Annotated in this window: 48 protein-coding genes and 1 pseudogene (2 of these 49 cut by a window edge); 26 read left to right on the plus strand and 23 right to left on the minus strand. The window is 52.9% G+C overall.

All coding sequences use genetic code 11. The features are described from left to right. From EI42_RS02330 to EI42_RS02360, 7 genes are all read right to left on the minus strand, one after another. Positions 1-880, minus strand: the 5' portion of a protein-coding gene (locus EI42_RS02330; RefSeq protein ID WP_111318426.1) for a tetratricopeptide repeat protein. It extends 536 nt beyond the left edge of the window; 880 of the gene's 1,416 nt are visible here — the first part of the coding sequence; its start codon is at positions 878-880; its stop codon lies off the left edge, out of view. A gap of 246 nt (positions 881-1,126) precedes the next feature. Continuing rightward, positions 1,127-1,873 carry a GntR family transcriptional regulator gene (locus EI42_RS02335; protein ID WP_111318428.1) on the minus strand — a complete coding sequence of 249 codons (747 nt, stop codon included), beginning with the start codon at positions 1,871-1,873 and terminating at the stop codon, positions 1,127-1,129. Positions 1,874-2,060: 187 nt separating this feature from the next. Then, positions 2,061-2,411, minus strand: coding sequence for a thioredoxin (trxA, locus tag EI42_RS02340; protein ID WP_111318430.1), 351 nt, complete (start codon positions 2,409-2,411; stop codon positions 2,061-2,063). Positions 2,412-2,660: 249 nt separating this feature from the next. Further along, a complete protein-coding gene (locus tag EI42_RS02345; protein WP_111318432.1) occupies positions 2,661-3,428 on the minus strand; it encodes a Bax inhibitor-1/YccA family protein in 768 nt (255 codons plus the stop codon). Positions 3,429-3,686: 258 nt separating this feature from the next. Continuing rightward, positions 3,687-3,905, minus strand: a complete 219-nt coding sequence (locus EI42_RS02350; RefSeq protein WP_111318434.1) for a hypothetical protein — start codon at positions 3,903-3,905, stop codon at positions 3,687-3,689. A gap of 185 nt (positions 3,906-4,090) precedes the next feature. Further along, on the minus strand, positions 4,091-4,720 hold the full coding sequence (locus EI42_RS02355; RefSeq protein WP_111318436.1) for a hypothetical protein: 630 nt from the start codon (positions 4,718-4,720) through the stop codon (positions 4,091-4,093). A 167-nt stretch (positions 4,721-4,887) separates the two neighbouring features. Continuing rightward, complete coding sequence (locus EI42_RS02360) at positions 4,888-5,148, minus strand: 4Fe-4S dicluster domain-containing protein (protein ID WP_111318438.1); 261 nt, start codon at positions 5,146-5,148, stop codon at positions 4,888-4,890. 467 nt (positions 5,149-5,615) lie between these two features. On the opposite strand from EI42_RS02360, the gene EI42_RS02365 reads away from it, so the two are divergent. Beyond that, positions 5,616-6,974 carry a GNAT family N-acetyltransferase gene (locus tag EI42_RS02365; RefSeq protein ID WP_170142295.1) on the plus strand — a complete coding sequence of 453 codons (1,359 nt, stop codon included), beginning with the start codon at positions 5,616-5,618 and terminating at the stop codon, positions 6,972-6,974. A 32-nt stretch (positions 6,975-7,006) separates the two neighbouring features. On the opposite strand, the gene EI42_RS02370 is transcribed toward EI42_RS02365, so the two are convergent. Continuing rightward, positions 7,007-8,704, minus strand: a complete 1,698-nt coding sequence (locus EI42_RS02370) for a protein kinase domain-containing protein (protein WP_246046395.1) — start codon at positions 8,702-8,704, stop codon at positions 7,007-7,009. Between the two features lie 204 nt (positions 8,705-8,908). After that, the gene (locus EI42_RS02375; protein ID WP_111318444.1) at positions 8,909-9,928 is read right to left on the minus strand and encodes an aminopeptidase; all 1,020 of its coding nucleotides are present in this window, start codon (positions 9,926-9,928) and stop codon (positions 8,909-8,911) included. A 370-nt stretch (positions 9,929-10,298) separates the two neighbouring features. Here EI42_RS02375 and EI42_RS02380 point away from each other — a divergent pair, with 370 nt between their 5' ends. Then, positions 10,299-10,910, plus strand: a complete 612-nt coding sequence (locus tag EI42_RS02380; RefSeq protein WP_111318446.1) for a YbjN domain-containing protein — start codon at positions 10,299-10,301, stop codon at positions 10,908-10,910. 15 nt (positions 10,911-10,925) lie between these two features. Here the strand turns inward: EI42_RS02380 and EI42_RS02385 are convergent, their stop codons facing one another. Continuing rightward, positions 10,926-11,171 (minus strand): hypothetical protein, encoded by a 246-nt coding sequence (locus tag EI42_RS02385; RefSeq protein ID WP_111318448.1) that lies wholly within the window; start codon positions 11,169-11,171, stop codon positions 10,926-10,928. Between the two features lie 449 nt (positions 11,172-11,620). Here EI42_RS02385 and EI42_RS02395 point away from each other — a divergent pair, with 449 nt between their 5' ends. Further along, a complete protein-coding gene (locus EI42_RS02395) occupies positions 11,621-12,922 on the plus strand; it encodes a DUF1015 domain-containing protein (protein WP_170142297.1) in 1,302 nt (433 codons plus the stop codon). Between the two features lie 10 nt (positions 12,923-12,932). After that, a complete protein-coding gene (locus EI42_RS02400) occupies positions 12,933-14,231 on the plus strand; it encodes an NAD(P)/FAD-dependent oxidoreductase (RefSeq protein ID WP_111318453.1) in 1,299 nt (432 codons plus the stop codon). A gap of 42 nt (positions 14,232-14,273) precedes the next feature. On the opposite strand, the gene EI42_RS02405 is transcribed toward EI42_RS02400, so the two are convergent. The 3 genes from EI42_RS02405 to EI42_RS02415 form a co-directional block, all read right to left on the minus strand. Next, positions 14,274-15,959 (minus strand): HEAT repeat domain-containing protein, encoded by a 1,686-nt coding sequence (locus tag EI42_RS02405; protein WP_111318455.1) that lies wholly within the window; start codon positions 15,957-15,959, stop codon positions 14,274-14,276. Positions 15,960-16,205: 246 nt separating this feature from the next. After that, positions 16,206-17,108, minus strand: a complete 903-nt coding sequence (locus EI42_RS02410; protein WP_111318457.1) for a histidine kinase — start codon at positions 17,106-17,108, stop codon at positions 16,206-16,208. A gap of 525 nt (positions 17,109-17,633) precedes the next feature. Continuing rightward, positions 17,634-18,122 carry a hypothetical protein gene (locus tag EI42_RS02415; RefSeq protein WP_111318459.1) on the minus strand — a complete coding sequence of 163 codons (489 nt, stop codon included), beginning with the start codon at positions 18,120-18,122 and terminating at the stop codon, positions 17,634-17,636. A gap of 478 nt (positions 18,123-18,600) precedes the next feature. Here EI42_RS02415 and EI42_RS02420 point away from each other — a divergent pair, with 478 nt between their 5' ends. After that, complete coding sequence (locus EI42_RS02420) at positions 18,601-19,809, plus strand: sigma-70 family RNA polymerase sigma factor (protein ID WP_246046306.1); 1,209 nt, start codon at positions 18,601-18,603, stop codon at positions 19,807-19,809. Positions 19,810-19,902: 93 nt separating this feature from the next. Here EI42_RS02420 and EI42_RS02425 read toward each other — a convergent pair whose 3' ends face one another. Further along, on the minus strand, positions 19,903-22,722 hold the full coding sequence (locus tag EI42_RS02425; RefSeq protein ID WP_111318461.1) for a diguanylate cyclase: 2,820 nt from the start codon (positions 22,720-22,722) through the stop codon (positions 19,903-19,905). 762 nt (positions 22,723-23,484) lie between these two features. On the opposite strand from EI42_RS02425, the gene EI42_RS31830 reads away from it, so the two are divergent. After that, positions 23,485-24,729, plus strand: a complete 1,245-nt coding sequence (locus EI42_RS31830; protein ID WP_137686097.1) for a hypothetical protein — start codon at positions 23,485-23,487, stop codon at positions 24,727-24,729. A 139-nt stretch (positions 24,730-24,868) separates the two neighbouring features. Beyond that, positions 24,869-25,879 (plus strand): hypothetical protein, encoded by a 1,011-nt coding sequence (locus EI42_RS02445; RefSeq protein ID WP_111318467.1) that lies wholly within the window; start codon positions 24,869-24,871, stop codon positions 25,877-25,879. Positions 25,880-25,894: 15 nt separating this feature from the next. On the opposite strand, the gene EI42_RS02450 is transcribed toward EI42_RS02445, so the two are convergent. Beyond that, on the minus strand, positions 25,895-27,121 hold the full coding sequence (locus EI42_RS02450; protein WP_137686098.1) for a serine/threonine-protein kinase: 1,227 nt from the start codon (positions 27,119-27,121) through the stop codon (positions 25,895-25,897). A gap of 307 nt (positions 27,122-27,428) precedes the next feature. Between EI42_RS02450 and EI42_RS02455 the strand changes: the two genes are divergently transcribed. The 3 genes from EI42_RS02455 (at position 27,429) to EI42_RS02465 (ending at position 29,936) form a co-directional block, all read left to right on the plus strand. Beyond that, positions 27,429-27,632, plus strand: a complete 204-nt coding sequence (locus EI42_RS02455; protein ID WP_111318469.1) for a DUF3311 domain-containing protein — start codon at positions 27,429-27,431, stop codon at positions 27,630-27,632. A gap of 89 nt (positions 27,633-27,721) precedes the next feature. Beyond that, a complete protein-coding gene (mctP, locus tag EI42_RS02460; protein WP_111318470.1) occupies positions 27,722-29,317 on the plus strand; it encodes a monocarboxylate uptake permease MctP in 1,596 nt (531 codons plus the stop codon). A gap of 124 nt (positions 29,318-29,441) precedes the next feature. Then, complete coding sequence (locus EI42_RS02465; RefSeq protein WP_111318471.1) at positions 29,442-29,936, plus strand: hypothetical protein; 495 nt, start codon at positions 29,442-29,444, stop codon at positions 29,934-29,936. Between the two features lie 57 nt (positions 29,937-29,993). Here EI42_RS02465 and EI42_RS02470 read toward each other — a convergent pair whose 3' ends face one another. Then, entirely contained in the window at positions 29,994-30,593 is a 600-nt protein-coding gene (locus tag EI42_RS02470) for a hypothetical protein (protein ID WP_111318472.1), read from the minus strand. Positions 30,594-31,025: 432 nt separating this feature from the next. Here EI42_RS02470 and EI42_RS02475 point away from each other — a divergent pair, with 432 nt between their 5' ends. Further along, a complete protein-coding gene (locus EI42_RS02475) occupies positions 31,026-32,720 on the plus strand; it encodes a serine/threonine protein kinase (protein ID WP_111318473.1) in 1,695 nt (564 codons plus the stop codon). Positions 32,721-32,753: 33 nt separating this feature from the next. On the opposite strand, the gene EI42_RS02480 is transcribed toward EI42_RS02475, so the two are convergent. The 7 genes from EI42_RS02480 to EI42_RS02510 form a co-directional block, all read right to left on the minus strand. Then, positions 32,754-33,179, minus strand: coding sequence for a response regulator (locus tag EI42_RS02480; RefSeq protein WP_111318474.1), 426 nt, complete (start codon positions 33,177-33,179; stop codon positions 32,754-32,756). 61 nt (positions 33,180-33,240) lie between these two features. Further along, complete coding sequence (locus tag EI42_RS02485) at positions 33,241-34,038, minus strand: alpha/beta fold hydrolase (protein WP_111318476.1); 798 nt, start codon at positions 34,036-34,038, stop codon at positions 33,241-33,243. A 6-nt stretch (positions 34,039-34,044) separates the two neighbouring features. Next, positions 34,045-34,932 (minus strand): lipoyl synthase, encoded by an 888-nt coding sequence (lipA, locus tag EI42_RS02490; protein WP_111318478.1) that lies wholly within the window; start codon positions 34,930-34,932, stop codon positions 34,045-34,047. Between the two features lie 103 nt (positions 34,933-35,035). Next, the gene (locus tag EI42_RS02495) at positions 35,036-36,358 is read right to left on the minus strand and encodes a dihydrolipoamide acetyltransferase family protein (RefSeq protein WP_111318480.1); all 1,323 of its coding nucleotides are present in this window, start codon (positions 36,356-36,358) and stop codon (positions 35,036-35,038) included. 31 nt (positions 36,359-36,389) lie between these two features. Further along, positions 36,390-37,376, minus strand: coding sequence for an alpha-ketoacid dehydrogenase subunit beta (locus tag EI42_RS02500; RefSeq protein ID WP_111318482.1), 987 nt, complete (start codon positions 37,374-37,376; stop codon positions 36,390-36,392). After that, the gene (locus tag EI42_RS02505; RefSeq protein ID WP_111318484.1) at positions 37,373-38,458 is read right to left on the minus strand and encodes a thiamine pyrophosphate-dependent dehydrogenase E1 component subunit alpha; all 1,086 of its coding nucleotides are present in this window, start codon (positions 38,456-38,458) and stop codon (positions 37,373-37,375) included. The genes EI42_RS02500 and EI42_RS02505 overlap by 4 nt, the downstream gene beginning before the upstream one ends. Positions 38,459-39,009: 551 nt before the next feature. Beyond that, positions 39,010-40,881, minus strand: a complete 1,872-nt coding sequence (locus tag EI42_RS02510) for a PrsW family glutamic-type intramembrane protease (protein WP_111318486.1) — start codon at positions 40,879-40,881, stop codon at positions 39,010-39,012. 698 nt (positions 40,882-41,579) lie between these two features. On the opposite strand from EI42_RS02510, the gene cmr1 reads away from it, so the two are divergent. From cmr1 to EI42_RS02585, 15 genes and pseudogenes are all read left to right on the plus strand, one after another. Next, positions 41,580-41,831, plus strand: coding sequence for a type III-B CRISPR module RAMP protein Cmr1 (gene cmr1 / locus EI42_RS34790; protein WP_170142298.1), 252 nt, complete (start codon positions 41,580-41,582; stop codon positions 41,829-41,831). A 40-nt stretch (positions 41,832-41,871) separates the two neighbouring features. Beyond that, positions 41,872-42,147: a hypothetical protein gene (locus EI42_RS33060; protein WP_211325996.1), complete on the plus strand. Its 276-nt coding sequence runs from the start codon at positions 41,872-41,874 to the stop codon at positions 42,145-42,147. Positions 42,148-42,442: 295 nt separating this feature from the next. Further along, the gene (locus EI42_RS02525) at positions 42,443-42,703 is read left to right on the plus strand and encodes a hypothetical protein (RefSeq protein ID WP_111318492.1); all 261 of its coding nucleotides are present in this window, start codon (positions 42,443-42,445) and stop codon (positions 42,701-42,703) included. A 42-nt stretch (positions 42,704-42,745) separates the two neighbouring features. Continuing rightward, positions 42,746-43,122 (plus strand): annotated as a pseudogene (gene csx15, locus EI42_RS02530) (CRISPR-associated protein Csx15). 68 nt (positions 43,123-43,190) lie between these two features. Continuing rightward, a complete protein-coding gene (locus EI42_RS02535) occupies positions 43,191-44,720 on the plus strand; it encodes a tRNA nucleotidyltransferase/poly(A) polymerase-related protein (protein WP_111318494.1) in 1,530 nt (509 codons plus the stop codon). A 141-nt stretch (positions 44,721-44,861) separates the two neighbouring features. Continuing rightward, the gene (locus EI42_RS02540) at positions 44,862-45,773 is read left to right on the plus strand and encodes an NAD(+)/NADH kinase (RefSeq protein WP_211325998.1); all 912 of its coding nucleotides are present in this window, start codon (positions 44,862-44,864) and stop codon (positions 45,771-45,773) included. Next, a complete protein-coding gene (gene recN / locus EI42_RS02545) occupies positions 45,763-47,694 on the plus strand; it encodes a DNA repair protein RecN (protein ID WP_111318498.1) in 1,932 nt (643 codons plus the stop codon). The genes EI42_RS02540 and recN overlap by 11 nt, the downstream gene beginning before the upstream one ends. An 89-nt stretch (positions 47,695-47,783) precedes the next feature. Next, positions 47,784-48,380, plus strand: a complete 597-nt coding sequence (locus EI42_RS02550) for an NUDIX hydrolase (protein ID WP_111318500.1) — start codon at positions 47,784-47,786, stop codon at positions 48,378-48,380. 182 nt (positions 48,381-48,562) lie between these two features. Continuing rightward, the gene (locus EI42_RS02555; RefSeq protein ID WP_111318502.1) at positions 48,563-48,757 is read left to right on the plus strand and encodes a hypothetical protein; all 195 of its coding nucleotides are present in this window, start codon (positions 48,563-48,565) and stop codon (positions 48,755-48,757) included. Between the two features lie 60 nt (positions 48,758-48,817). Further along, the gene (locus EI42_RS02560) at positions 48,818-49,285 is read left to right on the plus strand and encodes a GNAT family N-acetyltransferase (protein WP_111318504.1); all 468 of its coding nucleotides are present in this window, start codon (positions 48,818-48,820) and stop codon (positions 49,283-49,285) included. Positions 49,286-49,470: 185 nt separating this feature from the next. After that, complete coding sequence (locus EI42_RS02565) at positions 49,471-50,970, plus strand: glycosyltransferase family 87 protein (RefSeq protein WP_111318506.1); 1,500 nt, start codon at positions 49,471-49,473, stop codon at positions 50,968-50,970. Positions 50,971-51,123: 153 nt separating this feature from the next. Further along, the gene (locus EI42_RS02570; RefSeq protein ID WP_111318508.1) at positions 51,124-53,331 is read left to right on the plus strand and encodes a tetratricopeptide repeat protein; all 2,208 of its coding nucleotides are present in this window, start codon (positions 51,124-51,126) and stop codon (positions 53,329-53,331) included. A gap of 110 nt (positions 53,332-53,441) precedes the next feature. Beyond that, positions 53,442-55,883 (plus strand): tetratricopeptide repeat protein, encoded by a 2,442-nt coding sequence (locus EI42_RS02575; protein WP_111318510.1) that lies wholly within the window; start codon positions 53,442-53,444, stop codon positions 55,881-55,883. A gap of 1 nt (position 55,884) precedes the next feature. Beyond that, positions 55,885-57,186 (plus strand): class I SAM-dependent RNA methyltransferase, encoded by a 1,302-nt coding sequence (locus EI42_RS02580; RefSeq protein WP_170142299.1) that lies wholly within the window; start codon positions 55,885-55,887, stop codon positions 57,184-57,186. Further along, positions 57,183-57,671, plus strand: the 5' portion of a protein-coding gene (locus EI42_RS02585) for a Maf family protein (protein WP_111319541.1). Its footprint extends 180 nt past the window's final position; 489 of the gene's 669 nt are visible here — the first part of the coding sequence; it begins with the start codon at positions 57,183-57,185; its stop codon lies beyond the right edge, outside the window. The genes EI42_RS02580 and EI42_RS02585 overlap by 4 nt, the downstream gene beginning before the upstream one ends.

Consider the following 57,671-nt stretch of genomic DNA (forward strand, 5'->3'; position numbering starts at 1 on the left):
TGCGATTGGGATCAAGCTGTACCGCGCGAATATAGGCCTCAACCGCCCCACCCTCGTCACCCTGCAACGAGCGCCAGAAACCAAGTTTTTCCCAGGCTTCGGCATCCTCAGGGTCCAGCTCGACAATGTGATTGTAGACCTTCGCGGCCTCCTCAGCATTGCCCATCTGCTCATAAGCAGCGGCCAGCACGTCATAGCCAACACGTCCCTCTGGCTCAAGTGAGATCATCTGATTGGCCAGTGAGAACGCGTCGTCATAACGGTGCATATCAAGGTAGATATTCGCCAGTTCGGCATAGCGCGAGGCGTCAGCCGGATCTTCATCAATGCGGCGCTCCTGATCCATCATGCGACGCAATTGATCGTTCACACGCTCACGTACGTCCTGAAGCTGATCTGATGCACGAGTGTTGTCAGGATTCAAAATCAAGGCATGGCGATATGACTGGATCGCATCGCGATAGAGGTTCAAAAAGCGATAGGTATCGCCAATGTTCACATAGAGTTCATCGTTCTGCGGATCCAGTTCCAGAGCCTGCTGGAAATATTCCAGTGAGTCTTCATACATCCCTAACTCGCCATAGAGATTCGCCATATTCTCATAGGCTTCCAGCAAGTTCGGGTTCAAGTCGATGGCGCGATGATATCCGGCAATCGCCATCTCGGTATCATCCAGATATTGCTGTGCAAGGGCAAGGTTATAGCGGGCTCGGGCATCTTCAGGGTTTGCGGCAACTGCACGCTCGAAACAATCGGCAGCCTCCTCATAATTGCCAGCCTCTGCCGCCTTATTGCCCTTATCTGTCCACATCTGGACCTCATCGGCCACCTGCTGTGTTTGCTCCTGATCTGCGCGATCTTCTGGAGTCTTATCATCCATCTGCGACACGTATTACTCCCCGTGTTTTTGAAAAACAAACAAATTGAAGGACAGGCTACAGCTTCTTCCTGTGATGTACCAGGAGGGCAGAGCGCCCGAGACACGATCACTTGCGGTCCCGCTTCGTGTCCTGTCGTTGCATATCCATGCATATACAACGACTGACCTCCCTTTTCATGATACAACCAGCCAAAGAGCCTGTAGCCCATAGGTACACCCGGTACCTATGGGTCACAGCGGATAGAACTACTTCGACGCGACACGCAGAGTCAACTGGAACTCGTAACGCGAGCTGGGATAGAAGGCCTCGGTAAAGGAGATAGGCGCACCGGTCTCGTCAAAGGTGGTGCACTCCACGCGCATGCCACACTCATCGGCTGGAATCTTCAACAGGTCGATCTCACGTTCGTTTGCCTTGTCGCCTTTAAAAACGTGCTCGGCCATGTATGGAACCATGCCCTCAGAAGCCATCAACTGATAGAGCGAGCCATCAGCAGCCTCTTTCGCGCGCTGATACACGTTCATGGCGCGAGGATAGGGTAAATAGTTGACTTCATAGGCAATAGCCTCGCCATCAGCGGTGCGGATACGCTCCAGGCGCACGACCTGCTCTTCATCGTTCAGGCGCAACTGTTCACGCACGTGCTGAGAGCCGCGCACCAGTTCGCTAACCAGCAGCATTCCGCCGGGCTTCAGACCGCGCCGGCGCAATTCCTCGGAGAAGCTTTTCAGCTCGCTTGCCACGCGCTGCTGCACACGAGGCTCACAAACGAAAGTGCCGCGGCCATGTTGACGGTACAGCAGGCCTTCATGAACCAGCTCGGTCAGGGCCTGACGGACGGTCGCGCGGCTCACATGGTACTGAGCCACCAGTTCGGGCTCAGACGGAATGGCCGTATGCGGCGCAAGATGCCCTGAGTGGATCTGCTGTTTCAGCACTTCTTTCAACTGATAGTAGAGTGGTAACGGATTGGATCGTTCTAGAATTGGCATATACGGTTCCCCTTATGTCCATACAACAGTTAAAAATGTGATATGTATAGTATGACAAGAATATATCACAAAAAAAGGAATGCGTCGAGTAGGAATTGCGAAAGAATCGGGGTCTGGCCCCAGAACTTCAGAGCTTTTGAACTTCTTCTGAAAAAGATCTGAACGGGACCAGACCGCGAAGTGGGGTTTAAACGGCAGAAACCCCATTTTCCGCAAGAATACGGTCAATCTCAGGCTTCAGACGGCTTGGATGCGGGCCGACCAGTTTGCCAACTTCGCGACCATCCTTGAAGACCAGCAGGGTCGGGATGGCCTGGACATAATAGCTACCCGGCGTACGCGGGTTGGCATCAACGTCCATCTTCGCGAATTTCAAGCGACCGGCATATTCATCGCTCAAGCGCTCGTAGTGCGGGGCCAGCATCCGGCAAGGCCCACACCAGGAAGCCCAGAAATCCACAATCACAGGTGTTGAGGATTTTAGCACCTTCTCCTCAAAATCCTGATCTCCAACGTGGAAGAGATTAGCATGTTCCATAATGCAAACTACTCACTTTCCCAAGAACATAATAGATGCATTTCGCGCTTACGTCAAGCCCCAAATGGTCCTTAACCTGCATCTATTGAGGAGAACAAAACCAGGAAAAGATTCTATTCCTTCTCATCAGCGGTCAAGCTCTACAACAACACTGCGGCGGTTCTGCTCTCCCTAATAGTATACGAAGAGAGACTTTCATCCGACAAGGGGAAAGAGAACCTTTTTCCCATCGTTTCCCCTTGTGGCGCTCTAATCCCTATCACTTCCCTGTAAGATTGTCAGCAGACGCAGAATGTAGAGGAAAAGGTTCAGCACATTCAAGAACATCGACACCGTCAGCCCGATGGCATTGGGCAGCGTGTTCGCCATGTACTTCGCCTTCTGGATATCAAACAGGATATAGCCCATAAAAATGCCGATGCCGACAATCGAAATGATGAGCGAAAAGATGGTTGAATGGAAGAAGATGTTCACAATGCCAGCGATCAACAACAGGATCAAGCCGACAAACAGAAAATCTCCCAATCGGGTAAAATCGCGTTTTGTTGTCCAGGCATAGATAGACAGGCCGATAGAAGTAGCGGCTGTAATCAGGAACGCCTGCAACAAAATCGTCGGCGCAAAAGCGACATAGGACGCCAGGAGCGGCGAGAGCGATAAGCCTTCCAGGAAAGTGAAGGCATATAGCAAGATCAGGTTTGCGGGATAGCGCTGAATCATTGCCTGCAACGCAATCAACAGAACCAGACCGAGGATGGCGACGATAAGATACGTCATAAACGTCAGATGCAGCACATACATGCCGACCCAGGCCCCCGCCGAAGCGAAGACAAAGGAAAAGGCCAGCAGGCCCATCACCTTACTGATCAGATCGCTTGACTGCAACGGGCCAGCATAGGGCGCAGTCTGGAACTGATAGCGTGTGCCGAAGTTATTATAACCACCTTGTTGTTGCTGCTGTTGAGGATATGGTCCCCTTCCCCAGCCACCATAGGGGTTGTTATTCGGATTGTACATAGTTACACCTCGCGGCGAGAACTCAACCGGTCGAAACGGTCAGTAGAAGAAAAGCCAATACCAAGCGCCTCTTCAGTATACGCTCAATACTCCAGCTACTGAAGAGGTTCTTCCCTGGTTATTATACGCATCAGGATGAGAGAAGTTGCACTCTACCAGAGATGAACCAAAAACAGTGGCAAGGCCCTTGCGTCGTCTCAAAGAGTCTGGACGAACAAGCGGCCTTTTCATCAAACTGGCAACCGCAACCAACCGGTATTATGACTGGATACGACTTTCCTCATTGGAAGAAGAGAGGACGGGGTCAGCCTCTCCACCACTCGTCGTTGTATAGACGCCTTCCGGAATATTTGTGATTGTACAGGGCGGATGATTCGCTGAAGCGTGCCAGTAGAAGGTACTTCCAGCAGGCTTGATCATAGTTCCACCACACCGCGGGCAGGTTATTGTAGCCAGCCCATTCTTGTCTGTTGTCATGCCGATCTCCTTGCTGCATCCGATACGCACGACATCGATACAACAGAATCCAAACAGAGTTTCTCTTCTTCCGTCACATGCTGAATAGCAAGCGCGTCTATCTGCTCTCTCCGCAGGGTATCACTGCTACAGGTTGCAGGAGCAGCACAACAGGTCATTACAGACGGATATCAAGAAATCCCTGACTATAAAACGCTCCACACGCCACAAATTTCGCAGAAAGCAATCCCTACTTCACCAAAGCTCTTGCTGCGGGTATTCCAGTGATCATAAGCCACAGCAAGTGATCCACAGCTCCAGCAGCGAGCACGTCCACCGGACTTACTCTCGTGGGCCAGCTTATGGATCAGCGCATTGCGAGCCTCTTCCGCCCCGGTATAGCTCGGGTTGTAGGCCAGATGCAGGAGATTCCCAAGCGGTAATGTAATCTCGTGGGTTGGCGTGGGCAATGGTGCATGAGAAGGCGTCGTCATAGAGGCAGGCAGGCTCTGCTGCTGCATCGACTGAGACGCATTCGATGACGACAATTGAGGACGTCGGAACGTCGGGCGCCTGACCACAGGCTCCATCTCTGAACGCTCATTGTATGAGCCACCATTCTGGGGCATTTGTTGCTGATAGATACCGTTCTCTCCTCTCACAGCAGGCGTTTCCTGACCGGGATTCTCCACCTGTTCTGCCTGAGCTGAAACATCGGCAGAACGCCCGGAAACAGGATGCTCAACCGAGGCTGTTTCCTGCTGTTCAGCAGTTTGATGATTATTGTTTTCTGGCTGTTCAGGTGGGTTGGCGCGTTTACGTCGAGTTACAGGCATTGGGGTTCGCTCCATCACGAAGAATATGTGCGTACAGCAATCAGTAGCACATGTATTATATCACACACGAAGAGATATAGAACACTGAATGGGGTAAGCCCTCAGCAAAAAAAGCGCTCACCCCACTCGCTTCTTTTTGGAAAGTGACAATTCACTTGCGATTCCGCTTAGCCATTAAAGAAATCAGCGTTGATCTTAATAAACTGCTTCCACTCGTCGGGAACAGCAGACTCTTCAAAAATGGCAGTCACAGGGCAAGCGGGTTCACAGGCCCCACAGTCGATACACTCATCTGGATTAATGAACAACTGCTCGGCATCTTCATATCCGGGCTCGTCAGCAGAAGGGTGAATACAATCGACCGGGCAAACATCAACACATGATGCGTCTTTCACGCCGATGCAGGGCTGAGTGATTACGTAGGTCATGGGCCAGATATCCTCCTCTGCACACTATGCTATCCCCCCATGAGGGCCAGCACAGTGGCTACGTTCTATTTTTGGTCTGTTTCAGTATAGAGGGTTGCACAAACGATGTCAATTGCTTTTTACGCCTGCCGGGGTCACTCGTAACCTTGACAAAGTATCAGTAAACCCGGTATAGTTGAAGTGACATCGCCCTTATTATAGCACGATCGAAAGGAGGCATTTCCAGTGTTGCAGCAGCTTTACACCCCATTCCAGCAACAGAGGAGCCTCTTTATGGTCGTCGCTTTCACCCACGTCTCCTCTCACGCTCCCTACAAGGATGGGCCCACTCTGCCTGTTTTCAGAGAAGCATTACACGCACCAGATGATAGAACTGCTATATAGATGCCGCTCTCTCTGAAAACCGTGGATGGCTGCCACGGTTTTTTTGTTTCCCTTATCATGAACAACTAGAAATGAGGACTTGTATGACTCTCTCTTCACCATCAAAGAGCTCCTATGAGTTTGGCAATGGCCTGGTGTTACGCTGGTCCACTGCCGCGGATGCGCCCCGTATCGCCAATCTCGTGGGCAAGGCCTTCCGCGAAAAGGAGACTGACCCACTTCACCAGGGCCTGTATGATACCGTGATACGTTTAATGAGCGGCTCACACCCGGCAATGGGCCCCAACGATTACGCCCTTGTTGAGGATACCAGTAAGGAGGGGAAGCCCGTCGTTGCCTGCTCTTGTTACCTGAAAGAGACATGGAGCTATGATGGCATCAAAATCCCGGTCGGGCGACCCGAAATCGTCGCCTCCGACCCCGAGTATCGCAATCAGGGTCTGGTTCGCCGCGTCTTTGAGCTGCTGCACGAACGCAGTGCCGCCAATCAGGATCTCCTTCAGGCAATTACCGGCATTCCGAACTTTTATCGTCAATTTGGCTATGAGTATGCTCTTGACCTCGGGGGCAAATGTCTGGTCTCCGCTCATGCCGTCCCGGAACTGAAAGAGGGTGAATCCGAGCCCTATAGCCTGCGCGAAGCCACAGAAGACGATCTGCCGCTGATCGAGTCCTGCTATAGCCGCCGTAAGCCACAGAGCCTGGTATGGTGCGAGGTGCCCGCAGCCTTCTGGCGCTATCATATCAATGCAGAAAAGGAACAGTCTGGCCGCCGCGGCTATTTCCGCATTCGCATTATCGCCGATGCAGCAGGCAAGGGTCAGGGCTTCCTGATGGTGCCGGGCAACCGATGGGGCAGTGAGCTCCCAGTACTCCTGCTGGATGTGCAGCCCGGAGTACCGCTGTCCGTGCTGATGCCCTCATTGCTACGCGCACTCAAAACCTGGGGCGAGCAGCTTCCAAGCGGAATAAGGCAACATCCCTTAAAAGAGATTACCTTCCATCTGGGCGGACAGCATCCAGTCTATGACGCGCTTGGCAAGGATCTTATCAGCAAGCAGGAGCAGCCGTACGCCTGGTATATTCGCGTTCCCGATCTCCCTGCATTCCTGAAAAAGATCACGCCCGTGCTGGAACAGCGTCTGATCGGCACAGCAATGGAGAACTACAGCGGAGAGCTCAAGCTTAACTTCTATCGGGGCTGTATACGTCTGGTTTTCAAAGAAGGCCATCTGGCGAACATTGAGAAGTTCCGCCTGAAGCCATTCGAGAATGAAACGGATGGCGCATTCCCATATGGCGCATTTCTCAAGCTCCTGTTCGGCTACCGGGGTCTGGATGAACTGCGCCGGATGTTCCCGGATGTCTTGGCCAACAGCAAAGGGGAAGCGCTGCTAAAAATCCTTTTCCCGACACGCTATTCGTTCCCCTTTGGAAGCTAAACGCTCACTTCGCCTACAAAAGGGAGCGGGCATTAGCGCCCTGCTCCCCGTGACTCAATCATCACCTTTGAGAAAGCCACCTCAACTCCATTTGCCTCTACAAAGAAGCCGATCAGGCCAGCCGCTGGAGCGGTATGCCCGGGATCCACAACGGGTGGCCCAAGCGAGCGCCCATTCAGTGCGAAGATAAAAGTATTATTCCGGGCCTCAATCGTCAGGGTGTTTGCCTGCTGCAAGCCCGGCTTAAAATCGGGAAAGGCACCAAGCGCTAACGGTGGATTCCATTTGCCCTCATAGCGATAAAAGGCATACTGACCGGAACCATCACCCAGAATCTCAAAGAGGTAGTAGTGCGACTGCCCGGGATCCGAACGGAAAATTACGCCATAGTTATCACGCCCATTTTTCGGACTTTTGATCTGCTTCATCTCAACCTGTAAGCGGAAGTCTCGAAAGCTATGCAGAGGGCAAAGCGAGACCACCGGCACATTCTGCGGTGTCCGATTCAAGACATGATAAGCTCTGCTTCGGCTGTCATAGAAAAAGGATCCACTCTTCGGCCAGCTATCGCAGCTTGTCAGAAGATCAAGCGCCTCTCCGGTAGCCGGTTGATACATAGGCAGAGGCGTCGGTGTCGCTTTTACCTCGGGAACCGTAAAAAGTCGCGGGTAGAGCAATGCGCCAGCGAATCCGCCGATGATGACGACCAACAGGAGCGACAGCAGTGAGACCACGCGTGCAGGGGTTATCCTCTTTCTAGCTGGAAGCGATATCTGATCGCCAGTATCGAGCGTTGGCTGTTCATCTTCGGGTACAGCGGGCGGCGCAACGGCCTGTAACAGGCGCTTGCTGCGTTTCTTCTGCTCTCGCTGCTCACGGTAATAATAGAGATTAACCGCTTCTGTAAACGCCTCGCTGAACTGGAGCGGTGTGGCGAAACGGCGTTCTGGCTTCTTTTCCAGCGCCCGCTGAAGCACGGCATCAATCTCCGATGGTATATCCACACGCAACGATGTAAGTCGAGGAGGTCGATCATGCACATGCATCAATGCAACGGCTATCGTCGTTGAAGCTTTAAAAGGGAGTTGTCCAGTCAGCAGGAAAAAGAACGCGACCCCCAGAGAATAGATATCTGAGCGACTATCAAGCACAGCACCCATTGCCTGCTCAGGAGAAATATAATCGGGAGTGCCCATCAAGAAGTTTCCCTGTTCCGTCGGATGCAGCGATTGCACTTTCTGCGCAATGCCAAAATCGGTCAGCATTGCGTGCTCTTCTTCATCAATCAGAATATTCGCCGGTTTGATATCGCAGTGAATCCAGCCCTGTTCATGCAAATGAGTCAATGCAGAGGCGATCTGTTCAAGATACCACTGGGCATCCAGCAGCGAGAGAGGACCATGTTGAGCAACATACTCCGAGAGCGTGCCTCTGGACATATAGGGCATGACAATATAGGGCAATCCGTCCTGCTCGCCATAGGCATAAATAGGCAGAACATTCGGGTGGTCAAGCTTGCTGGCCGTTTCAGCCTCATGTAAGAAACGCTCATAATAATTGCGTAATACCTGTTGTTCCAGGTTGGCACGAGGGAGAAAGACCTTTACGGCTACTTTTCGTTCCGGGCTCCGCTGTTGAGCCAGAAACACAACACTTGATCCCCCACACCCCAGCACCCGTTCAAGGATGCAGGAACCGATTTCCTTCCCGATAAGGTGTTCACCTCTCACAGCGGTCAACGTTACGCTCCTCTCTCGCAGCAAAAAAAGAAAAAACGGTCAGTCCCGAAAATGCTCACGCTGCCGCTCATCCTCAGCAGGGTGCCGTATCAGAGGCAAGCAGAGAGAGTAGAGCCCGAAAGCGCCCGGCATTAGTCAGGCGCTTTCTTTGCTTTTTCTTGCTCTATATATCGTCTGTAGCACTACAAGACGATACTAGATTACGAAGGCTCCATCACGCATAATCGTCTTTCCATCTACTTCAATTGTACAACATGTAGGAATGACGTCAACGTGAATCGAAGCATCCCAATCAGCGCCGGTAAACTCCGGGTAGGGGTTACCGAAAGCGACGTGTAGTCCCGGCATTTTCTCATCCTGCAAGAGATTACCAGTCAGCTTCTTCAGGCTGGTCAGCGTGCCAATCGCGAACTCACCCGCCCGGTTGCCATTCGGCACTGAGAAGAAGTAGTCGCGTACTTCCTTTGCCAGGGCCTCGTTTTCGCTACTGACCTCGGTAATATAACCATCCTTGACCTTGATCGTCAGCGGCTGCTTCAAGACGCCATATTTCTCCGAGAAATAGTCACCAAGCACTTCACACACGAGTGTGCCATCAACGGTCGCAGGGGCAGTAAATACCTCTCCTTCGGGCAGGTTGCCCCACTTTCCCTGCTCGGTATAGCGTCCATGACAGGGGATCCACTTCCAGTCCGGGTGGAAGGTGGCGCTGACATCGGTACCTTTGGGTGAGGTCACATGGATAGTCTTTGCATTGCGTACCAGTTCGTAGACCTGGTTGGTGACTTTGAATACCTCGTCGTAATCGGCACACATACCCTCAGTCATCAACTGGTCATCGATACCGATCATATGCCCGTGGCGCACACGCAACTCATTGACCAGGAACGGCAACAGAGGAATACGGAACGCAATCTCACCGGGCTGAGCAGTGGCAATATAGAAGGTTACCGTCGGTTTGGCCTGAATCAGATCATTGCGGAACTCATCGGAAAAGCTGGTGAGAGGGCGGTTCCCATAGTGCTCAAGGAAGCACACAGAAACGGCGGCATGACGTTTTAGCGCGGCTGCCGCCACGCGACTTGCGATATGTTCACGTGCATAATCAGTTATAATCACCACACGATCGCCCTCGGACACCCCCATACACTTGACCGCATTCTCCGCCCCGAGCTGTAATTTTTCTTCAAAGGAAAGGGAATTCAGATCAACCATAGAACTCTTCTCCTACAAGCAATAATTCAGTACCAGAGCCTCTCTTTTCAGTATGCTCCCGCGCACAGAAAGAAATAGATGCAGATTGGTAATACAACTATTATAACCCGCTTCCGTGTTCATGCAACCACGAGGCCGAATGACATGCCACGCTCCAGATTGCGAGCGAAGACCCACGACATCATCTCTACAATATGGTATACTTTGGGGGGAGCTTCCGCTTTTTGCTTGCGTGCAGATGCGTTGTGGCTCTCAACAGTTTTATCTACAGGTTATCCTTTTTGTTACTCTTTCATTGAATGTATAGCTACTATAACAACAAGCGTATAAAAAGGTATTATTACATCAATTATTTGAGGAGCGTTAGCGCATGCCAGAACACTTTGGCCTTTCACACCTTATCCAATACCTCACACAGATGGGCCTGAAAGTCGCAAACGTGAATGAAAAACAAGAGCTCGTCGAAATGGCCTTTCATGGAGAACAGGGGCAATGGCGCCTGATTATCGGCTTCCATCAAAGCGGAGAGACCCGAAAACTGATGTTTATTGTCCCCCATATCGCGACGCTTGGCCTGTATAAACGCCAGGAGTGTCTTGAAGCCCTGATGGCCGTCAATTATCGGATCGCTATTGGCAAGTTTGGCCTTGATCTTAATGATGGCGAGATCCGCCTTGAGGAAACGATTCCGCTCGCCGACAACGGCCTGAGCTTTGAACAGTTCCAGCTCGCCACTCGCGCAATCATGCAGACGATTGGTATCTATCAGAGCCTCCTGCCACGTATCCTCTATGGGCACAAAAGTGTCCACGAAGCCCTGGAAGAATGCGAACAGGAATTCTTCCAGCGCGGAAAAGCGCTCAATACTACCACCTTCAGTCCTGTGCCGCCTCCAGACAATGAGCTCCATAACGATCTGAACGCAGAAGATGTTCTGGCAGAGGTCGTTCGCCTGCTCGAAGAAAACAAGAAACGAGACTGAACGCTCTTGCCTCTATTAATACCGGGGGTGTTTCTCGGTTGAGAAATGCCCATTTTGCCGGGCTCGCGTGGAGAGATCAGAGGGCGTCCCGGCAACTTCATCATCTTCCATTGTCGCGGGATCAAAGGGGACCCAGTCGTTCATTACTCGCCCACGCAGCACCTTTTTCCGACCCAGATATCTTCTCGTTACCAGCCAGACGCCCCAGAAGAGAATTCCAGCAGCAATAAGCATTCCCAGATACGTTACGATCGTATACATACTATGGCCTCTCTCCCTCAAATTCCAGTTTCATCACAAGCCCTTCCATTGTAGCGCTTGAGCAAGCAGAGGGTCAAGCAACAGGAACGAGAGGAAAGAAGAGGTGCCTCCCCGGCGGTCGGGGGGAGAGAGAGGAATACCCGACCGCCATGCGGGAAGCAAAGGAGAATATCATGAGGTCAAGGGAGAGCATATTCAATTTCAAACATTTGTTCTATAGCTTCATCATAACACAGCCGACCAAATCCTGTCAAGCATCGGCTGGAACACCGTTTCTCTGTTCAAGAAACAAGCTGAACAGGAGAGAAGAGGTCGGGGCAGCGAGAAAAAGAAAGACTGCTATAGAGAGACGTGATACAATAGAGTGGCATAGAGCATTTCCGATTGCCAGGCAGGCCCGCTCCATGCGTGCTGGACGTAGATAAGAAAAGATGGAGAAGCGATACATTATGGCAGATGTCAGACCGCTCCACGGTTTGCGCTATGCGCATGAGAAAATAGAAGATCTTGCACAAGTTGTTACCCCTCCATTCGATGTCATCAGCAAAGAGGCACAGGAGCGCTACTATCAGCGCAACCCCTATAACATCGTGCGGCTTGAGCTTGGCAAAGCGGAACCGAACGATAATGAGCTGAACAACGTCTACACGCGCGCCGCTGCCACCCTGGCGGAATGGCGTGTTCAAGGCGTCATCCAGCAGGAAGAGAAGCCCTGCTATTACCTTTATCAGCAGCTATTTCAGCAGGGAGGCAAAACCTACACACGCACCAGCCTGCTTGCTCGTGTGCGCCTGGAACCCTGGGAAAAACGGGTCATTCTGCCTCATGAACACACACGCAAAAAAGATAAAGATGATCGCCTCAGCCTATATCGCGCCTGCGTTGCGAATTTCAGCCCAATTATGAGCCTTTATGAGGACCCACAGGGCCGCATGCGCCGCCTCTTGAGCGAGTACGCACTACAGCCTCAAGTCCTGTTCGTTGACGAAGAGAAGGTTGAGCACCGCTTCCAGCCTATCTATGACGAAGAGCAGATTGCGCTGATTCGTGATTTCTTCGCCGAGAGACAATTGTATATCGCCGACGGCCACCACCGCTATGAGACCGGCCTGAACTATCGGAATGAGCTTGTTGCCAGCCGGGGCCGCGAACTATCGCCCGAAGATGCTGCCAACTTTACTATGATGGCATTGATTGATATTGATGACCCCGGACTCGTCGTCATGCCCACACATCGCCTGCTGTTTAACCTCCCATCTGAAGGGCTAAGCGCACTCACACCGGAGCAGCTTGGCAGCTTCTTCGAGGTCGAGCCACTGCACACAGATGAGGCCCTACAGGCCCGGCTGGATGAGGCAGGCCAAGCCCAACCATCCTTTATCCTGAAGACCAAAGAGCACACGCTGCTGCTACGTCTCCACGACCAGGGACGCGCCGCCATGCAGAACAGCGGACATTCAGCAGCCTGGGAACGGCTGGATGTCGCGATTGCGCAACGCCTGATCTTTGAAGCGCTGCTTGGCCTGACACCTGAGGATATGGCCGCGGGCAAGTATGTTCGCTATAATCATGAACTGCAAGCCAGTCTGGACGAGCTTCAAAACGGCTCCATACAGGCTCTTCTCCTGTTGAACAGCACTCCACTGCGACAGGTATGCGATGTGGCACAGGCAGATGACCGTATGCCACAGAAATCAACCTATATATATCCGAAACTCATCACCGGACTAGTAATCAATCCCTTGTGGTAAGGAGTAACTGATGATACTTATTGTCGGAGCTGGCCTGGCGGGGCTTACGTGTGCGAAGAAGCTTGTAGAAGCAGGTCAGCAGGTACTTGTCTTAGAGGCGGCAGATCAGGTCGGCGGTCGCCTGCGCACAGATTATCATGAAGATGGCTATCGACTCGATCGCGGCTTTCAGGTGCTGTTTACGGCTTATCCGGCTCTCAAACGGCACCTCAACCTTGAACGGCTCAAACAGCGCTCCTTTGAGCCAGGTGCACTCCTGATCAAGAACGGGAAACGCTACGAGATCAGTGATCCCCTCCGCGATCCCAAAGGGCTGCTTCCAAGCCTGTTCAATCCGCTGATTCCAGCTACCGACAAAGCCAGGACAGTTACATTACGGGCACAACTCCAAAAGTATTCCGCCGGTGATATTTTTTCCGGCGCCAACCAACCACATGGACAGGACGAAAGCACAGAGGCCTACCTGCTCCGACAGGGCTTCTCGCAAAAGTTCATTGATAACTTTATACGCCCCTTTTTCGGTGGTATCTTCCTTGAGCGTGAAATGCATACCAGCGCCCGGATGTTCCAGTTTCTCTTTAAGATGCTGGCTACCGGTGATATCGTACTTCCTGCTGAAGGGATACAGCGCATTCCAGAACAGATCGCGTCTCACATTCCCAGAAGCGCTATTCGCTTTAATGCCAGGGTGCAGAGGCTGCTGATTGAGGGACAGCGCATTCGTGGTGTACAACTGACAAACGGCGAAGAGATCCACACGGAGCAGGTGGTTCTCGCGACCCCGGCTCCCGTCGCCTCTCAACTCCTCGGACAGCATGGAAAGGGGCTTCCTATCGAAGGCGTCGGTTGTGTCTGTGTGTACTTCGCGGGTGACACCCGGCTCTATTCACAGCGGAAAATCCTGCTGAACGCCAATCCAGACGCCTATGTGAACAATGCCACGCTCCTGAGCAATATTGCGCCAAGCTATGCACCACGCCGCAAGCACCTGCTCTCGGCAACGATCCTCGGCAATCCAACTGAGGACGATGACACAATTGCGCAACGGAGCCTGACCGAGATCGCAAGCTGGTTCCCGGAACATGATCTCAAGAGCTGGCAAACGCTGGCCGTCTATCGCATTCCTTTTGCTCAGTTTGCACAGCCCGCTGGCATCTATGATTCGCTTCCGGACAACACAACTGAAATAGAGGGACTCTATCTTGCCGGAGAATACACCAAGTCCAGCAGCATTCAGGGAGCCATGCATAGTGGTGAGTACGCGGCACAGGCCGTGCTCAAAGCCCCACTGAAAGCAACCTCATCCTGAGAAAAAAGAGGGCCGGGTGTATTGCCCGGCCTTGCCTTTTGCTCAGTTATCGTCTTCGCCCACCAGATCATGGGCCAACGCCCTGAGATCCTGATCCCCAAGCGAACTATCCCCAAACGCCTCGACCATCATACGTAATGGCCCCTGCTCGATAGAGAGCTGCATCATCATACGCGGAAATGCCTGCTCGGATATTACAACACCGCTAGCGGGCTTCATGACGGTCGCAACAGCTCGGATAATATGCGCCACATCCTCACGCCCAACAAGCTGAAACACCGCCGCCTGACGCAATAGACGTTCGGCATACAGCACCCGCCATTTCTCATCAAAGAGCTTCTCCAGAGCCTCAGTTACCAGTTCCTCAAGCAGCTCCTGTTTCACTTGCTCCTGACTGCGCCCCTCGTTCAGCAACTTCGCGCTCGCATTCGGAGCTTCCAGCGCACTACAGGCGTTCCAATAGCGGTTAATGTATGGTTCCAACTGCTGGATCGTTTCAAAATACCAGGAATAAAACTCGGGCAGTTGGTACAGGTCTCCGCCCTTCTGTGCCTGTGCTCGCGTCTCCTCATCAAGAGGCAGCGTTTCCAGGATGGCGGGCGGCAATGAGGCCTTCTCTTTCCTGGAAATAGGCTCAAACTCGATAAACGGGCGCCAGATTGAATAGGAGATAGGCAACGCCCGCCGCGTCCGCTTGTTGACAGCACGAGCCTCCATAATCAGCAGGCGCGCAAACGAGAACGGCACCTCAACGCTATGAATGCCCTGCTCATGCATATCACCCGTTATTCGACCGAGCTGCTGCATCTCCATTTCATCGATACCGTAACAATCCTTGATCCCGATCTGATCCCGATAGAAGATATTTACACCCTTCAACAGGCCATCCGGGCGCTTCCAGAGCAGCAGAATAAATTGCGAGCCAGCTCCATCGAGAAAGCTCACCCGCGCCTGAAATGGCGGCAGATCAGCGAGCGTCAGTGCTTCAGGCATCTCATCCAGCAATCCCGGGGCCGTCAACATGGTCAGGCGACCAAGCACGACGCGAGCCTGCCGCTTGAGCTGGCGATTCGAGGTAGTGGCGATCAGATGGCGAAGAGCCGGAACCGAACGCGGTGCCGCAATCGCGCCAAGCTGTTCCAGCGCATCAATAATCACCGTCACTACCTTACTCGGCTGATTTTCCAGCAGCGGGATCAATAAGTTTGCAGCCCGCGGATCGTTGCTATTGCCGAGCCACTGAATAAAAGAAATACGGCGCTCAACAGGCATTGAGGTCACATCAACCAGGACGGCCTCAGTCCCACGCTCACTCTGCCCTACCAGTTCCAGCAGGCGCATCTGCATTCGCTGCATCGCTCCGACAGGATCATTGAGGTATTCAACCAACCCATCTTCAGCCAGTTCAGAGCCCAATTCTTTTAACAATGGAGAAAGCGACAGCTTGGCGACATCACTCACCGTAGGGTCCGTCACAAAATCTTCCAGTTCCTCTATATCAAAATCGGTCGCCAGCTCTGAGAGGATAACCAGAGCCGCCCGTTGCGCCATCATATCAGAGGAACGCAGCAAATTCAGGACCTTTTCACGAGCCCCTCTCGTCCATTCCTCATCCAGACGATCAAAATACCCCGCCAGTGTTTCTTGCTCTATATCATTACGGCGACACATCGCCAGCAAAATGCTATCTATACTCTCTTGAGGCAATCCTTTTCGACCTCGCGGCATGCGTTTCTCCTTACAATAGTACCTGTGGAGTTGCGTTCAGTCTCTCTTATCAGGAGAATCTACCAATGAAAGTCATTGTATCACTTCACTCAGGGCACGTCGAGCAAATCAGACCAGGCGTTCCACTGCCCCGCTACATTATCAACATAAAGTGGAGAAAAAGAACAGCAATACATGCAAAAAATAGCTGAGAAGGAAGCGCACACTGCAATTCCTCTCAGCCGTGGTCTGTCCTACACATGACCGTTATGACTTTTCTTCCTGTACAAGCGAGGAAACCAGGTCTATTTCTTCGGTCACGGGAAGCTCAGGAGGAAGGGCATCGTGCTGACCGGTCTTTTTCAGCCAGCGCCGTACATCGGCTAATTTTTCCCGGGCGACGCTTCGTGCCTGCTCAACATGTTGTCGACTGCCGCTATACGTGTTCCTTGGCATCATTTTATCTGCGACCGCGAGATGCATCACAATACTGATAAGTCCTTGAGTCAGATTATCGTGCACGGTACGCAACTGACGCTGCTGGTCTTCCAGCGCATACGTTCTACGCCTGACTTCTGCCAGTTTCTTCCGGGTGATTCGCAGCTCATCCTGCAAGGCGTTGCGCTCAAGATGCAACTGGACCAGCGCTATGGCTCCTGTCGTCACCACAGCATAGACCACGAGCGCGAGTACCACATTGAGCAATAAGAACCCTAATGGCTGCTGATCCAGCACATAACGCATGCCGACATGTAGCCCTCCGGCCAGTAAACCAACCGGAATCGCCCAACCAAGCGGCAGGACGGCAAACACCTGCGGATAGAACAGGTAGACCAGCGGCCAGCAGGCGGAATTCAGCCAGACCAGCGCCCCGAGCAGGAGCAACGCCCCCGCATTGTAGCAGAGCATCAACCCGACGCGCCGCCACCACTGTGGATGTCGCACCAGCATAAACCAGTACCATATACACCAGAGGAACGCAAGTGCAGCCATCGCCCCATGATGATACCATGAGCCGCCCCGCATCACCTCATTCCAGCCAACGATAGCAAAGAGCATGCCAAAGAAAGCGAGATGGGCCAGATGGAGCCAGCGCTTCCAGGCCACCGGCCGCACAGCTTCCAGGTTTCCCGTCACCAATGGACGTGTTAAATTCTCAGTCTTTCGCATACGTTCCAAAACTCAACTAACATTCTACAAAGACAGTACGGAACAAGATCACAATGAATTCCACAAACCGCCTCTCCTTCCAGATCCTGTTTTCTACGATCCAGACGAGCGGTCTCGCGTGGAGTATACCATATTGGGAGATAAAAGTATATTTATATCATACGAAGAACCGCAGATCTGAAAGGGAAAGACAAGAACATAGGCATAGAGGACATGCTATTCTGTATCTCAATTTCTCAACAAGGCGCAGCTTCACAAGAATCGGTGCTTGCCCGCTCACAACACTTCGAGCGCTATTCCCTCTATAGGCCTTGTAGCGCTCCTGCTTTCGCCAGATCACAACAAAGCACTTCTCTTGTGGCTTCACAGCCCCTCCTTCCCTTCAGCACAGCCTCTTTCCCACGATGAGCCTGTATGAGACATACTGATCCCCAACTAATTGTACAGTATTCTATCTCACTTTAACAATATAAGAGGAAGGTAACAGTACTTTCTGCAGTTTAAATACACAAGATCAGGTGAACACTAGTGGGCAAGCAGCCCCAGACGCAACAGAGCAGCCAGCGTTACAAGCACGCTCACTCCCACCAGCAACGCCGTTCCGCAGAGCCAGAAAAGCACCTCCAGATGACCTGGCCTGAGTAGCCAGCGGCGGCAACGCTCCTTCAGTGAAAGCTGACTCACCAGAGAGGGAGACAGCACCGGCAGGCGCTCAGGCGGTGGCGTGATCGAACGGAGATAGGCAGGGGAAGGAGTGGCAGAAAATGCCGGCGGGGGAAAGGTCCTGATATCAGCGATGTCAAAACAATCTTCTTCGGGTGCAGTTGGAATATCCTCAACAGCAGGTGTGCTACAGCAGTGTGGCAGCACATGTTGCTGACATGACACAGGGGAACGAAGCACATATACAGAACGCTGTTCCCGCAACCTGCTCCGAAGTGAGGTGCGAGGCATCAGAACCGGCTTTTCCTGTCGCAATGCCGGAAGAGGTGTGATAGGATAATATTTCTTCATAGGTCTCCCGAAAAGCAGAGATAAACATCAATCTATTCTCCTGTAAACAAAGAACGCCGTTTAGGCCGCTTTTGGGATGCAGCAAGCTAGATTTTCTCCGTCATTGACGAACAAACTGCGGATATATCCACAGCAAGTGGAAAATTTTTCCACCTCTGATGAGGTACAACGCAGAGAGAAAAGCGCTATATGTCGCGATTTTTCAGCAGAAGCGGACCATATGCACTGGCTCTATTGCAGTCCTTACAGCTTCATCTTTTCAGAAATTTTTTCCAGTTCCTTCAGATTCAGGCCGATTGGCATATATCTTGCACCTTTAAAAAGATAAGGGGGGGTGTCTATTCTTGAAGCTGTAGTGAAGCAGCGTATAGACACAGTGTTGCTGGAAACGCTCCAGTCCTTAAAGGGCTCATCCAGCATCACCATTCTCCGGTTACCAAATTATGTGGAATGGGTTTTGAGGTAAAGGAGTAGGTATATGGTAGCCAGTGTGAATAACGTCGGGCCAGTCAATGGGCTCGACAGTCAAGAAACGAGCTACGCAACAGGTGAAGGAACCCAACAGAGAAAACGCCGTGGACGCCGTGCCGCATCAACACAGCCAACCAAACCACCGGCCAAAAGAGGAAGAAAAGCAAGGAGAGTCTCTACAGAGGAGGAAATTCTAGAGACTCCATTACTGGATACTGATGAACGATTACTCTTCCCGAAAGGAAGTGACTTAGAGACAACATTTACACCACCGAAAAAAACAGCGCGCCGAGGCAGACCAAAAGCGACAGCGTCATCTTTTTCTGATCTTGCCGATGAAGAGACATTCCTATACGAAGAAGGCGAAGGTCTTGGAGACGAAGAGGACAGCGAGGTTGATAACGCCATTCGCCAATATCTCGCAGAGATAGGGCGCTTCCCGCTTTTATCCCCTGAGCAGGAACTGAAGATTGCGCATCTGGTCGCTGAAGGAGATCACGAGGCCCAACAACGGCTGGTCGAAGCGAACCTTCGCCTGGTGGTCAGTATCGCAAAACGCTACAACAATCAGGGAATCTCACTGTTAGATCTGATTCAGGAAGGCAATTTAGGACTGATTAGAGCAGTCCAGAAGTTCGATCCACGCCGTGGCTTCCGTTTCAGCACGTACGCCACATGGTGGATTCGGCAAGCCATCAGCCGGGCCGTTGCCGAGCATACACGCACAATCCATGTGCCGGTGCATGTCGTCGAACTTATCTATAAAATGAAGCGTATTACGCGTCAGCTCTATCAGGATCTTGGGCGCGATCCCTTCCCGGAAGAGATCGCCAAAGCGATTAACCTTTCAAAGGAACGCATTGTTGAGCTACAGAGTATAGCAGAGACACCGATCTCGCTTGATGCTCCTCTCATCGATGATGAGCAGTATCACCTTGCTGATACTCTGGAAGACATCAGCGCAGCCGCCCCCGCCGAGGTAGTCACGCATCAGGTCCTCCGCGATCAGATCTCACGTGCTCTTGAAACGCTCAGTCAGCGTGAACGTCAGGTGATTGAGCTTCGCTACGGGCTACAGGATGGCTACTGCCATACTCTGGAAGAGCTCAGCGTCTACTTTAAGCTGACTCGGGAACGCATTCGTCAGATCGAAGTCAAGGCCCTACGGACACTACGCCAACCGATTCAGGTGCATATCTTGCGCGACTTTGCCTGACCTGCTACCGTGAGCTAACCTGAGCGATGGAGAACGCTAGCACTCTCCATCGCTTGTATTTCGCGCCGTCTTTTCCGAGCCAGAAAAGACGTTTTAGCCGTTCTGCAATGTACCATACCCTGCTGTGACCGAGTGTAACCGCTGTATCACTTGCGGTGAAGCGGTCCGCATCACAAACAGGAACGCCTGCACAACAGCGGGGTCAAACTGCGAGCCCGCGCAGCGCACAATCTCCTGGCAGGCCTCATGAGAGGAAACTGACTTCCGACAGACACGCGGAAACGTCATCGCGTCGTAGGCATCCGCTACCGCAAGAATACGCGCCGGAAACGGGATCTCCTCACGCACCAGCCCATCTGGATAGCCCTTGCCATCCCAGCGTTCATGGTGTGCACGCACAATCCCGGCTACCAGCACAAAAATGCCGCCCGCCTGCGCCAGGATCTGGCTGCCCAGCTCGGCATGGCGACGCATCATTTTCCACTCTTCATCCGTCAGCGGTCCGGGTTTATGCAAAATGCTGTCTGGAATACCAACCTTCCCAATATCGTGAAACAATGCTGCAAGTTGTAACAGGCGCACTTCGTCGGCAGGACGTTTCATTTCAACAGCGATCGCATCAGCCAGGATCATTACACGCCGCGAATGGACATACAGGTAGGGATCACGTACAGAAGTGACAGCCAGAAGCGCCTGCGTCGTTCGCTCGTCCACCGTTTCAAACCGTTCTGACGTTGAGAGTGCCATATGAATCGCCCTTTCGTCTTCATCAGCGATGCATACACGATTTCGCCCACTATTCTTTGCGCGATACATTGCGCTATCAGCATACTGAATAAGGGTCTTTGCTTCACTACCATGTACAGGACAAACAGCTACCCCAAAACTGGCAGAAAGCGAGATCTCTGTAGCCGCCGCTTCGGCTTCAACATTCCATTGAAAAGGCCGGGATGCAATAGCCCAACGAAGCCGCTCAGCGATCTCTGCGACTTGCTGCATATCGACGTTCCATACAATGACGGCAAATTCTTCCCCGCCATAGCGCCCCACAAAGTTGTTTTCCCCCACCCCCTGCTGTAACCGCTGCCCTACCTCCCGCAACACCGCATCACCCGCCAGGTGACCCCACCTATCATTGATCTGCTTAAAATGATCGATATCCACAAAAAGAAAGCCCAGTTGCTCATGACGTTGCTTGCTCTCCTGTATATCCCGATCCAGTCGATTCAGCACCGCGCGATGGTTCGGCAACCCGGTCACCGGATCGGTCAAGGCGGCACGAGCATTCTCACGATACAAGCGATCGACATCCGCGATTAACTCCTGTTGTTGCTGTACAAGCACTCGCTGTTCGTTATACGCATCCTGCAACCTTGCCCGCAGTTCTACCTCGCGCTGATGCAAGCGTCGTAGCTCGCTTACCGCCGCGCTGACATAAGGAATGTCAGCGGTGAGCAGCCCAAGAATGCCAAGCAACAGGGTGATTCCCGTAACCAGAAAAAACCAATGCGGCATAGGAACCCAGGGTGATACCCACGAATGCGTCAGCGATGTCGCAATGCCAGTCAATGCCGTCAGACACCCCAAAATCGCCAGCCCGAGCAAGACCAGCGCCTCCCGTTTCGGGGTTCTGCCCTCGGCAGTGCTTTCCCCGCGTAGCTCTCCTGTCAACGCAATAATCACAAAGAGAAAGACCTGAAGCATAGCAACCAGCCAGACAATCAACGCGATTGCCTGCAAAACAGAAAACAGCATATCCAGTAAAAGTACAGGTCGTACACTAAAGACATGCAATGATGGAAGGAGCGTATATAAAACAAGAAAAGTGCAAAATATCACTATAGCCTGTGCGATAATGGCATTATAGGGAATACCACTACGGTTCTTTCGGGCAAAGCGCTCCGGCATGATCCGTATGCAGGCCATGCGATATGCCAGACGCGAAAATGAGAGCAACAAGATCACCGAGGTTCCAACCCGGCAAAGGAACAGCAAGAAGATCAGCACATCCCCGAAGATGTTCTCGCCGAACACGCTGTTCAGCGCGGGGATCACCACACTGCGCGGGAAGGTATAGGTATTCAATGGGACCACAACCACCGTCCCAAAAGTTGCCGCCAGATAACAGCAGAGCACAATCGCACTTCCCACCCAGATCATGCGGGTCTCTTTCCGCACCGACTCCGCAGTCCCTTTGATCTCACGCACCATCAGTGCCAGCGCCTCCCCACCCACCAGCGCCCAGAGGACTGGCCCGAATAGTTCGCTAAATTTAAATTCAACTGCCGAGAGCGGTGGCCAAACAAGCGGCACAGCAGATGCATGTCCCCGCAACAGCCAGAGAACACCCGCCAGCCCGAGAGACAGAAAAAGAGCACAGTAGATGATGGTCAGAACGCCAAGCAAGGAAAACAGGAGACGGAGCCGAAGGAAGCAGAACACTGTCGCTAACGCGAGCACAACTACCATACAGAGCGCCTGATAGATCGGGGCAAGAAACCAGTTCGGGAACAGATGCAGCAGCGGTAAAATTGTACTCTGTAAAAGGACAGTAGTGGCAAAGATACCTGCCAACCAGATCGAAAAAAGAGATAACATCCCCCAGCGTCGCCCCGCGACATGCACCCCCCAGATCACATAACCCAGACGCTGAATCCGCAGATAGAGCCAGCGCATCACTGCATTGCTAGGTACCGTCCAGACAAGCGCACCAACAATCCAGTACAGAAAGGCAATTGTCCCGCTCCTATAAATATTCGGAATAGCAGGCATAAATAGGGTTATCAGCACCACAAAAGTGATAATGTCCTTACCACGCAGGACGCGTGGCAGCGCTTCTGAGGCCTCTCCCTGTAGATAAGGCAGGGGCAGAGAAATCTGCGGTTCCCGGGTATCCTGTGATTGTGAGAACATGCTGTGCCCCCGTTTCTAGCAGCTTTCAGAGCACTTCTTGAGCCCTCTCAAGACGCGCACCACAGATCTGCTCCATTTCTTTGCTTCCGTTCTGCACCCAGGATACCAGAAGCACGTAACAGCAAGCGAGAGAAAATGCCTCATCTTTTCTATACCATATAAGCACTACTTGCTCTTGCTCCATATCTGTGCTGAACAGCATAAAATCCAGCATCCTTCATGCCAGCATTCTGCAATGAAAGTCCAAAAAAAGGGGGAAAAGGCCTTCCTTGTGATCCTCAAAGAGACCTCGAATCGCACAGTAGCATCTCTCGCTCCTCATTGCCACAATCCTCAATCCTTCAAAAACTCGACAATCTCAACAATACAAAAAACATTTCGATTCTCTCTCATTTCACGCTTCACTTTACAGTAACGTTACACCGCTGTCCTTGATGTAAAGCCGTACGGATGTACAGTTAAACAACTACGAAAAAAGCACAATGACCCACTTTCGAGGCAGGGCATTCACCAAACGCTCATAAACAACCGTATTTAAATATTGTGGTACATTTCTGCCGTTCGCTTGACAATACAACTTTTCTTTCTCTACACTGGGAAGAGCAAATATACGCGCTGCAATAGAATCGGCTTTTCGCTCTTTTCTATCAGCCTTTTTGCGATATATGCTACAAAAAAGTTCCATCTTTTCTGGTTACAGCCTTTTTATTTCTCTATTTGCAATTATAACTGGCAGCACAGCCAATCAGGAGGCATACACTTGTGAAAAAGCGTCATTTTGGGCATGCTCAGTGGACATTGAGGATGATGGCGCTCTGTTTGGTATTGCTCTTATTTACCGGGGTAGGCACGATCGCCCTGATGAAATCTATGCTTGTTGATGCGGAGGAATTGGATAACGGGACACAGACGGTAGATGGAACACCGTCTCCCGATCCACTGATCACTGTCACTGCCACAGTGACAACTACACCCCAAACACCTCCTCCAGCTACACCGAGCCCGACCGCGACACCGAGCCCAACGCCTTCGCCTACACCGAGCCCAACGCCATCACCTACGCCCAGTCCGACGCCGGATGAAGGGGGAATGGTTCCGCCGCCGCCGGTTATGACTCCGACGCCGAGCCCGTCACCATCGCCCACACGCACTCCTGGCCCGACGCCCACTTCCTCGCCAAGCCCGGAAGCATCACCGGAGGTTGAGCCCACAGCGACCACTCAACCCGAGGAAACCACCAATACCGAGAAAAATAATCTATCCACCATCTTTCCCATCGTTGGTGCTGGATTTATGATTGTTATCGCTGCTGTCATTATCACGCTGCTGATGGTACGCAAATACAGGCAGCATCAGCAGGGAGAGAAGGGCAAGCGTCCGTACATGTCTCCATCTCTGGCGACCGCTGTACCAGAGCAACAACAGCCTGTTACACCACCACAGCAATTCTCTCCGGTGCCACAGCAATTCTCTCCAGCACCGCCACCAGTTCAAACGCCTGAGGCACCCTGGAGCGCCGAGTCACCGGATGCACCGACAGTCGCCGATATGCCCACACCGGTTTCGCTGAATCAGAGTGGCTCATTGCCTGCATTCCGCTCCTTCCCGACGCCTCGGGAACCAATGTCAGGGGGCTTCTCTACTATCTCCATGCCAGAAGAGCTCTCTCCCATGCCCGCAATGGAGAATCAGGACTTTGCCACGCAGTTTGATGCAAACGCCACGCTCGCGGGCTCATATGCTCTTGTGCCATCCAACAGCCCCGGCGGAAATGGCATTCCCGGCGTGAACTATATACAGGCGAACTCGCTCGATCTCCCGCCAGATCTGCAAAGCAGTCTGGAACAGCAGCCAACCGTGAAAAAGGGTCAGATCTCCTTCACCGGCTTACAGGATGATCCGGTATTGGAGGAAATGATGCAGCAGGTCCAGATGGGACTGTATGTTATGCCAAAGAAGGAGGAGCAAGACAACGGAAACGCGTCGAGCAATAACAGAGTACCATAAGCGTGGTAGGACCTATTACCATAGAGCTATCTATTTGTAGTTCGACATAGAGAAGAGGTACTCTGTATGCAGAGGAAACCCATGCATTGTTCGCCATCCGTAATCTGAGTTGTATCTATTCTAAAGAGAGTTGTTCCTGATGATTGTGCGAGTTCACGCTTTTGACTGGCACCAGTACGCAGATCGTATCATGCCTGCTCTGGCTCGTTGGCTCATCAACGAAGACGAAACCGACGCTTACCAGCTCTTTGAGCAGACCCGATGTGCGCAGGAAGAACTATTCGTTCCTGCGGCATTGCAGCAAGTACGCACCTGGATTCGAGCACGACGCTTTGTGCAACAGTTGCCCCGGCAACAACCCTACCTTGAAGAATATGCTGTACTCTGCGATGCCGCAGCCTTCACCTCTCTCAGCGATACCTATGCGCTGCATCACACTCCCCGACTGCCTCGCCCTTCTGAGGCACTCCGTACTATCTGGGGAGCGCTGATTCAGGAATACTGTCTTCCCTGGCAGCATGGCCCAATCAATCCCCTACCCCAAGCTGAGGATGAACCCGAGATGGCACGCGGCGAAATGATCGCCCTGTTACACACTGCCGGTCTGGATGACCTGATTCATAGTCTTGTGGCCGTACAACACACAGCGGGAGAAGATCCGATTACGCCCACTTCTCTGCCCGTCGCAGAGCAACCACCCCTGCGTTTCGCCCACACCGATTCGCAGGATGACGAAGAAGATGAGGCGCCAGATTTCCCCATCGGGATTGAGCTAGGTCGTTTGCCGGTTCACCTTCAGATACGCGGCTGGCTGGCACGTTATTCCATCCGGGCAATGGCGCTCTTTGAGTTTCTGGCCTGTGGCCGACGCCAGATGCCTTTTGGTTATCAGGCAGGCGACGCCTATGGGAATATCAGCGGCTATCTCACACCGGAGGAAGTCACACATCTTGCTGACTGCTTGCAGTCCATTCCCGTTCCAAAGAAAACAGAAGCCGAGGCAGATTTCCTTCAATTTCGGGAAGCACGACGAAAAGGGAAGACACAGCGTCTGATCGATGAGCTCCTGCCGCTTCATGCAGATCGTCTGGTTCAGGCGGTCCAGAGAGCTGCACTGCAAGAGCATGGTTTGCTCTGCACTCATTCCTGAAAGCGTGCTCAGCTCTTATTCCCTTTTCAAGCGCCAGAAGCCAGACCAGAAAGAGCGACGTTGCTTCTGAACCGGCTCTAGAGGAACCGGGAGCTCATCCTGTATATGAACCTCCTCCAGTGCCTCAACCAATTCAAAAGCCGAAGAGAACCGTTGCTCCGGCTCCAGAGCCAGGGCACGAAGCAGCACACGTTCCAGAGAGCGCGGGATTCCCGGGCGCAGTCTGGAAGGTTCCACTAATTCCAGCCCTTCACAGCGCTCAATCGCATTCATATATGCCTGCTCGATACTGGTTCCCGTTGTCTCTGCGCCTGTCTGCTCGGCACGCATACGGCGTAACGCGACTATCGGAGCGAAACGCGTGAAAAACATATAAAGTAAAGCACCCAATGAATACACATCAGAGCGTTCGTCGGCGTATCCATAGAGCAACTCGGGCGCGATAAAAGGGTTATTTCCCGCGGTATTCAGGATCGGGAAAACACCATTATAAATCTGCTGCGGGGTAAACGGACCCGCACCTTCATGCCAGAAACAGGGGGCAGGCGGCCAGGAAAATAACAATGTCGGCGTCCAGGGGGCCACCCCATCACGATCAACCAGAATCGTCGTCGGGCTCACATCACCCAGAATAACGCCCAATCGATGCAACCGGGCAACCATTCGACACACCTGCAAGCCCCACTGCAAGGCGCATTCTTTGTGCAACCACGCAGGCCAGCTCTCGCGCAGCAAAAGCTCTTGCAGTGTCATTGGTAATACCTGAAGATGGCTGTAAGCACACTGCAAGCGAATGATAAGATAGTAGCGCCCGCCCTCCACAAGCACACGCTCGCTCACCAGAGGCAGGCCAACGGGACAGAACAGCGTTGAGTGTTGCGCTTCTTCCAGCAGAGCATTTTCGATACAATCGCGAACCAGCGGATCAAGCCCAACCAGCACCACTTCACGAATCGCAACCAGCGGCTCAAACTCTTTATCGCCACCCGCCGAGCTACCGACCCGCCTTCCCAGATAGAGATTAACCCGGGGACGCTGATACAGCAGTTGCTCGATACAATAGCATCCATCCAGAATAATATCACCGTTCCGCAGTGGTTCACCTGTATCCGTGCCATCGGGATACGCGGAACAGAAATCTTGAAACGAGAGATCAAGCGGGGTCCGAATCAGGGAGAGCTGCCAGCGAGCATACGCCTGCTCAAGCGTTTCCTCTTCCTGATCATTTATGTTTGTACACATAGCAAGATGCACATCCTCCACCACTCCACAATACATGAAAACCTTTTCCTTAATTATTTTACCTGTCGCAGCAAGTTTTCTGTCACGTATCCATAGCTTGATTGACATTTTTCAAAAAATACCGTAGGATAGCATGAAAGTAGTTTACTCAGCAAACCGCTTATCATCGGGAATGGAACGTCTCTTCTGGTCTATGTACCAGAGGAACCAGCGATGTTCCATAAACTACTTTGTGTTGTTCCCTTTCCAGTTTCATTCTATACTTTTTGTATTCATCACCTCTCTACCCACGAAAAGGAGAACAGCCATGCTAGACCAACAAGGACGACGAAGACGTTGGGCGCGGCTCTTGTTTATCATTCCTCTGGTAGCCCTGCTCTGGGTGCCATTCTACAGCTCCGGTAGCCCCGAACTGTTTGGCTTCCCCTACTTCTACTGGTATCAGCTACTCTGGATTATTTTCACTTCCCTGATTACCGCAGGCGTCTACCTCTTTGAGACCAGACGCTAACCCGACTACTACCCGTCCCATAAAAGGCATTTAGCGCGGCCTTTTGACTTCACTCATCGATGTCTTTGCATGAAAGGAAGAGAGACACCATGCAATGGGATGCAATCATTATCTTTCTATTTTTCTTCCTTTTTGTCACCGTGCTTGGCTTTATCGCAGCCCGCTGGCGGCGCGGTGACTTGAATAAGCTGCATGAATGGGGGCTGGCAGGGCGCCGCTTCGGCACGCTTATTACGTGGTTTCTGCTTGGTGGTGACCTCTACACCGCCTACACCTTTATCGCGGTACCGGCTGCCATGTTTGGCGTGGGCATTATGAGCGGCTGGTTTGCCGTTCCCTATGCCACGATCGCCTATCCGCTGGTCTACCTGTTCATGCCGAAACTGTGGGCAGTCTGTAGACGGCATAACTATGTGACTGCCGCCGACTTTGTCCGGGGGCGTTTCGGCAGCGGCTTACTGGCTCTGGCGATCGCGTTCACAGGGATTCTGGCAACCATGCCCTATATCGCGCTACAAATGTTTGGAATTCAGGTTGCACTTGAAGGGTTGGGCATTCCAACCATGATCCCTATCGGGGGCGTGAATGTCGATATCCCGTTATTGATCGCGTTCCTGATCCTGGCAGCATACACCTATACCAGCGGTCTTCGTGCTCCTGCGATGATTGCACTGGTAAAGGATATCATGATCTTTATTGTGCTCTTTGCCGCGATTATCTATATTCCCTACGCCCTCGGAGGCTTCGGCCCGATCTTTCAGGCAGCCAGTGAGAAGGCAGCGCAGGTCAAAACCTTTATCTTCCTGCCACAACCTGAACATTTCCTCGGTTACGCGACGCTGGCACTTGGTTCTGCACTGGCCCTCTTCCTGTATCCACACTCGGTTACTGGCGTGCTGAGCAGCAGCAGCCCGCGAGCGGTCAAGCGCAATATGGCGCTGCTGCCGATCTACTCGCTGATGCTTGGCCTGCTGGCGCTGCTCGGCTATATGGCAATCGCTGCAAAAACAAAGCCAATTGCCGGTCTGGGGAATAACGGATCTATCCCGGCACTGCTGAATCAATTCTTCCCTTCATGGTTTACCGGCTTTGCCTTTGCCGCCATCGCGATCAGCGCGTTAGTGCCCGCAGCCGTCATGTCCATTGCAGCCGCAAACCTCTTTACTCGTAACATCTACAAGGAATACCTGCGCCCTGGAGCAGGCGACCGTGAAGAATCCGAGGTAGCGAAATGGGCCTCATTTGTGCTGAAGTTCGGGGCCCTGCTCTTCATCCTGAGCATCGACAAGCAGCTTGTGATTAACTTCCAGCTTCTCGGAGGTATCTGGATTATTCAGACACTGCCCGCTGTCTTTCTTGGCCTCTATACGAACTGGTTCAACCGCTGGGCGCTGCTGATCGGCTGGCTGGCAGGGATGGTCTCAGGAACCTGGATCGTGATTGCCAATTCCACTGGAGCAGCCGTGAAAACGGTCGCGCCGATTATCCTGGGCCCAATTCACCTGCCCATTACTTATATCGCGATTACCTCAGTGGTCCTCAATATCCTGCTCGTGCTGATCCTGACACCGATCTTCAACATCTTCAGCCCTCAGAAGGGGCTGGACAGTACGCAGCCAGGCGATTATGATGAAGATCTCATTCCTGCTCAGGAGCCTGAACCGATCGGACAAGCCCTGAGCTAGATTCGGATATCAAGGAAGTTCCTGCACACGCAGGGGCTTCTTTTTTTTGCATCTCATCAATTGCACTCCTCCGCTTCGTGCTATAATAGGCACAATGCTACTAACAGCCACACGGGAGCGCAGAATGAGTTACGAAGACGAATTTGATGAAACCGAACCAGAGGAAGGAAGTGACAATTTACTCGCAGACGATCAATTGCGCCTTCCTGAAAACGCCAATATCCTGGTCCGTATCCACGCTGTTCGGGCCTGGCTTGATCGCCGCCAGCGCGAGATAAAATTAGCGATAGGGCAATCAGCGCTGAAAATGCAATACATTATGGAGGAAGAGGATGAGCGGCCCCGCCGGCGGCGTACGCAGGTTGATTCTCTTCAACAGATACAGCAGCTTCAGCAAGCAATTCAGGATGCTCAGGAGCAACTTCAGATGTTTGAAGACGCCGCCATGCTGCTTCAAGAATGCGTTGACCACCATACAAGCGGTGAAGGCACCCTGGTTGAATACTACCTGCTGCTTGAGGACGCCCTGTTGCAGGTGGAAGACCATCCCGCGCAAGTTGAGGCCCTTAGTGAAGTGATACGGAGGGTTGAACATGTGTCGGCCCCCGACCTTGACTAGCCACACAAAAAAGAGCGAGGGCTGAGAAGGTCCTTCGCTCTTTTTTTGTTCTGAGAGCTACTTTTCTTTCAGAGGAATAAGCGTCGTGCCAATGCGCAGCTTGATATCTCCAAGCGAGATCTGCTGATCAACCGGAAAATCAATATAGCCTTCCTTGGTCTCTCCCTGCAAGAGCTCGGGAGGCAGTCCAGCAAATTTGGGGCTGATCTCCTTGCCATTGCTGAGCGCAAGCGCGACTTCGGAAGAAACATACTGGAAGCCAATGGGCTTCTGCGTCGTATTCCTGACTTTTACATAAATACGAGTAGTATACGGGCTACTTTTCTTCTTGAGATCCGAAAAGCTCTCGGCTGTTTGTGCTTTCTCTAGCGTAAACTCCAATCCCTGCACCGTAACAGGCTGCGTCTTCAATGCAACCTCTTCCATCAGGTTGACGGGACTCGGAACCGGTTTGGTATCTTCTGCAAGAGGATTATCAGAGAGCGTTTCGGCGCGTGGCAGGTGACTGAAGAGCATCCAGCCAATCACGCCAAGAATCATTAGTGCAAATAAGCCAGCCAGGGTCAACCACTTTCCTCGACCCTGAGTCGTTTCTAGAACCTCATTGTCCTCTTCCAGTTCTATCTTTGTTGGCTCCTGCTGTTCCGTTTGAGTCATGATGATACTTTTCTCCTGTTTGACTAGTCCACAAGTTACCACCTATTATAGCAATTAATGGCACGAAACGAGTAGAGGAACTTCCCATCTCCAGTATGACTGTGTCGGAGCTTCAGCGACCTTCCTGGCACTCAATCAGTGCTCAGCAGTACCATTGTATGGGATTACGGGCCACGTTTTCCTGTCACGCCAGTCTCTTCACCACAGGGATACAGCATTTATCAACCTCCACTTACTCTTCACTTTCAAGCAAAAATAGGAGAATAAATTACAACGTGACTGAGGGAATTTAGCTATACTGCTTCCTCCCCGTTGACAGGCCAAGCATCCGATTGCTATGCTAAGGACAGCAACTCATCCATTAGACAACAGACCGCGTTTCTCATTCGTTACGGCCGTATAAAATAGAGCTGGCAGGGGTTCAATTTTCTCATGCAAGAACATGCTTCTTTTATTGGCAGACAACTTGGGAATTATCTTATCACTGGCGTGCTGGCATCCGACTCACACTGTATTCATTTCCAGGCACAGAACATTTCCATTCCTCAACAAATAGTACAGATCCAATTCTATCCTCATGCGCCTCTGACCGAGGCACAGGCGTATGAGGCCTTCCAGCAGGAAACGGCAATGCTCCGAAGCTTGCAGCACGAGTCCCTTCTTCCCTATCTTGATGCTGGCATTGAACACGGAATCCCCTATCTGGTCAGGCCATATCTGCCTGCTCGGACACTGGAAACACTCTTACAACAGCAGCCAGAGCGCCAATTCACCTGCACCGCCATGGATATACTGATCTCACAGATCGGGCAGGCGCTCACCTATTTACACTCACAGGACATCGTGTATGGAAACCTGCACCCCGGAAGCCTGCTTCTGGCGGACAACGGGCAGCTCTTTCTGACCGATATCCATCTGCACTCGCTGCCCAATGCTGAACCTACCGACAAAACCGCGCCTTATTTACCGCCCGAGGCACCTTCGGGAGATGCCGAGAAAAAGAATGATCTCTATGCATTGGCAGCCATTGCTTACGAGCTGCTCACGCGGCAAAAACCCTATCACGTGCCTTCAACCACGCAACCTGGCACCTACTATCGCACAAAAACGCTGATAGCGCCCTCGCATCTTAACCCGGCCATCCCGTCCGAAGTCGATTTGATACTGCTTCAGGCATTGAGTCGGGATCCGGCCCAACGCTACTCAAAACTGCCCCGCCTGCTGGCCGCCTTGAGTGCCGCCACAAAGGGAGAAGTCTATCAAAGTATTCCATCAATTCCGGATCCGCAGCCCGGGCAGGTTGCGCCAAACGCTTTTGATCTTGCCGCAGCCCCCACACAGCTAGACATACCTCAGATGCAGCAACCTGATATGGGGACTTTCGATGCACCGACCGCTGCACAGCCTGTTGCCGAGCCAGTCGCGCCTCATCCTTTGCCGCAGCGCCCACCAGCCAATCAACAGCCCAACAAGTGGGTCGTGCTCTCAACCGTGGGGGCAATCCTGTTGGTCATCTTTGCCTGCGTTGGTGGCGGCCTTGCCTTCTTTCATCCCATCTCACAACCAAAACAGATCACGAACGCCAGTGAACCAACCACGATTACAATCAGCACCGAGGATGTATCTATAACGCAAACACCTGGCGCCACCTCTACACCGACAGCAACTCCTTCTCCGACAGCGACACCTTCCCCCACCCTTACGCCTTCACCCACACCAACACTCACGCCCTCACCGACAGCGACTCCTTCCCCCACCCCTACGCCTTCACCCACACCCGAAGTTAAGGCGGGCACACTTGCGCTGGAAACAGCCACCTTTGCGCCCTCGATGGCAGGCGGGAATTGTCCGTTTATGGGTTATGATAGCAAGCATAATCTTGTGTTTCGCTGTCAGACAACGCTGACCTTGAGCGATGACGCCTCAACAGAGCAGCATTGGAGTGCCGCAGCCTCAGGAATCGTAGCGAGTTTTCCTTCAGGGAATGAGGGAACCCTGGCACCAGGAGAGCGAACATCTATCACCTTTCAGGTCTATATCCCCTCCTATAAGCAGCTCTGTCAGCAGGGAACCATTACCTTCACAGCACAGGGGACATCAACAACCGCGGTCTGGAAATGCTCTTAAGAAAGATAGGCTCCTCGAGCACAGGGAGCCCCTTTACCGGCGCTCTCCATTGCGCATGGCAAATTGACGCACTACGTCAAGAAGATCGCGAACATGGAACGGTTTGACAATCACCTGCTCAACCCCCAGTTTGAGCGCCTCAGCCTCTCGCATGCCTGCCGTAATCACCACAATTGCAGGCTGCGGGAGCGAGGGGTGCCATTGGCTGCGCAGGCGTTGCAGGAATGTATTGCCATCCATACCCGGCATTGCCAGATCAAGCAGGATCACAGCAGGATAGCGCCCTTCATGTAAAGCAGTTGTCAGCCAATCCAGTGCTTCCTGACCTTCAGCCGCCTCCGCAGGCTCGTACCCATCAAGCTCTAAAGCCCAGGAAACCATATCCCGTATCGCCGGATTATCATCAACCACAAGGACCAGTGGAGGATGTTGTCCATCCCAAGACTGTACCTGGCTCATGACTTTTATCCCTCAGGGGAACGTACCGCCTCCCGGCACGTTTCAGTAAGAGCAACAAGCACTACAGAGTTTTCGGTAAAAACGAGCGGAGAGCCTGATCAAAGCGTGCCGGTTGCTCAAGGTTCGACAGATGCCCGGCCTCTGGAATAACAACAAACTGCGCATCAGGAATACGAGCGGCATAGGCCTGTACCTTCTGCGGAGTCATAAGGCTATCCTGCTCGCCCGTGATAACCAGTACGGGGCAATGGATATGAGGAAGCAGGTCGGTCGAATCCAGACGCTGAGCCATACCACGGGAGGCCCCGGCAATCCCTTCCGGGGTCGCAGCATGGATCATCTGGCGCACACGGGCTTCAATTTCAGGATGATGCTGTCGGGTAGCAACCGAGAGCAGTTTTGGCACCTGAATATCAGCAATCGGGTCGACGCCCTGCGCTTCAACCAGCGTTGCCACCTTCTCTCGGTTTGCTTTGCCCTCCGCATCATCAGGTTCGGGCTTCGTATTGGCCAGAACCAGCCCGCGCACGCGCTGCGGATATTTGCGTAAGAATGCAAAGGCCACATAGCCGCCCATTGAGAGCCCACAGAGAACAGCGTTCTGCATTCCCAGGGCATCCATCAGGCCAGCGACATCATCGGCCAGCGCTTCCATTGTGCTGACCCCAGTATCCGCCTCGCTCTCGCCAAAGCCACGCCAATCCAGCGAAACCAGGCGATAACGATTCTCGGGGAGCAGCGCCTTGATCGTCTCATCCCACATGCTCCGATTGAGCGGGAAGGCATGCAAGAAGAGAAGCGGAACCCCTATTCCATGATCGTCGTAAGCTATATCTCGGCCTTTGATTCTTACTTTCACAGATACTTACTCCTGATTCAGGACCTCAGTTGCCTCTTCGGCCTGCTCACGTGCATGATACGAACTACGAACAAAGGGGCCCGCCACCACAGTCTTAAAGCCGAGCTTCAGGCCCTCTTGCTTCAGTGCGTCGAACTCTTCCAATGGTACATAACGCTCAATCGGCAGATGCTTAAACGAGGGACGCAAATATTGCCCGATGGTCAGAATATCGACATCGTGTTCACGCAGATCGCGCATGACCTGAATAACCTCATCCCAGGTTTCTCCCAGACCAAGCATAAAGCCTGATTTTGTCGGGGCCTTTGGATGCATTTCTTTCGCCCACTTGAGCACCTGTAAAGAGCGCTCATAAATGGCCTGCGGTCGGACACGCTTGTATAGTCGGGGGACCGTTTCCACATTGTGATTGAACACATCGGGTTTTGCATCCATTACTACCCGTACAGCATCATAAACCCCCTTGAAATCCGGTGTCAAGATTTCTACCTTACAAGCAGGGTTCATGCGACGAATCCAGCGAATAGTAGCAGCGAAGACAGCCGCGCCTCCATCCTTCAGTTCATCCCGATTCACCGAGGTCACGACCGCATGACGCAGATCCATTGCTTTCACGGCTTCAGCGACACGCTTTGGCTCTTCCCAGTCGAGACCCAGAGGGCGCCCCGTCGCGACTGCACAGAAGCCACAACTTCGTGTACAGACACTTCCCAGAATCATAAAGGTGGCTGTCTTCTGCCCCCAACATTCCCCGATATTAGGACAACGCGCCTCCTCACAGACGGTATGCAGCGATTTTCCGCGCATCAACTGCTTTAACTGCTCATAGTTCTTGCCGCCAGGAGGACGAACCTTCAACCATTCCGGTCGTCGTTGAGGGATACTAATTGTCATTGTTTTGTTTCCTTAGCTCTTCTTGAAAAATGGAACTACGGGCAGGCCCCTATGCTTTTCCAGGAGCCAGCCCAGACGCTTTTATCGTCTGCCATGCAGGCATTTAGTACACATCAATCTCTTTGCCGTAGCTCTCTAGCTTTGTCTTGACGGCTTTCATAAAGCCACCCGACTCGGCACCATCCAGCAAGCGATGGTCGAAGGAGAGACACAGATACATCATATACCGAATAGCAATAGCATCATCTTCGGTTACGACCGGGCGCTTCACAACGGCGTTCATTGCCAGAATACCCGCATGAGGCTGATTGATAATCGGTATAGATATGATTGTACCAAAAACCCCGGTATTATTCACCACGAATGTGCTGCCCTGCATGTCCTGAATGGTCAGCTTATTCGCGCGAGCTCGCGCCGCCAGATCATTGACCTTGCGTGCCAGTCCGGCAATTGTCAACTGATCCGCATCATAGATAGTGGGCACAACCAGCCCGGCATCAGTCGCAACGGCCACCCCCATATTGATGCGCTTCTTGATAACAATCTTGTTATCTTCCGTCCAGCTTGAATTGAGGATCGGGTACTGACGAATCCCCTCACATACCGCCTTGATAACGAACGGCACATAACTGAGTGCATAGCCCTCGCGCTGTTTGAAAGCCGCCTTGTTCCTCTCCAACCACTTCGCGATGTTGGTCATATCCACCTCAACAACCGCAGTGGCGTGAGGAGAAGTATGCTTACTGCGCACCATATGCTCAGCGATAGCCAGGCGCATACGCCCGGGCTCAATGATCTGTACATCTTCTCCTGGCTCAAAGCTGACCGCAGCTGGTTGCGGTAGAGTCGGAGCGGGCTTCGGGGCTGCAGGTGCGGAAGGTGCAGCGACCGGGGGCTGTTCCCTCTGCTTCTCCAGATAAGCCAGAATATCTTCTTTGCGGACGCGCCCGTTCAGACCAGTTCCCTGAATCTGGCTGAGATCAATTCCATGCTCACGGGCAAGGCGGCGAGCCAGCGGTGAGATTCGTTGGCGCTCTTCGGTCGGTGGCTTCTCGGTGGGTGCTGCCGTACGGGCGGCTGCCTTCTCCATCACAGGCGTTTTGGCCTGGGCCGGGCTGGCCACGGGGGCCGCATCGGGACCGGGAGCGGTTGCAGGAGCTTCAGGCGAGCTCTCAGACGGGACATCGGCGCTCTCTTCAATCAGCGCGATATCGGTGCCGACCGCAACCGTTTCATCGACCTGAACCAGAATCTTCGTCAGGCGACCGGCGACCGGCGAAGGGAGTTCCGCATTGATCTTATCAGTAATGACTTCTGCAATTGCCTCGTCACGCTCGACGTAGTCGCCCTCTTTTTTGAGCCAGGCCCCAATAGTTCCTTCAGAGACCGATTCACCCAGGCGAGGCATCTGTACCGGCGTTGGCATAATCGTACACTCCTTCTTTTCTGTCTTCTACTCAGTACGCGGCAAGCTCACGAGCCGCAGAAAGTATTTTCGCTGCATTTGGCAAGTAGGCCGCCTCTAACGCAGGAGCATAAGGGAATGGAGCATCTGGAGCAGCAACGCGCGTGATCGGGCCATCCAGGTATTCAAACAGATCTTCAGCAATCAAAGCGGACAGCTCCGCTCCAACGCCTCCGGTTAGCGCATCCTCATGGACGATCAAGACCTTATTCGTGTGCTTCACCGAGGCCGAGATAGCCTCACGATCCAGCGGGGTCAGGCTCCGCAGGTCAAGCACCTCAACCTCCAGATCGTCCTCTCGTTCCAGAACTTGCGCAGCTTGCAGGCACTGATGCACCATTGCGCCATAAGTAATCATGGTCATGTCTTCCCCTTCACGCCGGACGATTGCCTTGCCAATCGGGACGACATAGTCTTCCTCCGGCAGCTCTTCCCGCAGCTCGGGCATACGATAGAGCAGCTTATGCTCAAGGTAGAGCACCGGGTTATTATCACGAATCGCCGCTTTCAGCAAGCCTTTTGCATCGTAGGCCGTGGAAGGATAGACGACCTTGATGCCCGGAGCATGGAAAAACCAGGCTTCAGGCGTGGAGGAATGGAAAGGGCCACCTTTGGTGCCGCCCCCGGCGGGGCCGCGCACAACAATAGGAACCGGCATGCCCACACGCCAGTACATCTTCGCCGCCATGTTGATAATCTGGTCAAAGCCACAGGTGATAAAATCAATATACTGCATCTCGGCAATCGGGCGCATCCCCATCAGCGCCGCACCAACTGCCGAACCAATAATCGCAGCCTCAGCCATCGGTGTATCAATGACGCGCTCGGAACCGAACTCTTCAAGCAGACCGGCGCTCACTTTAAAGGCTCCACCATAGGTGCCCACATCCTCACCCAGGAGAAATACCGCCTCATCTCGTCGCATCTCTTCGCGTATGGCCTGGCTGATAGCTTCCAGATAGGTAACTTTCGCGCTCATCGCCGTCCAATGGCCTCCTCTGTCTTCCGTATCGTGGTAAATGGCTGCCCGGTTCGCCGATCAAGCGCATTGACATAGCGTGTATCTTCTGCCCCCGGCTCGCCAACAATTGCAATCGGTCCATCGGGAGCAAACACATAATCAGCGACCGTTTCCGGATCTGGTGCCGGACTTTGTTCAGCAAAGCGTACAGCATCATCTGTGACCGCTTTGATGTTCGCCTCAATTTCGGCTTTTTTTGCTGTGGTTAGAATTCCTTCCCGGGTCAGATACGCCTCAAAGAGGTTGATAGGGTCTTTCTTCAACCACTCTTCGCGCACATCCTGCGGGACATAATCGGCTTTATCGGCCTCCGAATGTCCACGAACTCGAAAAGTCTTGCACTCAACGATAGCTGGACCCTTGCCGCTTCGTGCATGCTCAACGGCTTTCCCGACCGTTTCGATGACGGCCAGAACATCGTTTCCATCCACCGTTTCACCGGGGATGCCATATGCTCTGGCACGCTCAGAGAGGTTCTGAATATTGAACTGCTTATGGGAGGGGGTAGAATACGCATAGCCGTTGTTTTCGATCACAAGTACAAGAGGAAGTTTCTGTACAGAGGCAAAGTTCATTGCTTCATGGAATGGACCCGTGTTGGTGGCTCCATCGCCACAGGAAGCCAGAACAATCGTTGAACGCTTCCGCATCTTCATCGCGAGGGCAACTCCGCACGCAACCGGAAGCGATTCGCCAAGCATACTGATCATAGGCACAATTCCATGATGCATGTCGCCTATATGTAGCTGCCCATCGCGTCCTAGCGTCGGGGAGTTTCCGCGAGCTAACCATTGACACATCACTGCACGAGGCGAAGTCCCTCGAACAAGCTGCATCCCCAGATCCCGATGCTGCGGAACGATGCAGTCCCCATCGCGCAGCGACATTGCTGCCCCGACAGTGGTGGCCTCATGCCCTTGCGCTGTATAGACACCCCCCACGACTTTTCCCTGCAAAAACAGGGTCCGGGTTCGGTCCTCCATCGCACGGGTGAGGCGCATAAAGTAATAGATCTGTAGCAGGTCAACCCGCTCCAGCATGTCCTTACACCCTTCTTTCTCAAATCTCTACATGAAAAAATGTAAGCCTACCTGCGTTCATGCTAGCATGTGGTTCAAAGGGGTGTCAACCACGCTTAGCTGCTCCCTTCTCAGCCTGATGCCAGCCGCCCAGATAACAGGCTCTTGATCGAATGCCTGATATCTCTCTCGCTACTCTCTAGCGGTATAAGCTATAGAGCTGCACGCTTCTCCTCTATTGTAGCACAACCTGCCTGCGAAAACGCGCCAGTCGCCGTCCCATTCCCTCAAAAGAGGAGAGCTACTTGTCTCTTTTCCCCACTCGCATCTTGTTACTGCAAGCTCCTGTTTGTATGGTTCTTACGCTCTTTCCCTTCTGTATCTCTCTGCTCCACATAGCTATTTCTACATCTGAAATGGCTCTTCTCTCCGGTAAAAGAGAGGCAACAGACCAGTTCCGATTATGCAAACTAATCAGAACTTGCTATTTTGCCCCTTCTTGTTACATGCATGAGAGAGGAAAAGAGGTATTGCTGGCGTAAAAAAAAAGAGGGCAAGATGCCCTCCTTGCTCTACTGGTGGTCCTTGCTCGCTTCGAGCTGTGCCGCCTCTATCTCCTGGCGGAGCCTCCAGATCCGTTGTCGATAGGCCTCCTCGGGCTGAATCTCGCGCCGCTTGGGCTTATCACCTGTGCTGACGTGCCACTTGCGAAACGCCAGTCCGATTTCTGTCTGATAAAGAGCCTGCACACGCAACCACTGCTTGAAGCCTTGAGTCTGGCGCACCTTCTTCTCAACACGCCTGCGCTGGCTCGCACTTTGCAACAGCGCGTATTCCTCGACCGTCACCGTACCCGAGCTCACCTCATCGGCCAGAAACTCACGAATAATGGCCGATTCATGGGTCAGCGCTCGTAGCAGAACATAAACCAGCGAGATCTGCGCCAGCAAAGGCAGAACATAGTTACAGCTAATCGCAAGCCACCAGAAAAACATGGTCCGATTGTTCTCCGGCGTCGGGAACAGGATCTCGTAGGCATAATAGTTGACACTGTCAAAGACCGTATGCAGGAAAATCGCGATCAGCAGCCCCACCAGCGGGATCAGAATTTGTTTCCAGCGCACCCGTGTATGCCGAACATAGCCCAGAGCCGCACCAAAACAAATCGTAAAAGTCGGGTGCGTCAACCAGCCAAGCACAATACGGCCTACAATCAGGTTTGCCAGCAGGCTTGTGGAAGAGTTGTCGATAAAATAGCGTGTGTTCTCGACCATTGCCAGGCCTGCCCCGATCAGTGCCCCGTAGACAATTCCATCCGTCACATTATCGAACTCGTCACGCAGGAACAGGAAGAACAGCAGCAGCCCGAGCCCCTTCATCACCTCTTCAGTGATCCCGGGATTGAGCCCACCCTGAAGCAGCACAATCCAGAAAGTATTTGTTTCCAGCTTGAAACCGGCTGCCTGTATCAGCCTGTCAACTCCTTCCTCGATCCAGACCGAGAGCGGGACCGCAATCGCCGCTCCCCAGAGGAAAGCCGCGAGTTTCAGGAACCAGGGCTCTCTTTCATAGGAATCAATAAAGTTTACAAGAAGAACAATTAGTCCGGCTGGAATCAAAGGGATCAACACAGCCATCAGCAGGTTAGGCAACCCATCTTGCCGCACCGAGCCAAGACTGATAAAGCTGTTCAGCATCAACGCCACGATCAGCACAATAATCCCCAGAGCTGCAAAGAGCCAGAGGAGCCAGCGTTTCCGGAGACCAAAGCGCCGGGGTAACGCGAATTCCAGCGTGACCCCCACGCCAAAAAGCTCCTCGTTCTGTACATTCCAGGTTTCCTGTCGTTCTTCGCTCTCACCTCCCCGGCACAGATCTAGCGTATCTGGTATCGCTTTTGGAGTCGGTTCAGGGCACCAGGAAATATCAGGAGCTGGCGTTATACTCCCCGGAGAGACCTGTTCCTTTCGCTGCTGCTTCAAGGCCAGCGCCTGATCTTCAAGCAAGACTTGCTCTTCCTCTTCAATCAGCCTGCTATGTCCGTCAGCTACCAGGGGACCTGGCCCACTCTCCTCTATGCCGCTGTTCTCAGGCGCAACCAGTTGTAACAGAGTACTCCCGAGCACAAGATAATCCTGAGATACCAGCGGCATGCTTTGCCCAAAGGGAACCGCCTTCCCATTCACTCGTACGATACTATTTTCGGTCAAATTATAGACACGCCAGCCTTCTTCGGTTACTACCAGGCGTGCATGCTCACGTGATACGGTTGGGTCCATCAACAAAATATCATTACTTAAGGCTCTACCAATTGTCGTAACCCGATTGGTCAGTACATGCACAGGCCGGTCGTGAGGCAACCACTCAGATGACTGTCGTTTCGCCGCTGCCCCCGACGGCGGGCGCACCCGCACAACCCGCAGCACACCAAAACTCTTTCTCATCTAACGTCCCCGGCTTTATAGGTTTTGCCCAGGACACTTTCAGGTCACGCAGGAGGCGACCACAAACACAAACATATCCTCATCTGGCTCTGCTCCACTTTTCCCATACGCTCCTGACAATCCCAGTGTAACAGGGTCCTGGCGCCATTCTCCCAGAAATACCGTTCATGTGATTTGTACGTTATTGTACTATATCAGCTTACTCAACTATTGACCAGAGAACCCGCCACGGCGCTTGAAACCTCCCTCTAACAGTCTTTCAAAACAAGAGAACGGCATGATTTTCCATTGATTCCCATTGGATCAGAATCTCCCCGTTTCATAAATAGAGCCCTTTCGCTCCTGAAAACATTTCTTTTGAAACTACTTTTCTTCTACTCTATCATAGTATTCCACATTTCCCTGACATATCCCATGCATACACTTCCCTTTTTATTTTATTTTCCATCATTTTTTGTTCAATTTCAATATTGGTATTGTTCTTCAGAGAGAGGGAACTATAGTACGTCATTACATCCTTTTCTCTATTTCACCGCATTAACTTCAGTATCTTTTTCTCTCCATCATCTATCCCTGAAATGCAGTTACTCACTTTATCGTCTACATCCTTGCCAGTTTTATAAAATATAGATATACTACAGGTAAAATTTCGTTCTATTGATAGAGAGGGAAACACATCAGAAAGGATGCATATGATCATGTTTACTCTCCGTACGCTTACCCCTCTTTTTCTTGCCGGTGCCAATCAGAAAGCTGCCGAGCTCCGTGCCCCCTCCTTTCGAGGACAAATGCGATACTGGTACCAGGCTCTCGTTGCAGGAGTAGAAGGGCCAGAAAACCTGCAAGCGCTACGCGAGGTTGAATTTGCCGTTTTTGTCTCCTCATCTCCGGTTTCTGCCTTCAATCCTAAAAATACCTCTCAAGTCATCAAAAAAAGCTATAGAATATAGAAAACCGCCAGCAGCAGGAGAAGCGTATCTATTCTGTTCAATGGACTTTGCTGTCAGAGGTAAAACTACCCTTCTTCGCCGCTACTGCTTCCAGGAGGAAACTCCCTTTCAACTCGTCATTCAGGCTCATGATGCACACATCGAACAACTGAAACAGGCAGTCGCCTCTCTCTGGCTTCTGACTCATCGTGGCGGGCTTGGGTCTCGTGCACGCCGTTGCGGAGGCAACCTGGTTGTCCAGGATATCCAGTATCAGGGGAAAAATATACAGGTGCTCTTCGGGCTCTCGTTCACAAATACTTGTAGTGCAGAGTAGCTCGCCTTCCAGCTCTCTGATGGCATCAAGGCTGCCCGCAACTTCTGTTGTAAAAAATCGAGAAAAGAATCGACCTATAACATCTAGCTTTGATATCCTGAACAGGAACACATGCAAACTCCTGGTCGCTCAGTTCCGCACCCCATTAACAAACGTTAAAGACGCACTGCATGCTTTGGTGATAGCTTAAAAGCCTGGAATCAAAGAAATCCGGGAAGGGATCTCAAGCGACACTCACCACTACACCTTCGTCTTCTGCAACTGCAAACTACTACGCCATAAATAAGATGTCGCAATGATATACAAAGCTCAAGCCCTGATTGTTGAGTGTAAAACCGGGACAAAAGGAAAGAAATCGAAGACAGTCAGAGATGTTACAACTGTTGCCAGTTCAATTGGTCACCGTTTCGTTGGCAAGTTCCTGATAACGAGCCTATTCACAAACCAGATAGATCCAAAGAGACACGCAGATATTCAGCATAAAGCAGAAAAAGACCACACCTTCGTTATTACTGGAGAGGAGCTCCCCCGAGTGAAGGAGTTTCTCGTAGAATAAGCCATAAATCCAAAATATCCACGCATTTAAGAGAGTTGAAATATGATCGTATTGAACTTTTCACACCCACTCACGGAAGAACAGAAAGCGCAGATCGAAAGCCTGACCGGGAACACGATCTCAGAAGTGCGCACCATTCCAGTTCAGATTGAACAGGGTGAGCCACTCGGCCCGCAAATTGTTGCGCTTGCCGATGCAAGCCGCCCTCTCTTCGGAGGAATGGCAAAAACCAGCCTTGTGATTACCCCCCCGGACTCTCACATGCCGCCTGTCTGCAGCTTGCAGAGCTTCATGGGCGCATGGGGCGCTTCCCATCCATCATACGCATGACGCCCCGTCACTCGACAATCACCACCTATGGAGTCAGCGAGATCATCAACCTGCAAAACATTCGGGAGGAGGCACGGCAAAAACGCTGATCTGTGATACGATCTGTGATACTATATTTTGCGAATACAAGCCGGGAGGGAGTTCTGTTATTCGCATTATGAAAATTACACTGAATCAGCGTCAGGCACGCATGCTCAGCGTTTTACCACAGACCTCAGCCTATTTTGAAAGCCAGCAACAACAGGCGTATCTGGTAGGGGGGTCCGTTCGTGATCTCTTGCACCAACAACCTTGTAAGGATTGGGATATTGTCTCAACCGGTGACGCGCATCAGCTTGCCCGAAAACTGGCAAATCACCTGGATGCATACTATGCCCAGATGAACGAGAAGGCAAGCCGTATCACCCTCAAGCCCGCAGAAGAAGAACTTATCCTTGATATCGCGCCGCTGCATGGTACAGCCATCGAGGCGGATCTTCAGGAACGCGACTTCACCATCAACGCCATCGCGATTCCGCTCCCCAATCTGGTAGCGCACCTCACCAGCGGAACAGAACTTCAACTTCTCGATCCACTGCATGGCGTGGATGACCTGCACACAAAGACGTTGCGAGCAACTGGAGACGCCGTCTTTCAGCGTGACCCTCTACGCCTTCTGCGTGCCATTCGCTTTATGACGACGCTGCAATTCTCCATCGAGCCACAGACAGCAGAAATGCTCACACGTGATGCGAACCTGCTCCCTCAAACGGCAAGTGAGCGTATTCGGGAAGAGTTCTATACGATTCTCAAGCCAGATGGCGCGGCCTCTCGTCTTCATTATATGGATAAGCACGGACTGTTCACAGCGCTGATCCCGGAATTCATCCCGGCCCGCGGCATGCCGCAGCCCTCCCTGCATAACTGGGATGTCCTGGAACATTCTATAGAAACGGTTGCAGCGCTCGAAAAACTGTCACAGGCGCTGGATGGGCCACCCGAAAAGCTCCGTGAGAGCCGCCTGAACCACAACCAGACAGACGATATCATCACGTTGCAGGCGCTCCTCAAAGAAGCGGAAGAACAGCACCTCTATTCTCGCGAAGCGCTAACTTCTCCACCAATGAAGCTTGCAGCGCTCCTTCACGATATCGGGAAGACAACAACGTACGCGGTCGATAATGAAGGCCATATCCACTTCTACCATCATCCGCAGGCTGGCGTTCCGCTCGCCCGCCAGATTATGCACCGCCTGGGAGCCAGCAACGCCGAAAGTCGTCTGGTACAGCAGGTCGTCGCTCATCATATGCGGCCCGGTCAGCTCAGCGGCACAGAGATCACACAGCGTGCGATTCGACGTTACTTTGTTGATCTCGGTCCCGTCGGGATCAATGTCGCGCTTGTGTCGCTTGCCGATCATCTGGCGATGCGTGGTCCGCAGGACCTTACTGAGGCCTGGCAACGGCATCTTTCCACAGTAGTACTTTTGCTCACTCGCTATATTCGCGAACGAGATCGTATTCTGCCGCCACGCGTCATCACGCCTCAGGAGCTAATTCACCGCCTGAACCTTAAGCCGGGGCCAATCATAGGCCAACTGCTGGAAATGCTCTCAGAAGCGCAGGCAGAGGGCATCATCCATTCAAAAGAAGATGCCCTCTGGTTTGCCAGCGAAAAGCTCAACGAATTGAAGAAAGAGGCACCCTGAACAAGAAAAGAGTACCCAAAATACGAACATTTATACGAATAGATAATTGACAAATGGAGCCTCATGACGTACCATTACAGAGGCTTAATAACGTTAGGGCGGCTCTTACAAGTCGCCCTCTCTTGCCACTGGGAGACGGTTGTGAAGACAATAGCGATTTGCTATCAGGGACGCAAGCAGGAAACCGCCAGCTATGCGAACCAGTTAGCGCCTTTCCTTCAAAAACAGGGTTATCGGGTTCGGATTTTCGGTCTGCATACAGAAGAGCGACACGACCCCGAGATTTCCTTGCAAGGTTGTGATATAGCGCTCGTGCTCGGCGGAGATGGTACCATCGTGCATGCAGCGCGTCTCTGTTGCGACCTGGATATACCAATAGTCGCCATCAATTTTGGCCGCGTCGGCTTTTTAACAGAGTTGGAACCGCATGAGGTGCTCACCCATCTACATCATTACCTCGAACAAGATAGCTCTGTCTGGGTAGATGAGCGCGCAATGCTTCATGCCACACTGACACAGGATAATACCAGCGAAGAGTTTCTCGCCCTGAATGATGTCGTGGTTGCTCGTGGGACGTGGCCCCGTGGCGTGCGCGTACAGGTCTGGGTCGACAACCACTACTATAATACGACATATGCTGACGGCATGATTATTTCAACGGCGACAGGCTCTACAGCCTATAATATGGCTGCCGGTGGTCCTCTGCTGCATCCGCAGGTGCAAAGCAGCATCCTGACCCCGATTGCGCCACATCTCGCTTCAAACCGTTCTCTTATTCTCCAGCCAGGAGCCTGTGTCAAGCTGCGCATCTATACTGGCTCCCAGAACGGCGTTTTCTCTGCTGATGGGCAGATCAATCGTGAGATCAAAGATGGCGCGCTGGTTTCCGTACAGAAAAGCCCTTACGTGACCAAATTCTTGCGCCGCCGCCCTCCGACGTATTTTTATCAGATTATCACCGCCAAACTCAAGAATGACGGTTTGCAACCGATTGAAAGCTTAGCAGTCGATACAGATATAGCAGAAGCAACCGAACATAATCATGTTACTTGAACTGAACATTCGCGATTTTGCTATTATTGACCGCTTACATTTGCACCTTCATCGCCAGTTTAATGTTTTTACCGGCGAAACAGGCGCAGGTAAGTCGATCATCATAGACGCCGTTAATGCTCTACTCGGTGGCAAAATCGGTGCCGAGTTTGTGCGTGCTGGCTGCGAACGAGCCTCCGTCGAGGGTGTTTTCTCTGTTGAGGCTCTTCCGCCGATTCTTGATGAAGAACTGCAACCGGTTGAGGTCCTTGCACATGCTGGCTCAAACGGTGCTTCACCATCAACGCTTCTGGAAGTGATCGAACAGACAGAGCGCTACGTCACACATCGGCCCGCCGACACCGAGAGCGCAGACGCACGCGTTGCCCTTGCATCGCTTTTACACGAGTATGACATTGAAATTGAAGATGATACCCTGATTCTCACGCGGGATATCTTTCGCTCGGGACGCACCGTTTCGCGCATCAACGGACGTGCTCTTCCTCAACATGTGCTACAGCAGGTCGCAAGCTGGCTGATCGACATTCACGGTCAGAGCGAGCATATGAGCCTGCTGCGCACTGAGCAGCATATCAACTTCCTTGACCGCTATGCCGAGCTGCTCCCCCTGCGTGATGAGCTCAGTAAAAAGTATGCAGAATGGCGCAACGCCCGCAAACGACTACAGGAACTCCTTCGCAACGAGCGCGAACAACAGGCCCGCGCCGACTTCCTGCGCTTTGAGATCGAAGAGATCGAGAAGGCCGAACTCCGCGAAGGCGAAGTCGAAGAGCTGGAAGCTGAACGCAAAGTCCTGAGTAGTGCCGAGCGGCTCCGTGAGCTCTGCACCGCCGCGTATGGCCTGATAAAAGGCTCCGAGCTAGGCAGCGACAGCTTCAGTTCCGCGCTTGACCAGCTCTATGCAGCACAGCGCAGCGTTCAGGAACTGGCACGGCTTGATAAGAGTCTGGAAGGCTTCGCTGAAATGCTCAACGAGGCAACCATTCAGCTTGAAGACGTCGCAACTGGTATCAGTAGCTACGAAGCCGACATCGAGGACAACCCGGGACGGTTGGAAGAGATCGAGGCCCGCCTGGCCCTGATCTCGCAATTGAAGCGCAAGTATGCAGTGGCAACCATTGAAGAGCTACTAGAGCGCGTCGAGAAGGATCGCAACGAACTGGAAAGCATCACCCATCGTGATGAGATTATCGCCGAGTTGCAGCAGAAGGACGCTCTCTATCGCCGTGAGATCGGAAAACTGGCCTCAGAGCTCTCACGACGCCGCAGCGCTTCTGCTGCACAGCTTGCTGCCGCGATGGAAGAACAACTGAATGATCTCAATATGCGCCGCGCTCGCTTCAAGGTCGAGATCCTCCAACGGCCCGATGAAAACGGTGTACCTGCTCAGCCAGATGACGGGCCGGAACAGCATTTCGCCTGCGATCAAACCGGCATTGATCGCGTGCAGTTTTTGATTGCACCAAACCCCGGTGAACCGTTCAAGCCGCTCACGAAAATCGCGTCAGGAGGTGAAACCTCACGCCTGATGCTGGCGCTGAAAACGATTCTCGCTGGTGCGGACGCAACCCCAACGCTGATCTTTGACGAAATCGATTCAGGTATCAGCGGTCGTAGCGGCCAGGTTGTCGGTGAGAAGCTCTGGCAGTTAACCCGCGACCATCAGGTGATCTGCGTAACCCACCTGCCACAGATTGCCGCCTTTGCTGACCTGCACTACAATGTCAATAAGCAGATTATTGATGATCGCACCCTGACCATTGTCAATGAGCTCCGACCGGAACAGCGTATCCGCGAAATCGCCCATATTATTGGCGGCAGTGTCACTGAATCGGCGCTCAAAAACGCACAGGAAATGCTGGAACGCTCGATCCTCTTCAAGGAGAACTGGAAACGCGCTCACAGCAACTATCACTATTAAGAAAGATACAAGCCCAATGCTCACAGCATGCCCGTCCAGTGCATGCTGTTTCTTTCTAGCAACCTTTCAGAATGGAGTACCCTTGTCGCATGATTGCTTCGTTGCCCGCAGAGATTCAGGCCGAACTGATCCGCCTGGCCGACCACTATGGAAAGCCCCTGATCCATACCGCCTATCTTGAGAGCGGCAGTAACTTTGAGCCTCTGAACAAGGCTGACCGCTATGGCGAGGTCTGCATGGTCATTCGCCGCCCCAATGGCCGCCTGCTCACCATGAAGAAAGATATCTATCCACCTGAGGCTTATCGTTTGCTCACCGGAGGCATCCATCACGGAGAAGCTATCTTTGACGCCCTGCTCCGGGAGACACAAGAAGAGACTGGGTTACAGGTAGAGGTCCGCCGCTTCCTTGCTGTTGTCATCTACCATACCAGCGACTCGGGTGAGAAACCGGCGTTCTTCACCTTTGCCTTCCTGCTCGATGAGACGGGCGGCGTTCTGGGCGCACTTGACGAAGATGAGCGGATTGAGAACTATCGAGAAGTCAAGCCTGAGGAGCTTCCGGCAATGGCGCGTTATTTGCACAATATCCATTATCCCGATGGACAGGGGAGCGATTGGCACGACTGGGGCCAGATGCGAGCCGTCATCCATGAGGTCGTCTGGCAAGCGATACAGAAGGCCTGAACCAGCCTGACTTCTTCTGTCGTGTCAGCTTTTCTGCTCTATTTCTGGGGGAGAAGCCAGATCTCGACACCTATGCTATAATACGAACTGGATATCGCTCTACTACATAGCGATATCCACACACTCTTTATTTGACAACTCACAGGCCTGATGGCACAGGATATGTAAAGGATATAGAACAGATGAGCAAGAAGTTAATGAGCACGCTGCTGCTCTTTGTGGTCTTTATCGGTTTCCTCTGGTGGGGACTCTCTATGCTTTTTGGGGCAATTAAGGTCAGTAACGGTGAAGAGATCGTCTATTCATTGCTCCTGCTAGGCTGCGCAGGCTATGCGCTCGTTTCTATTATTTTGCTTCCTCGCAAAAAGATGCCATAGCGCTCCCCTTCATGAAAGCAGTGATGGGCAATTCAGGATAGAGATGGCAGGTTTGTGTTTATGATTGAAAAACACCCGACCACGGCATTAACCTTTCGCCTGGCAACACCCGAAGACATAGAGGCTATTGATTTCCTTGATAGCTTCAGCAACTCGCCAACCCGTAACATTCACCGCGAAATGGAGAAGTATTTTGGCTCAGTCGATCCCTCTACGCACGAATATACCCTTATTTTTCTGGCGGAGCTCGATGGACAATGTTGCGCTAAAGTGGAATTGATGTTGCCCCCTTCAGGTACACCGCACCCGGTCGGCTATATCAAACGGGTGGTGGTCCATCCCGACTATCGAGGGAAAGGGCTCTCGAAAGCGCTCATGCAACATGTAATCCAGTATGCCCATCAGCATTGCAATATCGAGGCCATGGACTTACTGGTATGGGAGAACAATCTTCCAGCCATTCAGCTCTATGAGTCGCTCGGCTTTGAATTGCAACATCGCGAGCTCTATTACCGTCTGCGCATCTAAGTCCCGTCAATTCCCGCTCGGTAGACAAGTCCCTCCCCTTTTTTGTGACGGAAGAGCCCGACTCTTCGTTCTAACACTTGGACCGAGTCTCTGCTAACTCGGTACTTTTTATCGGGAGGTACAAAAGCGCAAACGCCCGGAACACACGGACAGAGACAGAGCGATCGGGCTAAGCGCAAGGGTTTATGGCACAGCAATCTGTACTTACGACGACGCAGACAACACGACAAGAGCAAAAGAACTCAGCACCGTTGCCTCGATGGATGCGCTACTTCTTTATACAAGAAACAGCGCAGGATCAGAGGAAGATCGCGGACCTGCAACGACGAGCCGTATGGATTGCACTCGCGCTGATCTTACTTTCGCTTAACGAGATCGATCATGGTTGGTATTTCCCGTTCCTGGGACCCGTTGCCTCGCTGATTCCTCTTTTCCTGCTTCTCGGTTGCTTCGCCTCCGTCTGGATGGCGCTGCGAACCAGGAAGCCCGAGGCCTCCCGCACGCGACAACCCTTCCCAACACGTGGACAACGTGTTGTGCTTATTCTGACCTTGATTTTAAGCATTGCAGGCTTTATTCAATTCGGTCGGGGCATTATCATGTGCTTTCTACCACCCGAGTTCTCAAACGATGGCACCACACTGGACACCAATGCCGCGATGTTGCTGGTAGATGGCCGCAACCCCTATACCGATTCCAATATGCTGGACATCTTCCGAAACCAGCACTTTGAGCTACAGCCAAGCTGGACTACACCCCTGCGTCAGGGCCAGTTTGCGGACCGTCTCGACTATCCGAGCGAGCCCGAGATCCGCAGCGTGCTGAATACCGCGCTCAAGGCCGGTGAGGCCCCCGAATTCGAGTCACGGGTCAGTTATCCAGCACTCTCTTTTTTGACGCTGTTACCGTTCGCATTGCTGAATACCTATAATGTTCTACCGTTCTATATTCTTAGCTATCTGCTGATCATCTTTGTGGCCTGGAAAGCGGTACATCCGGCGCTCCGCCCCTGGGCACTGCTGCTCGCGATGGCAAACATTCCTATGTGGGCTTCGACCGTCGGCGGGAACCTGGACATCTTCTGTGCGCTGCTGGTTATTCTGGCCTGGCTCTTTAAGGACTCGCGCTGGCTCTCGGGCCTGTTCCTCGGTCTGGCAATTGCAACCAAGCAGACATCATGGTTTCTTGTCCCATTCTACTTCATTATGATCTTCAGAAACTATGATCTGAAAGAAACGCTGCATCGTGGCTCGATTGCAGCTGCAGTGGCTCTGGTATTTAACCTGCCGTTCTTCTTGTGGGACCCACAGGCGTTTGTCGCTGGTGTGCTGGCTCCAATTGCGGACCCGATGTTCCCGATGGGAATTGGTATTATCAACCTCAGCGTCACCAAGCTGATACCGTTCTTGCCTGAAAAAGTCTATACTGTCGTGGAAGGATTGACAATGCTTGGCACACTGGCACTCTACTGGCGAATCAGCCGCAAGGCTCCGGAAGCGGCACTACTGCTTGCCTTCGTGCCGCTGGTCTTCGCGTGGCGCAGCCTGCCGTCTTACTTCTATTGCATTGCCTTCCCGATCTACATTGTGATGGGTGCGCGTATCAATCCCGCACTTGAGAAATTCTCTCTCATCGCCTGGGCGCGTCGCCTGGTTCGAACAACACAGGTACCGGCACACGCCTGAACCATCTAGAACAGCATGCAACAGACAGGTCCGGAGGTATGCGCCGGACCTGTTTCTACGTCCTTCATCGTTCTCTCGACGCATTGCCTACTTCGTGGTACAATCCCCTAGTCAGCGTATATCTTACAGATCTCAGGAGCGCGAGTAATCACTATGTCACGCAAAAAAGAGACTTTACAGCAACTTTCTGAGGCAGAACACAAGCAGGTGCAAGACCTGCTTTCACAATATCATACACTCGCACAAACCATTCGCACTACAGAAGATGCTCAAGGAGCAGAGTCTGTGCTTCAGCCAATTATCGCATTAACAGAAGCACAGCAGATCACCTTGCTCAAAGCGCTCGGGAAAGAACAACATCAGGACGCCGCTGACCTGCTGGTTGCCCTCAACGCCTTTGCCCCGAACAAGGATGCTCGCAAGGAGGCGCGTCGCTCTCTTCTCACGTTAGAGGGGCACAAGATTCAGCCGCAATGGCAGCCACCACAGGCCCGACCCGCCGTTGTTCAGGTCAATGTCTCCAATCCGCCGCGCTTCTGGAAAGGCTTTGTTACGCAATCCCGTGAACAGGGAGAAGTGCAGCTTCTCCTGTTCTGGGAGCAAGGCTACGATTATACAGAGGTTCGTAGCCTCAGCTTTTTACTGGAATTCTGGAGCGAAGGCATCAAAGAAGTTTCGGTTGAAACGACAGGCAAGCGCCGCGCTCAGGACCGCATCACAGAGCTCAAAGCGCGTTTGCAAGATGTCCCGCTGGTCGAATGCACGCTCGCTGAAGGCCGACGCCTGCTTGAAGAAGCGCTCTCTGTGCATGATTGGCGCAAGCTCCCACTCCCCAAAGAGTACCGAAACAATCAGCCGCTGATCAAGAAGCAGATCCTCGAAGCAACTGAAGCAGGGCGCGACTCGGGCGCTACCTTTGTCTATCCAGATATGGAGCCGCAAGAGACCGCTTTGCACTTTATTGGAGCCTGGTCAATGGGCGATTATGGTTTGACTTATGATCTGCTCAGCAGCACCTGTACCCTGCTCCGCGATGCAACACGCGATGAATGGATTGAGCAGCATCGCCACTGGGCTGATGAGGCCAAACCAGCTCGCATCGAGCTGAGCTTTGTGCAGGAGCGTGAGGCAACACAGGATGCTATATGGCTCCCCTCAACTGCGAAAGGCGCAAGCAGACGAAAGGATCTTGAGATTGGCTGGTCTGTCGAACTGAGCCCGACGCCACTTAGCGGCACATTACCTGAAATGCCAATGGGAACCGCCGTCAACAGAGAAACTGGCCGGCACTGGTTCTGGTCCATCTTCACACTGGTCCACGAGAAGGACGGCTGGCGCATCCAGCGCATTACGGATGAAGGCGCACGCATTCAGGGCCTCCCGGTTGCGGAAATTCAGCAGCAGATCAAGGAACAGGAAGAGGCTGTCGACCAACTGGCCCGCCAGCAAAGCGATAATATTCAGGCTTTTATGGAAGAGCTGGCGATGCGTCTGAGCAAAGCCCTTTTCTACTATGATGCTCTCATCGCCCTGCTTCCGCTTGATCGCCATCCATTAGAGGCGGCGGTGGGGCGCGCAATGGCACAGGGCAACCCTGAACGCACGATGGTCTACCTTGATCGCTTGCTCCAGCGCTTCCCGGAGAATCATGAAGAGAACCTGCGGAGAATCGCTGCAACTGAGATCAACTACGCCTTCAGTCCTCGGGCTGAAACCATGCCAGAACGCCGCCAACACTTCCTGGATCTGGCAGAGAACGCGCTGCATGAGGCCATTGAGTTGCATGATTCGTCGCTCAACCACATTCTACTTGCAGAGCTCTTTATGAGCGAGCAACGCAATGAAGAGGCTGAAACCGAGCTGGAAAAGGCTCGCGGTCAGTCGCCCTCGCCGCAGGATGAGGCAACCATTGAAGCAAGCCTGGGAGCTATCGCTATGCGGCGCGAGCGCGTCGGTGATGCCCTCTCACATTTCCAGCGAGCCTCCGAGCTAGATGCAAACCTGCCGGGCATCTGGTTTAATATCGGCTTTGCGCATCGTCTGCTTGGTCACTTCGAGAAGGCAGAGCAGATGTATCAGCGCGCACTCCAACAGGAACCACAGGATATACGCATCTACTCGGAGCTGATCGCCATTCATATGAATCGTTCCGAAAAACAGGAAGCGAAACGCATCGCGGCAGAAGGCGTCAGACAGAATCCCGCTTCTGCTCATCTCCATGCGCTCTACGCCTCCGTGCTGCATGAACTGGGAGAACGAAAAACGGCACAGGAGGAGCTGGAACGCGCTGAGATGCTTGATCCAACGCTGGAGATTGTCCAGAGCGTGCGGCAGCAGTTCCGGGCCAGCAAAAAACGCTAGACCGAACCAGTTATTCAGGAGAGACGCAGCTTCCTGCGTCCTCCTCTCCATCATGCTCAATGCTCCCTGTAATGCTTATTGTTCGGTGATTGAAGAAGGGATCGAAGGTCGTGTCGCCTAAAAAACCTACAAACAACAAGAAAGCGCAAGAGCTCAAGGCCCAGGCAGACCAGGAGCAGCTACAACATCTTCTGGCCTCCTATCAACAAATCGGGCAACAACTTGACGTCGCCGAGAAGACCGCCCGGGTTGAAGAGGCACTCTCTGACATCTTCAGCCAGAGCGTCCCAACCCAGCTCGCCTTTTTCAAAGAGCTCGGGAAGCGGGAGGATGTTGTTGCAGCCAACATCTTGAATGCCGCCTATCACCTGGCTCCTGAGAAAGAGGCACGGAAAGAGGCGCGGCGCTCGCTCATTCAATTGGAAGGTGCAAAGATTATCCCGGAATGGGTTCCGCCAACGCCGCCATCGTTTGTCACGCTCAATATTGCCAGCGGCGAAAAGAAACCACGCTTCTGGCAGGCCATCTATACCGATTCGCGTGATATTGGCGAAGTGGAACTGCTTGTCTGCTGGTATGAAGGCGAGGAATACGAAGGCATCCGAGTTATGGGGTTCCTGCTTGATTTCTGGGATGTCGGGATCAAAGAGTTCTTCACTGATGTCATGAGCAAGCGCCAGCTCGAACAGCAGATCGAATACACTCGGGCAAACTTTGAGGGTGTCAAGCTGATTAAGAGCCCATTGGCGCGCGCCCGGCTGTTACTTGAAGAGGCTCTGGAAGTGCATCGCGCCCAGGGCTCAAAGCTTCCGCCTGAGTACACGCATCACAGCCACCTTGTGCGCAAGCTCATTCTTGAAGCGCCCGAAGCACATGCCGGCAACGAAGACGAGGAAGAGGTCTACGCTGAAGGCGCCACACCCTCCTCAAAGACCGAGGTTGAGGAGCTCTTTCAGGAGTTCTTCGGCATCAGCCAGGCAGAGGACGTCGTGCGGAACTTCCTCGAATTCTGGACCAATGGCGAGTTCATTCGCGCCTATGATCTGCTTTCCCGCGAAAGCCCGCTGAAACAGGGTCTCCCCCGTGAAGAATGGGTCAAACTGCATAAGCGCTGGTTTGATACAGCTCATCCGACACGCTTCAACCCGCATGTGATCCATGCGCGTGAGGTTGATGACCTGTTCGAGAGCGACGAAGATCGCTACACGGCTCCGGTCGAAGACGAAGAAGATGTTGAGGTGGTTGACGCTCTCTGGTCAATGGAGATGATCGAGACACCGATTGCACGCGAGCTTCCAGCCCTCCCACAGGCAACCGCGCACTATGCTCGCACGGGGCGATACTGGTTCTGGACAGCCTTTAAGCTAGTCGAGGAAAACGAGCAGACGCGCATCCACTCCCTGACAGATGAGGGAGGACGACTTCTCGGTCTTCCCGACGCGGAACTTCAACGGGGCGCGGCAGCCCTGGAGCGCCTCTATAAGGAAGAGCTTGGTACACTCGGCCTCTCTAACGAACAGGAAATCCGCAATCAAGGATTCAAGAGTTTGTTCGATCAGGACGATGAAAATATAGATATACCGCCATCGCAGCGGTGGGGCGAACTGGCAGAACTGCTCACCTTGCTCACTCAGATGCTGCATTATCAGGATGCCCTGATTGCTCGCGCTCCTCAGAAAGCGCCCGTCCTCTATCAAACAGCCGGAGCACGAGCACTTCTTTCGCTGGATGCCGAACGCGCAGCCTATTATTACCAGTTGCTCGCGGAACGCTTCCCAGAACAGCAGGCCTTCGCGTTACGCAAAATGGCCGAAGCGCTACAACTGCTGAGTCAGGAGCTACAGGAGGAGAGGGCCGATATCGCCCGCGTTCGCACGATCGAAAGCGATGCCGAGCAGGCGTTGCAGGAGGCATTAACAAAGGAACGCACGCCTGAAGCGCTCATATTGCTTGCGCGTCAGTTAATCCAACAGGACAACAGACGGGATGAGGCGGAAGAGCTGTTGCTAGAAGCCGCAACGCTATCACCTTCCACTCCAGAAGCAACGCAGATTGAAGGGAATCTGGGATTGCTCTATGAGCAGAAGGGAAATCTTGAGCAGGCCCTGATGCACTATCAACGAGCGGCGGAGATTACCCCGCACTATCCTGGTGTCTGGACCGACATTGGCGATCTTCAGATGCGCATGCGCCTGTATGATAGCGCCGAGCTCAGCTTCCTGAGAAGCATTGATATCGAGCCGGACAACGTTGAGGCCTATATTCAACTTGGTCTGCTCTATCGCAGCGTCAAACATGATCCCGTTGGCGCGGAAGACGTCCTGCTCCAGGGGCTGGAAACCCACGGCTCAGATGCGAATCTACTCGCATCGCTGGCACTTACCTATGTGGAACAGGGCAAATTCCGCGACGCAGAGAACTATCTTGAGAAGGCAGAGGAGCTCGCACCCGACTTCCCGCTTGTCCAGGAGGCACGCGAAGCATACGAGGTCGCCATGTCCTACCGAGAACATCTACAGCGGAAGAAAAGAAAGAGGCCCGATACAAAGTAGGATGATGACACAAGAAGAACGCCAAATTCACTATCATACCGTTACGCTCGGCGCTCTTGTCCGTGAGGGAGACGCCACAGCAGAGATTACACAACAGCGTGAGGATGGCACCACCGAGACCGTGACCTTGCACGTTCCTGCTGGTCTGCCCGGCGAACGCGTCACTATCGCGGTCGAGGAGCCACCCGCGCCGCCTGCACGCAAGCGTCGTCGTCGCTGGAAGCCACGCCCGCCCCGTGTCTGGATCACCGAAATTCACGAGGCCTCACCTTTGCGCGTACAGGCTCGTTGTCCAGTGTTTGGAACCTGCGGCGGCTGCCAGCTTCAGCATATGAAGTATGAGGCACAAACCGAATGGAAGCGCGAGGTTGTTGGACAGTTGCTCCGGGAGGTTGGCGGCTTTGAGAATCCGCCCCTCCTGCCAACGGTGCCGTGTGATAACCCGTGGAACTATCGCAACCATATGCGCTTCTCGGTCTATGGAGAAGGAAAACCCGGCCTGACCGAGCGCCATACACGCCGCCTGCTGCCAATCGTCGAGTGCCCGATTGCGCACCCGCAGATCAACCGTGCCCTGAGCATCGTGGCCCAACATCATAATCCGCGCCCACAGGTGCTGATGCGCTATGGCACCGCGACCGGCCAGATGATTCTGCAACCAGAGCAGCCGCCTGAAGTAGCACTGGAACTGCTTGCGGCTGGCATTGATGTACGCACCGAGACGATTGAAGAGAAGCTTGCCGGTCAGGTCTTCCGCATTCGCCCGAGCTCCTTCTTCCAGACGAATACGGCGCAGGCGGAGAAAATGGCACAGATGGTGCTCGATGGTCTGCTGACACACGACGACTATCGCGAAGACCCACGCAGGCTCACCGTCGTCGATGCCTACTGTGGTGTGGGCACCTTTGCCTTGCTTCTTTCTCGCCACTTCGGGCGCGTCATAGCCATTGAGGAATCTGCAAGCGCGATCAAAGATGCCCGCTGGAACCTGCGTGAGACGACCAACGTCGATATTATGCAGGGAAAAGTCGAAGATCTCCTGCCTAAACTGGCGGCTGAGCTTGACGGCTTTGTGATCGATCCGCCGCGTGCGGGCTGCCAGCCAAGTGTTCTGGAAGCGCTGATTCAGCATCCGGTTGCGCGAATCGTGTACGTCTCATGCGATCCCTCAACCCAGGCACGCGATCTTCATATTCTCTGTAACCAGCATGCAACATACCGTCTGCGCTCTGTGCAGCCGCTTGATATGTTTCCTCAGACGGCGCACATCGAAAGCGTGGCAGTATTGGAGAGAGCTTTATGACTGAGACCCAGGAAGCATTGTTATTAGCCTCCGCTTCACCCCGGCGGAGGCAGATTCTCACCCGGCTGCACCTGCCATTCACCGTGGCCGTCGCACCAATTGACGAAGATCAGGTACAGCAGCATTACCACGGCCCCGCAGAAGGCCTGGCTCAATGGACCGCCGCACACAAGGCGCTGGCAACATCGACCCTTCCCGAAGCCGAGAACCGCATTGTCGTGACCGCCGATACAACCGTGTTGCTCGATGATGAGATCCTGGGCAAGCCTCGCGATGAGGAACATGCCCGTGAGCTGCTCCGTTCACTACGCGGGCGCTGGCACCGCGTTGTAACCGGTGTGGTGGTCAGCAGGAAAATCAGCGGTGAACTGACGCTGTATGGCGCAAGCCGTAGCACACCGGTCCTGATGCGTTCCTATACCGACGAAGAGATTGACGCCTATATCGCCTCAGGCGATCCGATGGATAAGGCCGGGGCCTATGGC

The sequence above is a fragment of the Thermosporothrix hazakensis genome (assembly GCF_003253565.1).
GTDB classification, from domain to species: domain Bacteria; phylum Chloroflexota; class Ktedonobacteria; order Ktedonobacterales; family Ktedonobacteraceae; genus Thermosporothrix; species Thermosporothrix hazakensis.

Bases quoted from the DNA above. Each gene is read 5' to 3' on its own strand.
- EI42_RS02560 (WP_111318504.1), top strand. From the start codon at position 48,818: ATGATTGAAAAACACCCGACCACGGCATTAACCTTTCGCCTGGCAACA.
- EI42_RS02420 (WP_246046306.1), top strand. From the start codon at position 18,601: ATGGTAGCCAGTGTGAATAACGTCGGGCCAGTCAATGGGCTCGACAGT.
- EI42_RS02355 (WP_111318436.1), bottom strand. From the start codon at position 4,720: ATGCCTGTAACTCGACGTAAACGCGCCAACCCACCTGAACAGCCAGAA.
- EI42_RS02405 (WP_111318455.1), bottom strand. From the start codon at position 15,959: ATGCCGCGAGGTCGAAAAGGATTGCCTCAAGAGAGTATAGATAGCATT.
- EI42_RS02410 (WP_111318457.1), bottom strand. From the start codon at position 17,108: ATGCGAAAGACTGAGAATTTAACACGTCCATTGGTGACGGGAAACCTG.
- EI42_RS02415 (WP_111318459.1), bottom strand. From the start codon at position 18,122: ATGAAGAAATATTATCCTATCACACCTCTTCCGGCATTGCGACAGGAA.
- EI42_RS02455 (WP_111318469.1), top strand. From the start codon at position 27,429: ATGCTAGACCAACAAGGACGACGAAGACGTTGGGCGCGGCTCTTGTTT.
- EI42_RS02380 (WP_111318446.1), top strand. From the start codon at position 10,299: ATGCCAGAACACTTTGGCCTTTCACACCTTATCCAATACCTCACACAG.
- EI42_RS02465 (WP_111318471.1), top strand. From the start codon at position 29,442: ATGAGTTACGAAGACGAATTTGATGAAACCGAACCAGAGGAAGGAAGT.
- recN (WP_111318498.1), top strand. From the start codon at position 45,763: ATGTTACTTGAACTGAACATTCGCGATTTTGCTATTATTGACCGCTTA.
- EI42_RS02395 (WP_170142297.1), top strand. From the start codon at position 11,621: ATGGCAGATGTCAGACCGCTCCACGGTTTGCGCTATGCGCATGAGAAA.
- EI42_RS02570 (WP_111318508.1), top strand. From the start codon at position 51,124: ATGTCACGCAAAAAAGAGACTTTACAGCAACTTTCTGAGGCAGAACAC.
- EI42_RS02525 (WP_111318492.1), top strand. From the start codon at position 42,443: ATGATATACAAAGCTCAAGCCCTGATTGTTGAGTGTAAAACCGGGACA.
- EI42_RS02580 (WP_170142299.1), top strand. From the start codon at position 55,885: ATGATGACACAAGAAGAACGCCAAATTCACTATCATACCGTTACGCTC.
- EI42_RS02385 (WP_111318448.1), bottom strand. From the start codon at position 11,171: ATGTATACGATCGTAACGTATCTGGGAATGCTTATTGCTGCTGGAATT.
- EI42_RS02480 (WP_111318474.1), bottom strand. From the start codon at position 33,179: ATGAGCCAGGTACAGTCTTGGGATGGACAACATCCTCCACTGGTCCTT.
- EI42_RS02365 (WP_170142295.1), top strand. From the start codon at position 5,616: ATGACTCTCTCTTCACCATCAAAGAGCTCCTATGAGTTTGGCAATGGC.
- EI42_RS02375 (WP_111318444.1), bottom strand. From the start codon at position 9,928: ATGGTTGATCTGAATTCCCTTTCCTTTGAAGAAAAATTACAGCTCGGG.
- EI42_RS02565 (WP_111318506.1), top strand. From the start codon at position 49,471: ATGGCACAGCAATCTGTACTTACGACGACGCAGACAACACGACAAGAG.
- EI42_RS02350 (WP_111318434.1), bottom strand. From the start codon at position 3,905: ATGACAACAGACAAGAATGGGCTGGCTACAATAACCTGCCCGCGGTGT.
- EI42_RS02555 (WP_111318502.1), top strand. From the start codon at position 48,563: ATGAGCAAGAAGTTAATGAGCACGCTGCTGCTCTTTGTGGTCTTTATC.
- EI42_RS02500 (WP_111318482.1), bottom strand. From the start codon at position 37,376: ATGAGCGCGAAAGTTACCTATCTGGAAGCTATCAGCCAGGCCATACGC.
- trxA (WP_111318430.1), bottom strand. From the start codon at position 2,411: ATGGAACATGCTAATCTCTTCCACGTTGGAGATCAGGATTTTGAGGAG.
- lipA (WP_111318478.1), bottom strand. From the start codon at position 34,932: ATGACAATTAGTATCCCTCAACGACGACCGGAATGGTTGAAGGTTCGT.
- EI42_RS02550 (WP_111318500.1), top strand. From the start codon at position 47,784: ATGATTGCTTCGTTGCCCGCAGAGATTCAGGCCGAACTGATCCGCCTG.
- EI42_RS02345 (WP_111318432.1), bottom strand. From the start codon at position 3,428: ATGTACAATCCGAATAACAACCCCTATGGTGGCTGGGGAAGGGGACCA.
- EI42_RS02445 (WP_111318467.1), top strand. From the start codon at position 24,869: ATGATTGTGCGAGTTCACGCTTTTGACTGGCACCAGTACGCAGATCGT.
- EI42_RS02425 (WP_111318461.1), bottom strand. From the start codon at position 22,722: ATGTTCTCACAATCACAGGATACCCGGGAACCGCAGATTTCTCTGCCC.
- EI42_RS02475 (WP_111318473.1), top strand. From the start codon at position 31,026: ATGCAAGAACATGCTTCTTTTATTGGCAGACAACTTGGGAATTATCTT.
- EI42_RS02400 (WP_111318453.1), top strand. From the start codon at position 12,933: ATGATACTTATTGTCGGAGCTGGCCTGGCGGGGCTTACGTGTGCGAAG.
- mctP (WP_111318470.1), top strand. From the start codon at position 27,722: ATGCAATGGGATGCAATCATTATCTTTCTATTTTTCTTCCTTTTTGTC.
- EI42_RS02510 (WP_111318486.1), bottom strand. From the start codon at position 40,881: ATGAGAAAGAGTTTTGGTGTGCTGCGGGTTGTGCGGGTGCGCCCGCCG.
- EI42_RS33060 (WP_211325996.1), top strand. From the start codon at position 41,872: ATGGACTTTGCTGTCAGAGGTAAAACTACCCTTCTTCGCCGCTACTGC.
- EI42_RS02470 (WP_111318472.1), bottom strand. From the start codon at position 30,593: ATGACTCAAACGGAACAGCAGGAGCCAACAAAGATAGAACTGGAAGAG.
- EI42_RS02535 (WP_111318494.1), top strand. From the start codon at position 43,191: ATGAAAATTACACTGAATCAGCGTCAGGCACGCATGCTCAGCGTTTTA.
- EI42_RS02450 (WP_137686098.1), bottom strand. From the start codon at position 27,121: ATGTGTACAAACATAAATGATCAGGAAGAGGAAACGCTTGAGCAGGCG.
- EI42_RS02360 (WP_111318438.1), bottom strand. From the start codon at position 5,148: ATGACCTACGTAATCACTCAGCCCTGCATCGGCGTGAAAGACGCATCA.
- EI42_RS02505 (WP_111318484.1), bottom strand. From the start codon at position 38,458: ATGCTGGAGCGGGTTGACCTGCTACAGATCTATTACTTTATGCGCCTC.
- cmr1 (WP_170142298.1), top strand. From the start codon at position 41,580: ATGTTTACTCTCCGTACGCTTACCCCTCTTTTTCTTGCCGGTGCCAAT.
- EI42_RS02335 (WP_111318428.1), bottom strand. From the start codon at position 1,873: ATGCCAATTCTAGAACGATCCAATCCGTTACCACTCTACTATCAGTTG.
- EI42_RS02495 (WP_111318480.1), bottom strand. From the start codon at position 36,358: ATGCCAACGCCGGTACAGATGCCTCGCCTGGGTGAATCGGTCTCTGAA.